The organism is Sphingomonas sp. SP3 (assembly GCF_058514305.1).
On the sequence record NZ_JBZSOE010000001.1, the window covers coordinates 106,491 to 160,805 of the forward strand.

At 63.8% G+C, this 54,315-nt stretch carries 59 protein-coding genes and 2 tRNA genes (2 of these 61 running past the window's edge); 41 read left to right on the top strand and 20 right to left on the bottom strand.

Translation table 11 applies throughout. The features are described from left to right. Positions 1–159, top strand: partial view of an alpha/beta hydrolase family protein gene (locus AC4K8G_RS00630; protein ID WP_491732259.1) — the 3' end only. Its footprint begins 510 nt before the window's first position; only the last 159 of its 669 coding nucleotides appear in the window; its start codon lies off the left edge, out of view; the stop codon is at positions 157–159. Here AC4K8G_RS00630 and AC4K8G_RS00635 read toward each other — a convergent pair. Both AC4K8G_RS00635 and map read right to left on the bottom strand, forming a co-directional pair. After that, positions 156–536, bottom strand: a complete 381-nt coding sequence (locus AC4K8G_RS00635; protein ID WP_491732260.1) for an acyl-CoA thioesterase — start codon at positions 534–536, stop codon at positions 156–158. The two genes, AC4K8G_RS00630 and AC4K8G_RS00635, sit on opposite strands and share 4 nt — an antisense overlap. Positions 537–567: 31 nt before the next feature. Beyond that, entirely contained in the window at positions 568–1,395 is an 828-nt protein-coding gene (map, locus tag AC4K8G_RS00640) for a type I methionyl aminopeptidase (protein ID WP_491732261.1), read from the bottom strand. Between the two features lie 46 nt (positions 1,396–1,441). Between map and AC4K8G_RS00645 the strand changes: the two genes are divergently transcribed. The 7 genes from AC4K8G_RS00645 (at position 1,442) to AC4K8G_RS00675 (ending at position 6,780) form a co-directional block, all read left to right on the top strand. Then, positions 1,442–2,212, top strand: a complete 771-nt coding sequence (locus AC4K8G_RS00645; protein ID WP_491732262.1) for a competence/damage-inducible protein A — start codon at positions 1,442–1,444, stop codon at positions 2,210–2,212. 53 nt (positions 2,213–2,265) lie between these two features. Continuing rightward, a tRNA-Gly gene (locus tag AC4K8G_RS00650) sits at positions 2,266–2,339 on the top strand. A 107-nt stretch (positions 2,340–2,446) separates the two neighbouring features. Next, on the top strand, positions 2,447–2,890 hold the full coding sequence (locus AC4K8G_RS00655) for a MarR family winged helix-turn-helix transcriptional regulator (protein ID WP_491732263.1): 444 nt from the start codon (positions 2,447–2,449) through the stop codon (positions 2,888–2,890). After that, positions 2,887–3,945 carry an HlyD family secretion protein gene (locus AC4K8G_RS00660; RefSeq protein ID WP_491732264.1) on the top strand — a complete coding sequence of 353 codons (1,059 nt, stop codon included), beginning with the start codon at positions 2,887–2,889 and terminating at the stop codon, positions 3,943–3,945. Before AC4K8G_RS00655 ends, AC4K8G_RS00660 begins: the two co-directional genes overlap by 4 nt. Positions 3,946–3,952: 7 nt before the next feature. After that, complete coding sequence (locus tag AC4K8G_RS00665; protein WP_491732265.1) at positions 3,953–5,500, top strand: DHA2 family efflux MFS transporter permease subunit; 1,548 nt, start codon at positions 3,953–3,955, stop codon at positions 5,498–5,500. Further along, complete coding sequence (locus AC4K8G_RS00670) at positions 5,496–5,783, top strand: DUF167 domain-containing protein (protein WP_491734376.1); 288 nt, start codon at positions 5,496–5,498, stop codon at positions 5,781–5,783. The genes AC4K8G_RS00665 and AC4K8G_RS00670 overlap by 5 nt, the downstream gene beginning before the upstream one ends. Positions 5,784–5,793: 10 nt before the next feature. Further along, on the top strand, positions 5,794–6,780 hold the full coding sequence (locus tag AC4K8G_RS00675) for an aldo/keto reductase (protein WP_491734377.1): 987 nt from the start codon (positions 5,794–5,796) through the stop codon (positions 6,778–6,780). Here the strand turns inward: AC4K8G_RS00675 and AC4K8G_RS00680 are convergent. Beyond that, complete coding sequence (locus AC4K8G_RS00680; protein ID WP_491732266.1) at positions 6,777–7,259, bottom strand: SRPBCC family protein; 483 nt, start codon at positions 7,257–7,259, stop codon at positions 6,777–6,779. The two genes, AC4K8G_RS00675 and AC4K8G_RS00680, sit on opposite strands and share 4 nt — an antisense overlap. Beyond that, complete coding sequence (locus AC4K8G_RS00685) at positions 7,256–7,558, bottom strand: ArsR/SmtB family transcription factor (protein WP_491732267.1); 303 nt, start codon at positions 7,556–7,558, stop codon at positions 7,256–7,258. Before AC4K8G_RS00685 ends, AC4K8G_RS00680 begins: the two co-directional genes overlap by 4 nt. Positions 7,559–7,673: 115 nt before the next feature. Here AC4K8G_RS00685 and AC4K8G_RS00690 point away from each other — a divergent pair, with 115 nt between their 5' ends. Continuing rightward, positions 7,674–9,545 (top strand): M3 family oligoendopeptidase, encoded by a 1,872-nt coding sequence (locus tag AC4K8G_RS00690; RefSeq protein WP_491732268.1) that lies wholly within the window; start codon positions 7,674–7,676, stop codon positions 9,543–9,545. Here AC4K8G_RS00690 and AC4K8G_RS00695 read toward each other — a convergent pair. From AC4K8G_RS00695 to rplM, 5 genes are all read right to left on the bottom strand, one after another. Next, positions 9,542–10,273 carry a dimethylarginine dimethylaminohydrolase family protein gene (locus AC4K8G_RS00695; protein WP_491732269.1) on the bottom strand — a complete coding sequence of 244 codons (732 nt, stop codon included), beginning with the start codon at positions 10,271–10,273 and terminating at the stop codon, positions 9,542–9,544. The two genes, AC4K8G_RS00690 and AC4K8G_RS00695, sit on opposite strands and share 4 nt — an antisense overlap. Positions 10,274–10,296: 23 nt before the next feature. Next, the gene (locus AC4K8G_RS00700; RefSeq protein ID WP_491732270.1) at positions 10,297–10,740 is read right to left on the bottom strand and encodes a Rid family hydrolase; all 444 of its coding nucleotides are present in this window, start codon (positions 10,738–10,740) and stop codon (positions 10,297–10,299) included. Positions 10,741–10,796: 56 nt separating this feature from the next. After that, positions 10,797–11,534, bottom strand: coding sequence for a ThuA domain-containing protein (locus AC4K8G_RS00705; protein ID WP_491732271.1), 738 nt, complete (start codon positions 11,532–11,534; stop codon positions 10,797–10,799). A 76-nt stretch (positions 11,535–11,610) separates the two neighbouring features. Then, positions 11,611–12,279, bottom strand: coding sequence for a 30S ribosomal protein S9 (rpsI, locus tag AC4K8G_RS00710; protein WP_491732272.1), 669 nt, complete (start codon positions 12,277–12,279; stop codon positions 11,611–11,613). Further along, positions 12,279–12,758 (bottom strand): 50S ribosomal protein L13, encoded by a 480-nt coding sequence (gene rplM / locus AC4K8G_RS00715; protein WP_491732273.1) that lies wholly within the window; start codon positions 12,756–12,758, stop codon positions 12,279–12,281. Before rplM ends, rpsI begins: the two co-directional genes overlap by 1 nt. Positions 12,759–13,164: 406 nt before the next feature. On the opposite strand from rplM, the gene AC4K8G_RS00720 reads away from it, so the two are divergent. Further along, on the top strand, positions 13,165–13,680 hold the full coding sequence (locus AC4K8G_RS00720) for a hypothetical protein (RefSeq protein WP_491732274.1): 516 nt from the start codon (positions 13,165–13,167) through the stop codon (positions 13,678–13,680). 120 nt (positions 13,681–13,800) lie between these two features. After that, positions 13,801–14,103, top strand: a complete 303-nt coding sequence (locus AC4K8G_RS00725; RefSeq protein ID WP_491732275.1) for a hypothetical protein — start codon at positions 13,801–13,803, stop codon at positions 14,101–14,103. A gap of 5 nt (positions 14,104–14,108) precedes the next feature. On the opposite strand, the gene AC4K8G_RS00730 is transcribed toward AC4K8G_RS00725, so the two are convergent. After that, the gene (locus AC4K8G_RS00730) at positions 14,109–14,294 is read right to left on the bottom strand and encodes a hypothetical protein (protein WP_491732276.1); all 186 of its coding nucleotides are present in this window, start codon (positions 14,292–14,294) and stop codon (positions 14,109–14,111) included. Between the two features lie 178 nt (positions 14,295–14,472). Between AC4K8G_RS00730 and AC4K8G_RS00735 the strand changes: the two genes are divergently transcribed. Then, positions 14,473–15,192, top strand: a complete 720-nt coding sequence (locus AC4K8G_RS00735; protein ID WP_491732277.1) for a Crp/Fnr family transcriptional regulator — start codon at positions 14,473–14,475, stop codon at positions 15,190–15,192. Here the strand turns inward: AC4K8G_RS00735 and cutA are convergent. Continuing rightward, positions 15,189–15,503 carry a divalent-cation tolerance protein CutA gene (cutA, locus tag AC4K8G_RS00740; RefSeq protein WP_491732278.1) on the bottom strand — a complete coding sequence of 105 codons (315 nt, stop codon included), beginning with the start codon at positions 15,501–15,503 and terminating at the stop codon, positions 15,189–15,191. The genes AC4K8G_RS00735 and cutA overlap by 4 nt on opposite strands. After that, entirely contained in the window at positions 15,500–16,555 is a 1,056-nt protein-coding gene (locus tag AC4K8G_RS00745; RefSeq protein ID WP_491732279.1) for a COX15/CtaA family protein, read from the bottom strand. The genes cutA and AC4K8G_RS00745 overlap by 4 nt, the downstream gene beginning before the upstream one ends. A 100-nt stretch (positions 16,556–16,655) precedes the next feature. Between AC4K8G_RS00745 and AC4K8G_RS00750 the strand changes: the two genes are divergently transcribed. Further along, a complete protein-coding gene (locus AC4K8G_RS00750) occupies positions 16,656–17,024 on the top strand; it encodes a MerC domain-containing protein (protein WP_491732280.1) in 369 nt (122 codons plus the stop codon). 50 nt (positions 17,025–17,074) lie between these two features. After that, positions 17,075–17,539 carry a Fur family transcriptional regulator gene (locus AC4K8G_RS00755; protein WP_491732281.1) on the top strand — a complete coding sequence of 155 codons (465 nt, stop codon included), beginning with the start codon at positions 17,075–17,077 and terminating at the stop codon, positions 17,537–17,539. 37 nt (positions 17,540–17,576) lie between these two features. Here AC4K8G_RS00755 and AC4K8G_RS00760 read toward each other — a convergent pair whose 3' ends face one another. Then, positions 17,577–18,356 (bottom strand): SDR family NAD(P)-dependent oxidoreductase, encoded by a 780-nt coding sequence (locus AC4K8G_RS00760; protein ID WP_491732282.1) that lies wholly within the window; start codon positions 18,354–18,356, stop codon positions 17,577–17,579. A gap of 109 nt (positions 18,357–18,465) precedes the next feature. On the opposite strand from AC4K8G_RS00760, the gene AC4K8G_RS00765 reads away from it, so the two are divergent. The 8 genes from AC4K8G_RS00765 to AC4K8G_RS00800 all read left to right on the top strand — a co-directional run bounded on the left by AC4K8G_RS00765 (position 18,466) and on the right by AC4K8G_RS00800 (position 24,717). Further along, a complete protein-coding gene (locus AC4K8G_RS00765) occupies positions 18,466–18,786 on the top strand; it encodes an ArsR/SmtB family transcription factor (protein WP_491732283.1) in 321 nt (106 codons plus the stop codon). Positions 18,787–18,872: 86 nt separating this feature from the next. Beyond that, on the top strand, positions 18,873–20,795 hold the full coding sequence (gene dxs / locus AC4K8G_RS00770) for a 1-deoxy-D-xylulose-5-phosphate synthase (RefSeq protein ID WP_491732284.1): 1,923 nt from the start codon (positions 18,873–18,875) through the stop codon (positions 20,793–20,795). Positions 20,796–20,800: 5 nt separating this feature from the next. Next, positions 20,801–21,529 carry a TlyA family RNA methyltransferase gene (locus AC4K8G_RS00775; RefSeq protein ID WP_491734378.1) on the top strand — a complete coding sequence of 243 codons (729 nt, stop codon included), beginning with the start codon at positions 20,801–20,803 and terminating at the stop codon, positions 21,527–21,529. Then, positions 21,522–22,034: a TspO/MBR family protein gene (locus AC4K8G_RS00780; protein ID WP_491732285.1), complete on the top strand. Its 513-nt coding sequence runs from the start codon at positions 21,522–21,524 to the stop codon at positions 22,032–22,034. The genes AC4K8G_RS00775 and AC4K8G_RS00780 overlap by 8 nt, the downstream gene beginning before the upstream one ends. Positions 22,035–22,132: 98 nt before the next feature. Beyond that, positions 22,133–22,423: an accessory factor UbiK family protein gene (locus AC4K8G_RS00785; RefSeq protein ID WP_491732286.1), complete on the top strand. Its 291-nt coding sequence runs from the start codon at positions 22,133–22,135 to the stop codon at positions 22,421–22,423. A 2-nt stretch (positions 22,424–22,425) separates the two neighbouring features. Continuing rightward, the gene (locus tag AC4K8G_RS00790) at positions 22,426–22,935 is read left to right on the top strand and encodes a type III secretion system chaperone family protein (RefSeq protein ID WP_491734379.1); all 510 of its coding nucleotides are present in this window, start codon (positions 22,426–22,428) and stop codon (positions 22,933–22,935) included. Further along, on the top strand, positions 22,932–23,789 hold the full coding sequence (locus AC4K8G_RS00795) for a pyrroline-5-carboxylate reductase family protein (protein ID WP_491732287.1): 858 nt from the start codon (positions 22,932–22,934) through the stop codon (positions 23,787–23,789). The genes AC4K8G_RS00790 and AC4K8G_RS00795 overlap by 4 nt, the downstream gene beginning before the upstream one ends. Positions 23,790–23,823: 34 nt before the next feature. Then, positions 23,824–24,717: a branched-chain amino acid aminotransferase gene (locus tag AC4K8G_RS00800; protein WP_491732288.1), complete on the top strand. Its 894-nt coding sequence runs from the start codon at positions 23,824–23,826 to the stop codon at positions 24,715–24,717. Here the strand turns inward: AC4K8G_RS00800 and AC4K8G_RS00805 are convergent. Together AC4K8G_RS00805 and AC4K8G_RS00810 are read right to left on the bottom strand one after the other, a co-directional pair. Then, positions 24,714–25,046, bottom strand: a complete 333-nt coding sequence (locus tag AC4K8G_RS00805) for a DOPA 4,5-dioxygenase family protein (protein ID WP_491732289.1) — start codon at positions 25,044–25,046, stop codon at positions 24,714–24,716. The genes AC4K8G_RS00800 and AC4K8G_RS00805 overlap by 4 nt on opposite strands. Before the next feature lie 10 nt (positions 25,047–25,056). After that, complete coding sequence (locus tag AC4K8G_RS00810; RefSeq protein ID WP_491732290.1) at positions 25,057–27,108, bottom strand: M13 family metallopeptidase; 2,052 nt, start codon at positions 27,106–27,108, stop codon at positions 25,057–25,059. 178 nt (positions 27,109–27,286) lie between these two features. On the opposite strand from AC4K8G_RS00810, the gene AC4K8G_RS00815 reads away from it, so the two are divergent. The 12 genes from AC4K8G_RS00815 (at position 27,287) to amaB (ending at position 43,663) form a co-directional block, all read left to right on the top strand. Continuing rightward, positions 27,287–27,361 (top strand) — tRNA-Gln (locus tag AC4K8G_RS00815). Between the two features lie 168 nt (positions 27,362–27,529). Then, entirely contained in the window at positions 27,530–30,751 is a 3,222-nt protein-coding gene (locus AC4K8G_RS00820) for a TonB-dependent receptor (protein WP_491732291.1), read from the top strand. Between the two features lie 110 nt (positions 30,752–30,861). Continuing rightward, entirely contained in the window at positions 30,862–32,397 is a 1,536-nt protein-coding gene (locus AC4K8G_RS00825) for a tryptophan halogenase family protein (RefSeq protein ID WP_491732292.1), read from the top strand. After that, the gene (locus tag AC4K8G_RS00830) at positions 32,394–33,113 is read left to right on the top strand and encodes a SapC family protein (protein ID WP_491732293.1); all 720 of its coding nucleotides are present in this window, start codon (positions 32,394–32,396) and stop codon (positions 33,111–33,113) included. Before AC4K8G_RS00825 ends, AC4K8G_RS00830 begins: the two co-directional genes overlap by 4 nt. Then, complete coding sequence (locus AC4K8G_RS00835) at positions 33,106–34,134, top strand: cupin-like domain-containing protein (protein WP_491732294.1); 1,029 nt, start codon at positions 33,106–33,108, stop codon at positions 34,132–34,134. Before AC4K8G_RS00830 ends, AC4K8G_RS00835 begins: the two co-directional genes overlap by 8 nt. After that, on the top strand, positions 34,131–35,630 hold the full coding sequence (locus AC4K8G_RS00840; RefSeq protein ID WP_491732295.1) for a tryptophan halogenase family protein: 1,500 nt from the start codon (positions 34,131–34,133) through the stop codon (positions 35,628–35,630). The genes AC4K8G_RS00835 and AC4K8G_RS00840 overlap by 4 nt, the downstream gene beginning before the upstream one ends. Before the next feature lie 5 nt (positions 35,631–35,635). Then, positions 35,636–36,727: a LacI family DNA-binding transcriptional regulator gene (locus AC4K8G_RS00845; protein WP_491732296.1), complete on the top strand. Its 1,092-nt coding sequence runs from the start codon at positions 35,636–35,638 to the stop codon at positions 36,725–36,727. Beyond that, entirely contained in the window at positions 36,724–37,887 is a 1,164-nt protein-coding gene (locus AC4K8G_RS00850) for an MFS transporter (protein WP_491732297.1), read from the top strand. Before AC4K8G_RS00845 ends, AC4K8G_RS00850 begins: the two co-directional genes overlap by 4 nt. Positions 37,888–37,949: 62 nt before the next feature. Further along, positions 37,950–40,430: a glycoside hydrolase family 3 protein gene (locus tag AC4K8G_RS00855; protein ID WP_491732298.1), complete on the top strand. Its 2,481-nt coding sequence runs from the start codon at positions 37,950–37,952 to the stop codon at positions 40,428–40,430. 131 nt (positions 40,431–40,561) lie between these two features. After that, positions 40,562–41,002, top strand: coding sequence for a hypothetical protein (locus tag AC4K8G_RS00860; RefSeq protein ID WP_491732299.1), 441 nt, complete (start codon positions 40,562–40,564; stop codon positions 41,000–41,002). A gap of 46 nt (positions 41,003–41,048) precedes the next feature. Further along, on the top strand, positions 41,049–42,203 hold the full coding sequence (locus AC4K8G_RS00865; protein WP_491732300.1) for an aminotransferase: 1,155 nt from the start codon (positions 41,049–41,051) through the stop codon (positions 42,201–42,203). Next, positions 42,200–43,663, top strand: a complete 1,464-nt coding sequence (amaB, locus tag AC4K8G_RS00870; RefSeq protein ID WP_491732301.1) for an L-piperidine-6-carboxylate dehydrogenase — start codon at positions 42,200–42,202, stop codon at positions 43,661–43,663. The genes AC4K8G_RS00865 and amaB overlap by 4 nt, the downstream gene beginning before the upstream one ends. On the opposite strand, the gene AC4K8G_RS00875 is transcribed toward amaB, so the two are convergent. Further along, on the bottom strand, positions 43,616–44,470 hold the full coding sequence (locus AC4K8G_RS00875) for an EAL domain-containing protein (RefSeq protein WP_491732302.1): 855 nt from the start codon (positions 44,468–44,470) through the stop codon (positions 43,616–43,618). The genes amaB and AC4K8G_RS00875 overlap by 48 nt on opposite strands. Then, the gene (locus tag AC4K8G_RS00880; RefSeq protein WP_491732303.1) at positions 44,467–44,856 is read right to left on the bottom strand and encodes a response regulator; all 390 of its coding nucleotides are present in this window, start codon (positions 44,854–44,856) and stop codon (positions 44,467–44,469) included. Before AC4K8G_RS00880 ends, AC4K8G_RS00875 begins: the two co-directional genes overlap by 4 nt. Before the next feature lie 128 nt (positions 44,857–44,984). Here AC4K8G_RS00880 and AC4K8G_RS00885 point away from each other — a divergent pair, with 128 nt between their 5' ends. The 3 genes from AC4K8G_RS00885 (at position 44,985) to msrA (ending at position 46,895) form a co-directional block, all read left to right on the top strand. Beyond that, positions 44,985–45,689 (top strand): PilZ domain-containing protein, encoded by a 705-nt coding sequence (locus AC4K8G_RS00885; RefSeq protein WP_491732304.1) that lies wholly within the window; start codon positions 44,985–44,987, stop codon positions 45,687–45,689. 209 nt (positions 45,690–45,898) lie between these two features. After that, complete coding sequence (locus AC4K8G_RS00890; RefSeq protein WP_491732305.1) at positions 45,899–46,231, top strand: hypothetical protein; 333 nt, start codon at positions 45,899–45,901, stop codon at positions 46,229–46,231. Positions 46,232–46,346: 115 nt separating this feature from the next. Continuing rightward, positions 46,347–46,895 (top strand): peptide-methionine (S)-S-oxide reductase MsrA, encoded by a 549-nt coding sequence (gene msrA, locus AC4K8G_RS00895; protein ID WP_491732306.1) that lies wholly within the window; start codon positions 46,347–46,349, stop codon positions 46,893–46,895. 102 nt (positions 46,896–46,997) lie between these two features. On the opposite strand, the gene AC4K8G_RS00900 is transcribed toward msrA, so the two are convergent. From AC4K8G_RS00900 to AC4K8G_RS00910, 3 genes are read right to left on the bottom strand one after another with little or no spacing between them, the layout of a single operon-like run. Continuing rightward, positions 46,998–47,906, bottom strand: a complete 909-nt coding sequence (locus AC4K8G_RS00900; RefSeq protein ID WP_491732307.1) for an L-threonylcarbamoyladenylate synthase — start codon at positions 47,904–47,906, stop codon at positions 46,998–47,000. Between the two features lie 38 nt (positions 47,907–47,944). Then, positions 47,945–48,301 carry a GntR family transcriptional regulator gene (locus AC4K8G_RS00905; protein ID WP_491732308.1) on the bottom strand — a complete coding sequence of 119 codons (357 nt, stop codon included), beginning with the start codon at positions 48,299–48,301 and terminating at the stop codon, positions 47,945–47,947. 42 nt (positions 48,302–48,343) lie between these two features. Continuing rightward, on the bottom strand, positions 48,344–48,931 hold the full coding sequence (locus AC4K8G_RS00910; protein WP_491732309.1) for a nitroreductase family protein: 588 nt from the start codon (positions 48,929–48,931) through the stop codon (positions 48,344–48,346). Between the two features lie 98 nt (positions 48,932–49,029). Between AC4K8G_RS00910 and AC4K8G_RS00915 the strand changes: the two genes are divergently transcribed. The 4 genes in view from AC4K8G_RS00915 to glmM are tightly spaced (at most 46 nt apart) and all read left to right on the top strand, a layout consistent with a single transcriptional unit that may run on beyond the window. Then, complete coding sequence (locus AC4K8G_RS00915) at positions 49,030–50,841, top strand: peptide MFS transporter (RefSeq protein WP_491732310.1); 1,812 nt, start codon at positions 49,030–49,032, stop codon at positions 50,839–50,841. A 46-nt stretch (positions 50,842–50,887) separates the two neighbouring features. Next, the gene (locus AC4K8G_RS00920; RefSeq protein ID WP_491734380.1) at positions 50,888–52,225 is read left to right on the top strand and encodes an amidohydrolase; all 1,338 of its coding nucleotides are present in this window, start codon (positions 50,888–50,890) and stop codon (positions 52,223–52,225) included. Continuing rightward, on the top strand, positions 52,222–53,637 hold the full coding sequence (locus AC4K8G_RS00925; protein ID WP_491732311.1) for an amidohydrolase family protein: 1,416 nt from the start codon (positions 52,222–52,224) through the stop codon (positions 53,635–53,637). Before AC4K8G_RS00920 ends, AC4K8G_RS00925 begins: the two co-directional genes overlap by 4 nt. Before the next feature lie 40 nt (positions 53,638–53,677). Next, on the top strand, positions 53,678–54,315 hold the start of the coding sequence (glmM, locus tag AC4K8G_RS00930) for a phosphoglucosamine mutase (protein ID WP_491732312.1). 703 nt of this gene lie beyond the right edge of the window; 638 of the gene's 1,341 nt are visible here — the first part of the coding sequence; the start codon lies at positions 53,678–53,680; its stop codon lies beyond the right edge, outside the window.

The window sequence follows — 54,315 nt, forward strand, 5'->3', positions numbered from 1 at the left end:
AAGCCGATGGTCAAGGATCTGGGCAAGCGAGCCACGCTCCATGTCATCGACGATGCCGACCATGGCCTTCGCGTGCCTGCGAAGAGCGGGCGGACAGCCGAGCAGGCGCAAGCCGAAGCGCTCGATGCAGTCGCCGGCTGGATGAAGAAGCTCGCCTAGGGAAGGAAGCGGGAGGTTACGTCGCGTGCCAGTCTGGCAGGGCGCAGGCTTGCGGCATCTAGACAGCACCAGCAGCTCTGAATTTCGCTGAGCACATCCTCACCGCGGCGCACGACGGTACGGAAGAAGGCCCGGGCTCCCTGGACTTTCTCGGCGATGACTTCTGCCACGACATTGTCCTGGAGGAAGGTCGGCCGCAGGTAGGTGATCTCGTGCTTGAGGGCGACCCACAGGTGCGACGCGACCGCGTCAGGCGGTGCGACGCTGCGCCAATAATCCACCACCGCGTCCTGCACCCACTTCAGGTACACGGCATTGTTCACATGACCCATGTGGTCGATGTCGCAGGGCTCTATCGCAACAGGGTGACGGAACATGTCGACAGGCTCTCACCTGCTGACACATGTGTCAATAGGGTGGACGGTCCAGCCCCTTCGGACTCTTCGTAAAGATCTCACAGCCCGTCTCGGTAATGCCGATCGAATGTTCGAATTGGGCCGAGAGCGAGCGATCGCGGGTGACCGCGGTCCAGCCATCATCCAGCATCTTCACATCGGAACGGCCGATGTTGATCATGGGCTCTACAGTAAAGATCATGCCCGGCTTAAGCTCAGGGCCGGTGCCGGGCCGGCCGGCGTGAACGACCTCGGGACTGTCGTGGAACAGACGGCCGACGCCGTGGCCGCAGAAATCGCGAACCACGCTGTAGCGATGCGATTCGGCATGGCGCTGGATAGCGTTGGAGATGTCGCCGAGATGGTTGCCGGGCTTGGCCTGCTCAAGGCCCAGCATCAGGCATTCGTAGGTGACGTCGACCAGCTTCTTCGCCTTAATCGGCACATTGCCGACCAGGTACATGCGGCTGGTGTCGCCGTGCCAGCCGTCGACGATCGGGGTCACGTCGATGTTGACGATATCCCCGTCCTTGAGGGTCTTTTCCCCCGGGATGCCGTGGCAGACCACATGATTGACCGAGATGCAGCAGCTCTTGGTGTAGCCGCGGTAACCGAGCGTCGCGGGGACCGCGCCCGCATCGAGGGTCATGCGGTGAACGATGTCGTCCAACTCTTGTGTCGCGACGCCGGGAACGACGTACGGCACCAGCGCATCGAGGATCTCGGCCGCAAGCCGGCCGGCGCGGCCCATGCCTTCGAACGCTTCGGGTCCGTGAAGCTTGATCACGCCATTGCGAGCTTCGACGCGGTCGTCGGCGGCGACGGTAATGTATTGAGTCATGGCGCGTAGATAGGCATTCGGGCGCCCGAAGTCACCGGAGAGCCGCGTGGGAAATAGCGAAAAGACCTGGACCGCCGCGCTCGCCGTAATCGGCGACGAGATCCTGTCCGGCCGGACCCAGGACAAGAATGTCGCGCAAGTTGCGACCTGGCTGAACGATCATGGCATCCGTTTGGCGGAGGTGCGGATCGTTCCCGACGACATGGAGCGGATCGGCGAGACGGTGAACGAGCTACGGGCGGCGCACGATTATCTCTTCACGACTGGCGGCATCGGTCCGACCCACGATGACATTACGGTCGATGCCGTAGCGGCCGCGTTCGGCGTGCCGGTGATCGTCCATCCCGAAGCGCGGCGGATGCTCGAGGACCATTACCGCAACCGCGCCGACGGGCTGCAGCTGACCGAAACGCGGCTTCGCATGGCGCGGGTGCCGGAAGGGGCCGAGCTGCTTCCGAACCCTAGCTCGGGCGCACCGGGCGTCAAAATGGGCAACGTCTATATCCTCGCCGGCGTGCCCTATATCGCCGCCGCGATGCTCGGTGCGCTGACCGGCAAGCTCGAAGGCGGCAAGCCGGTGGTGTCGGTGACCGTCGGGGCGAGGGCGCCCGAAAGCGACGTCGCCGTACTTCTCAAGGAAACCGAGGATGCCCATCCGGGCGTCGCTATCGGCAGTTACCCGTTCTTCAAGGACGGCCGCCACGGCTCCAACTTCGTGATCCGATCCGAAGATGGCGACCTCGCGCGGGCGACGGGCGAAGACCTAGCAGAGCGCCTGCGGGAGGCGGGATTCGATCCGGTCGAAGGTGGGCTTTAAGTCCAGCGTCGTTGACGCATCTTAGGCGGCAACCTAACTCGTCGCACGGCGCCGCGGGTATGATGTAATGGTAGCCTGTCAGCTTCCCAAGCTGAACGCGCGGGTTCGATTCCCGCTACCCGCTCCAAAATCCCGCAGGCCTGACAAAAACTTCACGAAACTTCACGTCCGGCGACGCGTTGGGGTGGCTTGTGGCGTTGCATAATATAAGCAAGCTTACTATATCCGTTGCACATGGAAACGATTCTTCCCGAGATTGGCGAGACCGCGCATGCGCTGCGCAAGGCGTTCACGCGCCGCGCGGCCGCGCTCGGCGTCACCGGCGCGCAGTGGAAGGTGCTGTTCAAGCTAAGCCGTAAGCCGGGCATCCGGCAGGTCGAGCTCGCCGACATGTTGGATATCGAGCCGATCACGCTGACCCGAATCCTCGACCGGCTGCAGGAAGCCGGGCTGATCGAGCGCTCGGCAGATCCGGCCGACCGCCGCGCCTGGCGCCTGCATGTGACCGCGAAAGCGAAGCCGCTGGTCGAGAAGCTGCGGGCGATCGCCGACGAGATGACCGCCGAAGCGTTTGCCGGAATCGACACGAAAGACATTGAGACGACCCGCCGCGTCCTTGCGCTCGTGCGCGAGCGCGCCGGACAGTTCGCCGTGATGAGCAAGGTAGCGAACCAATGAACAAGATGGCCACCGAACCCATGACCGGCGCCGCGGCGACCGCGGAGACTCCCGTGGTCAAGCGCAAGCTTGGCGGCGTATCGATGCGCACCGTCCTGATGCTGATCGTGCCGGCGATCCTGATTGTCCTCGGCGGCTATTATTGGCTGACCAGCGGTGGCAGCGTGTCGACCGACGATGCGCAGATAAAGCAGGATATCGTGTCCGTGAGCCCGCAGGTCGCCGGCCCCGTGCAGCACGTCTATGTCCGCAACGGCAGCCAGGTGAAGCGCGGCGATTTGCTGTTCACCATCGATCCCGCCCCGTTCCGCGTCGCGCTCGAGCAAGCCGAGGCGCAGCTGTCAGCCGCGCGGTTGCAGACCTCGGTCCTTCGGACTCAAGCTTCGGGAACCGGAGCGGATATCGTCGGCGAGCAAGCCAGTGTGCAGATCAAGAAGAACGCACTCGCTCGCCAGCAAGCTCTCCTGAAGCAGGGTTTCACGACCCGCGCCGACTATGAGGATGCGCTCAACGAAGTGCGGACCGCCGAGCAGGATCTCGCAGACGCGCGGGCGCGGGCGGCCAACGCTCACGCCGCGATTGCGCCGGGCGAGCAGCCGTCGATCGCCCAGGCCCAGGCCGCGGTCGACAAGGCCAAGCTCGACCTGTCGCGGACCCAGATCCGCGCGCCGACCGACGGCGTGATCGAAAATGCTGACAATTTGCAGGTCGGCCAGATGGCCGTGACCGGCATCGGCGTGGTCTCGCTGGTCCACAGCAGCACCGCCTGGGTCGAGGCCAATTTCAAGGAGAAGGACGTCGGCCGCATGGTTCCGGGCGAGAAGGCCAAGGTCGAGGTCGATGCCTATCCCGGACAGAAGTTCGACGCGCACGTCCAGAGCATCGGCGCGGGCACGGGGAGCGAATTCTCGCTGCTGCCGGCGCAGAACGCCAACGGCAATTGGGTCAAGGTCACCCAGCGCGTGCCGGTCCGAATCGCGTTCGACGGGCATCCGGCAAAACCGATGATTGCCGGCCTGTCGGTCAACGCCACCGTTTATTTCAACGAGAAATAAGCGCCCGATGGCCGACGCGCCCGGTGTTGCAACCCATCCGCTGCCCAGCGGCGAGCGGCTGATCGTCACCATCGGGGTGATGATGGCCGTGCTCCTGCAGGTGCTCGATACGACCATCGCCAACGTCGCCTTGCCGCACATGCAGGCGAGCCTCAGCGCGACGCAGGACACGATCAACTGGGTGCTCACGAGTTACATCGTCGCATCCGCCATCGCCTTGCCGATCAGCGGCTGGCTCGCCGACAAGGTTGGCCGGAAGCGCCTGCTGCTGATCTCGGTCGTCGTGTTCACGGTTGCTTCGGTGCTGTGCGCGACCGCGGTTTCGCTGAGCGAGATGGTCGTGTTCCGCGCGCTCCAGGGCGTCGGCGGCGCGTTCATCGTCCCGCTCGCCCAGGCGACCCTGTTCGACATCAATCCGCGCGAGAAGCACGGGCAGGCCATGGCGCTGTTCGGCGGCGGCGTGATGATCGGCCCGATCCTAGGCCCGGTGCTGGGCGGCTGGCTGACCGACAATTACAATTGGCGCTGGGTGTTCCTGGTAAACCTCCCGGTGGGGATCCTGTGCATATTGATCATGTTGCGCTTCATGCCCAAGACCGAGACGCACGAGCGCAAGTTCGACATGTTCGGCTTCGCCTTGCTCGCGATCGCGCTCGGCGCGCTTCAGTTCTGCCTCGACCGCGGCGAGCAGAACGATTGGTTCGCAAGTTGGGAGACGATCGTCGAAGCGGGCCTCGCGGTCGGCGCGGCGTGGATGTTCGTCGTCCACATGATGACCTCCAAGCATCCGCTGTTCGAACGGTCGATGTTCGCCGACCGCAATTTCGCGACGGGGTTGGTGTTTATGGCGGTGACCGGCGTGCTGCTCCTCGCCGGCCTCGCGCTGCTGCCGCCGCTGCTCCAGACGATGTACGGCTATTCGGTGCTTCAGTCGGGCTTCCTGACCGCCCCGCGCGGCGTCGGGACGCTGTTTTCGATGCTGCTCGCCGGCCGGCTGACCGGCAAGATCGATGCGCGCCTGCTGGTCGGCCTCGGCGTCGTGCTGATGGGCGTGTCGCTGTACATGATGACCGGCTTCGCGATCGAACAGCCGTCGCGCCCGGTGATCATGAGCGGCCTCGTCCAGGGACTCGGGCTCGGCCTGATCTTCGTTCCGCTGCAAAGCCTGGCGTTCGAGACGCTGGCGCCGCGCATGCGGACGACTGCGGCCGCGCTGCTCAACCTGTCGCGCAACATCGGCGGTTCGGTCGGCATCTCGGTGGTCAGCACGCAGCTGGTCCGGATGACCCAAGTCGCGCACGCCGACATGGCGACGCAGATCACGCAGCAGACCATCCCGACCGCGCAACCCGAAGTGCTGCAGGCCATCGCGCCGGTCGCGGGCCCGGCGGCGCTCGCCTACATCAACGGCATCATCACCAAGCAGGCGCTGTTCATCGCCTATCTCGACGATTTCAAGCTGATGATGATCGTCACCTTCGCCGTGCTGCCGCTGCTGCTGTTCATGAAGCGCGGCAACCAGGGCGGCGGGCCGCAGCACGTGGCGATGGATTGAGCGCCACCGTCGCAATCAGGGTCGCGCCGCGTTCGGCCAGGCCCGGCATAGGCGGGTGGCGCGAGGTGCCGATGGGCGCAAGGAGCTGGAAATAAGGGTCGCCCAAGCACCTGCGGACGGGGCGGCGAACGAAGCGGTCGTGAAGGTCCTCGCGAAGGCGCTTGGGATCAGCCGTGGCCAAGTAACGATCATTTCCGGGGCAACCAGTCGTAACAAGCGCGTCGCGATCCCATTTGGGGCTGAGGAGCTTGCCAGGCGGCTGGCTGACAAAAAGGGAGAATAAGATGTTCGGAATCGCAAAACGAAAGCTCGGAAAGAGCGGCCCGGAAGTCTCGGCCATCGGCCTTGGCTGCATGGGCATGAGCGATTTCTACGTCGGCGGCAGCGAGCAGGAATCCATCGCCACCATCCATCACGCGATCGAGCGTGGCGTGAACTTCCTCGACACCGCCGACATGTACGGCGTCGGCAAAAATGAGGAACTGGTCGGCCGGGCGATCCGCGACCGCCGCGACCAGGTCTTCTTGGCGACCAAGTTCGCCAACGTGCGCGGGCCGAACGGCGAGTTCCTCGGCGTTCGCGGCGATCCCGAATATGTGCGCTCGGCTTGCGAAGCGAGCCTCAAGCGGCTCGGGGTCGAGGTGATCGATCTTTATTACCAGCATCGCGTCGATCCCAAGGTGCCGATCGAGGACACGGTCGGCGAGATGGCCAGGCTGAAGGACGAGGGCAAGGTCCGTTTTCTTGGCCTGTCGGAAGCCGCTCCGCACACGATCCGCGCTGCGCACGCAACCTCGTCGATCAGCGCTGTGCAGACCGAGCTCTCCCTATGGAGCCGCGACGCCGAGGACGAAGTGCTTCCGACTGTGCGCGAGCTCGGCATCGCCTATGTCGCTTATTCGCCCCTAGGGCGCGGATTCCTCACCGGACAATTCAAGTCGCCGGACGATTTCCCGGAGGGCGATGCCCGCAAGAACCATCCGCGCTTCCAGGGCGAGAATTTCCAGAAGAACCTCGACCTCGTCCGCGAAGTCGAGAAACTTGCCCAGGAGAAGGGCTGCACGACCGCACAGCTCGCGCTCGCCTGGGTGCTGGCGAAGGGCGACGACGTCATTCCAATCCCCGGCACGAAGCACGTCAAATATCTCGACGAGAATATCGGCGCGCTGGATGTTCAGCTCAGCGATGCGGACTTGGAGCGATTGGACGCGATCCTTCCGCCGGGCGCTGCTTCAGGCGATCGCTACCACGCGCAGGGCATGGCAGCGGTCAACCTCTAGGCGCGCTCAGCTTCGGCCTTGAATAGGTCGAGGAGCATGCCCCAGCCGCCGTCCATGCCTTCGAGCGTCTGAACCGCATCGGCTCCCATGCGCTCGAGGTCGCGATGCTCGAAGTGGACGATGGTGGCACCGTCCTGCTCCTCGAACCTGATCTCGACCGTGGTTTCGAAGTTGGGGTCGTAAGCGAAGTCGCGCGTGAGCTGCCAGGCAAGTACGAGGCGGTGCGGGGGCTCGTAGGCGATGACCCGGCCCCAGTCATATTCCGAACTGTCCGCGCCTTTCTCGTACCAGCGGCCACCCGCCCGCGGCTCGACCACGACGTCGACCTGCGTGGTGTCGCGAGCGATGCTATGCTCCTTGTGCCACCATTCGCCCATGCGCGTCGCGAACACCGCGAAGGCGCGGTCGATGCGCGCGTTCACGGTCACCGTCTTGCGGATCGCGGCCGGGGCAATGCGCTGCTGGGCAAGGTCGTTCATTGATCCTCCTGTTCGGCAAGCCGTTTGAAATTGTCGAGGCTGCGTTCCCATTGCTGGTCGAGCCAGCGGCGCATTGGGCCAAGCCCGTTGGGGTCGATCCGGTAGACGCGCGATGCGCCGCGCGCCTCGTCGATCACCAGCCCGGCGTCCTTCAGAACCTTGAGGTGCTGCGATACCGCAGGGCGACTCACCGGAAGACCTGCGGCGAGCGCGCCGACGCTCTGCGGCCGTTCGGCAATCTGCTCGAAAACGGAGCGGCGAGTGGGGTCCGCGAGAGCGGCGAAAGCTCGGTTGTCCATGGCCCTGAGGTAAGCAAATACTTACGGTAAGTCAATACTTACATTCATTCGTCGAACGACATTGGCGAAACGGGAATTGCCGTGCGAAGCCGCTGCCGATCCAGGGGAGAGGCAGATGTTCGATATTTCACGCCGCGAGATTCTATTTGGCACCGTCGCCACCGGCGCGATTGCTTCCGCAACGCCGAGCGCTCTATTCGCGCAAGCCGCGGCTGCGGCTGACTCGGCTGGCGCGGCCTGGGACCTGCGCGACATCTTCCCGACCGACGTTGCATGGGAAACGGAGCGCCAGTCGATCATGGCGGCGATCCCGTCACTCAAGCAATATCAGGGCAAGCTCGGCGACAGCGCGGCGACGCTCAAGGCCGCGTTGCAGGCCGGATCGGACCTCAACCGGCGCGCATCGCGGCTTTACAGCTATGCGTCGCTCAAGGCCGATGAAGACCGCCGCGTCGCGCCGAACCAGGAACGCAAGCAGAAGGCGCAGGACGTGTTCACGGCGCTGGGCGAAGCGACCGCATGGGCGAATCCGGAAATCGTCGCGCTGGGCGCTGCGCGCGTGAACGCGTTGATCGCCGCCGACCCGGGCCTCAACAAGTTCGCGTTCGGGCTTCGCGATACCCTGCGCCAGGCACCCCACACTCTGTCGCCGGATGAAGAGCAGTTGCTGGCGTCTGCCGGCACGCCGCTCGCCGGGCCCCAGGACATTCGCGACCAGCTCGCCTCTTCGGACATTCCGCGGCCGACCGTGACGATGAGCGACGGCAAAACGGTTCGCCTGGATGACCAAGGCTATAACCAGACGCGCACCTCGCCGGTGCGCTCAGACCGGAAGATGGTCTTCGACAAATATTGGGCGAGCTACAAAGCGTTCGAGAACTCGCTTGGCGCATCGCTGGCCGCTCAGGCGAAGGGCGCTTTATTCACCGCCAAGGCGCGGCATTACGACAGCGCGCTCGAGGCGGCGCTCAATGGCGCGAACCTGCCCGAAGCGGTCTATCGCTCGCTGATCGCCGAAACCAATCGCGGGCTTCCGGTGCTGCACCGCTACTTCGCCCTGCGCGCCCGGATGCTCGGCATTTCCGACATGGGCTATTGGGACATCTATCCGCCGCTGGTGAAGTCCGAGCGGACCTACAGCTTGGCGGACATGCGGAAGTTGACGTCCGAGGCGATTGCTCCGCTGGGTCCCGACTATGTGAAGCTCTTCCTTGCTTCGAGCGCGAAGCCGTGGGTCGATCCCTTTCCGCGGCCGGGCAAGGCGTCAGGCGCTTACATGGACCCGGGCGCGTTCGACGTTCACCCGTACCTGCTACTGAACCTCACCGACAAATATGGCGGCGTTTCGGAATATGCCCACGAATGGGGGCATGCGATGCACTCTATGCTCGCCAATGCCGCGCAGCCCTATGAGCTCTCCAACTATCCGACCTTCACCGCGGAAGTCGCGTCGACCTGCCACGAGCTGCTGCTCGCGAACATGATGGTCGAGCGCGCCAAGACCAAGGAAGACAAGCTTTTCTATCTCGGCACGATCATGGAAAATTATCGCGGGACCTTCTTCCGCCAGTCGATGTTCGCCGAGTTCCAGCTCGCCATCAACGACCTCGCCACCAAGGGCGAGGGACTGTCGGGCGAGAAGATGGCCGCGATCTACCTCGACCTTTTGCACCGCTACCACGGGCCGAACGTGCGGATCGAGAATGACTATGGCGCGGAGTGGTCCGCGATCCCGCACTTCTATTTCGGCTTCTACGTCTGGCAGTATGCGACCTCGATCACAGCGGCGAACTTCTTTGCGCAGAAGGTGATGCATGGGACGGCGGCCGACCGCGACCGCTATCTCAGCGTACTGCGCGCCGGCGGGTCGGACTATGGCTATAACCTGCTCAAGAAGGGCGGGCTCGATATGGCCACCGCGGAGCCGTACCAGCTGATCGTCAGCAGCTTCTCGAAGGTGTTGGATCAGGCGGAAGCGCTGCTCTAGCGCTCGTCGATCAGGCTCATGCACGTGACTCCGGCTTCGGCCTTCTGAAGCTCGGAGACATCGACCTCGACGACGGTGAAGCCGCGATTTCGCAGCGCGTCCGCGCTGCGCGGGTTGCCCGCGGGAAGGATCAGCCGGTCGCCGGCGAGCACGCAGTTGGCCGCCGCAGGTTCGTCGACGGCGACGGGCTCGATGCCGGCGAATTGCGACGGGTCGATCGATCGCGCGTCGTAGAGCAGGACGCCATCGCCAGCGTAGGTTGCGCCGGTCTTGAGATGAAGGCACGCGCCCGCGCTGGCCGTCACCACCTCATAGCCGAGGGGATGGACCAGGTCGGCGAGCGCGGCGATCCCCGCCGCATCGGTGCGGGTCGAGGTTCCGACGTGCAGCCGCTTGCCGATCCGCAGGACGTCGCCTCCGTCGAGGTGACCCGACTGTAACCGGTGTATCTCGAAATAGCCGTCCAGCCCTTGGGCCGTGGAGTCCACTTCGTCCGCGCGCGGAGCCACCCCCGGGCGCGTAATCACTGCATGCTGGCCTAGGATCAGCGCCGTATCCTCGACGAACACCGCGTCCGGATCGTCGGGAAGCTCGGGCAGGCGGATGATCTCGAACCCCGCACCGCGGAGCGCTTCCTCGTAGGCGGAGTGCTGCGCCGCGGCCTTGGCGGCGTCGATCGGCACGCGCTCGAGGTGGGTCAGCTGGCACTCCGCGAGACGCGGGCTCACGGCGCGGGTGAAAGCGCGTGGCATCAGTGCGACTTGGGCAGCTTGGCCACCATCTTGATTTCGGTGATGCCGGTGTCCGGAATCAGGCGTGCCACCTGGATCGCGGTCCAGGCGGGCGGCGCGCCGGTAATGTACCTCTTCTTCACCGCGACGATCGCCGGCATCTGCGTCGTCAGGTCGGTGTGGAAACTGGTGATGTCGACGACGTCGTCCCAGCTAACGCCCGCGCGCTGAAGGATCGCGCCGATCCGCTTGAACGCCCGATCATAGCCAAGGGTGAGGTCGGTCTCGCCCGGGCGCGGGCCTGCGACGACGCCGGACAGGTAGATTGTGTCGCCGGTCACGACGGCATCGGCATAGCCCCAATCCTCTTGGAACTTCCTCTCTTCAGGGTTTTGCGAAAGCAGCACTGTCGCTTCCTGCCGCGCCCCCGCGTGAGCCGCAGCGGGGAGGGCAAGTAAACTCATTAGGCAGGCGGACAGGCTAGTCATGCAATTGCTCCTGTTGAGGATCGGCTGCGGCGTTATTTGCGCCTCAGCACCCAGTCCATGCCGTTGCCGACCAGTCGCAGGAAATAGGGATCGGAATAGCTTTCCTTGGTGTGGCCCATCGCCGTGTAGAAGACGCGGCCGCCCTCGACTTCGCGAGCCCACGCCATCGGATTGGGATTGATGTCCGTCTCGCCGATCGACGCGGGATCGAGCGTCACCAGAAGCCGCGATGTCGGGTCGTAATCGTCGAAATAATACCATTCGTCGGTACGACGCTTGGCCTTTGGCAGTCCCGCGACGAGCGCGTTCGGCGGCGAGGCCAGGGCGACGATTCCGGAGGGCGTCCCCGCAGGGTGGCGGGCGAAATGGCCGCCGATCATCTTGCCGTACCAGGGCCAATGGTAGTGCGAATCCGCCGCCGCATGGATGGCGAGGATCCCGCCACCGCGATGGACGAACTGCTGAAGCGCGGCGCGGCGATCGCCAACGAGCCATTCGGACGCGGCATTCTTCGGGTCGGTCGTACAGCTCAGGAGCACGACGGCGCGGTAGCGCTTTAGATTCGCGGTGGAGAAGACCGCCGGGTCTTCGCTGGCGATGACGGTAAGGCCGCGCTGTTTGGCCAGCGCGCTCACCGCCTCGATACCGGCGGGAATCGAATCATGGCGATAGCCGGTGGTGCCGGAGAAGATGAGGATGGCGCCCTTGGGCGCGGCGGCGGCGGGGATCGCGAACGCGAGCGCGACGAGCAGGAGGATCAGGCGGGGCATATCGCGCAGACTAGAATCGAAAAGGGCGGCTGGGAAAGCCCCAACCGCCCCTCGCGTAACGCAACAGCGAAGCGGGTTAGCGCTTCGAGAACTGGAAGCTACGGCGAGCCTTCGCGCGGCCGTACTTCTTACGTTCGACAGTACGCGGGTCGCGCGTCAGGAAGCCTTCGCGCTTCACGGTCGTGCGGAGCGCCGGCTCATAACGGGTCAGCGCCGTCGAAATGCCGTGACGGACAGCGCCCGCCTGGCCCGACAAACCGCCGCCCTTGACGGTCGCTTCGACGTCGTACTGGCCCTTGCGGTCGGTAACGTCGAACACCTGATTGATGATCAGGCGCAGGGTCGGACGAGCGAAATAAACTTCCTGCTCGCGCCCGTTGATCACGATCTTGCCGGAGCCCGGCTTCAACCAGACGCGCGCGACGGCGTCCTTGCGGCGCCCGGTTGCATAAGCGCGGCCCTGCTTGTCGAGCTGCTGCTCGCGAAGCACCGCCTGGATCTGCGGACCCTGGGTCGAAACGCCATGATCGTTGACCACGTCGTCCTTGCCGCGGCGGCCGTCGCGGCCACGCGAACCGGACGAGCGCTCGGGGCGACCCTGGGCCTCAGCGGCCGGAGTTTCGGCCTCAGCCGTCGGCGCAGCCGCTTCGGCCGGAGCCTCGACAGCAGGAGACTCGGAAACTTGGGCCTCGGGCTTCGGGTTGGTCAGTTCGCCAAGATCGGAGAGAGACTTTTTGTCGGCCATTATGCGCCCACCTTGTTCTTGCGGTTCATCGACGCGACGTCGAGCGGTTCAGGGTTCTGGCCGGCGTGCGGATGCTCCGTGCCATTATAGAGGTGAAGGGCGCGCATCTGGTCGCGGCCCAGCGGACCGCGCGGAATCATGCGCTCGACCGCCTTTTCAAGCACGCGCTCCGGGAACTTGCCCTCGAGCACCTTGTCGGCGGTGACTTCCTTCAAGCCGCCGGCATAACCGGTGTGCTTGTAATAGGTCTTCTGCGCGAGCTTGCGGCCGGTGAAGCGTACCTTGTCCGCGTTGATTACGACGACATGGTCGCCGCAGTCGACGTGCGGGGTGAAGCTCGGCTTGTGCTTGCCGCGGAGGATATTGGCGATAATCGTCGCGACGCGCCCGACAATCAGACCGTCGGCATCGATCAGATGCCACTTCTTATCGACCTCGGCCGGCTTTGCCGACTTGGTCGTCTTCATCAGCGCCTTCATGGCGATTGACCTCTTTCGAATGAGAAAAGCGGCGCCAAAGGGCACCGCCGTCGAGCGGCCTAATCGCGATGAAGGGGCGAAAAGTCAAGCAAATCCGGCACTTTCTCGACGGGTAAAATAATACCCGTAGAGGTCATGCCTTGTTGCGAAGCGGTGTATCGTAACGGCTTTGCAACGAAAGGAACGACGACCGCTCCTCTTTGGTTTCTCAGCCGAACCAAAAATAGGGAGCGTGTCATGTATATCGGACTTGGCGGACTGTTGATCCTGATCCTGGTGCTGTGGCTGCTGGGTGTGATCTAACGGCTTCATGAACTTTCCTCGGAGCGCAGAGCGCAGCAATCTGGCGTTCAGCCTGGCGGAATAATTTCCGCCACGTCGCTGATTCAGATTGTCGGAGGGTTTCATGAGGACAATTGCCGCACTCGCGCTTGGCGGCATCGCGGCCATGGCCGTTGCCGGAACCGGCATCGCCGCAGGCTCCAAAACGCATGTGATGAACGTCGCACTGCCCGATGGGTCGGTTGCGCGCGTCGAGTATGTCGGTGATGTCGCGCCCAAGGTGACGGTCGAGCCGCGTCAGCTCGCAGGGACCGAGCGGACATGGACCCCGACGGCAATGCCGTCCTTCGCCGGCTTCGACCAGATGATGGCGCGGATGAACCAGCAAATCCAGCAGATGGCGCGTCAGCCAATGGCTTCGCCGGGGATGAATGTCGCCGCTTATGGCAACATGCCGTCCGGGGCGAACAGCACCAGCGTCGTTTCCTACAGCAACGGCAGGTCGGTCTGCACGCGCACGACCGAAGTCGTCTCGCAGGGCGCCGGCAAGCCGCCCAAGGTGACCTTGAACGTCAGTGGCAATTGCGGGGACGCTCCGCAGGCGCCGCAGGCTGCGCAGCCCTCACTCGACCGCACCTGATCGGCTCAGCGGCGCGGGTCGCCGCTTAAGCGGAAAATTTGGATGAAACAGGCGTTGCCTAAGGCGCATAAGCGCCGTAGCGCAAACCCACTTCACGATCCGCCGGAGTAAGAGCGACCCGTGCCGAGACGCGTCAAGGACTTCATCGACATCAGCGAATATACGTCGCTGGACGACCTCATCCGCTATCTCGAGACGATCCGGGACAACCTCCCTGCGGAGCATGAGGCGGAGCTCAAGATACGCGGTGACGAAGTCTTCGGGCGACGCCTCACGATCACCTATTTCCGCGAGCTGACGCCCGAGGAAATCGAGATCGAGACCAAATATGCGAGCGGCGGCGAGGATCAGGCGTCGATTGATGCGCTGCAACGCAAGCTTGATGAAGTCCCTTATCGGATGGGAAAGTCGAACCGGGGATAGCCGCGCTATGGCTGGCCGGTGGGTTTTTTGCCCACGAGGCGGTTGCGGTCCCACAATTCATAAGAGACGCCGGCGCCGCGCGCGACAGTCTGAGCTTCGGCAAGCGCGAGCTCGTCGCTGTCCGCTTCGACCCACTCGGCGCTAATGATCTTGCCCGCTCCATCGAGACGGTACAGCCGATACGTTGGCAAAGCGGAACAATCCCCCCGAAACGGGTGTTTGCCTAACATGTCCCGGCCATGAAACGATTCACCTGAGTTACTTGTCGGTGAAGCTTTCACATTGGAATTACGGGGTTTTTTTTGAGCGATGGGGAGTAACGTAGGTTAACCGCGTTTGGCGCGGTCCCGATGCACAAAGCTTTTGGAGATGATCACTGTACATTTGAAAAAGCTGAAGCGGCGTATCGAGCTCAGCACCGAGGAAGAAGCGGCGATCCGCGGCGCAGTCGCGGAGACGCGCACGGTCCGTGCCGACCAGATCCTCATCCGCTCAGGCGAAGCGCTGAATTCCAGCCTTATCCTGCTCGACGGCTGGATGGCGCGCAGCAAGGACCTTGCCGGCGGCGAACGCCAGGTGAGTGAGCTTCATGTCGCCGGCGACTTCGCGGACCTTCACGGCTTCACCCTGAAGCGGCTCGACCACGACGTGCTGACGTTGAGCGACTGCACACTCGCCGTGGTGCCGCACGATCGCTTGCAGAAGATCACGGAGCAGCATCCGCGGCTCGCGCGCGCCTACTGGTTCTCGACCAATGTCGATGCAGCCATTCACCGTGAGCTTGCGCTCTCGCTCGGGCAGCGTTCGGCTATTTGCCGGATGGCCCACCTGTTTTGCGAGCTTTACGCGCGGCTCGATGCCGTCGGGCGTGCTGATCGCGACGGCTATGAATTCCCGCTCACGCAGCGCGAGCTATCCGAGTGCCTCGGCCTAACCGTCGTGCACGCCAATCGCACGTTGCAGGAACTGAGGCGGCGTGGGCTGGTCGAGCTCGAGAATCGGCAGCTTAGAATTCGCGATCGGCGGGGGCTTGAAGGGCTCGCCGAGTTCGACCCTTCATACCTCTATATGGAGCGGCGCGACTTCTAGCCGGTGCTGGCTTCAATCCAATCGGCGTAGCTCGCCAGCACCTTGTCGATCGGCCAGGTCACGATGCACGGCACGTCGTAGGAGTGCAGCGCCGCGATCCGCGTCATCAGCGCGTCCACCGACCCGGTGCTGGTCTTGAAGATCGCAGCCACCTCTTCTGCCGACTCCACCGCGCCTTGCCAGCGGTAGATCGAGCGCATGCCGGGCAGGATGTTGATGCAGGGGGCAAGGCGTTCCTCAACGACCGCGCGGCCAATCCGCTCGGCCTCTTCAGCATTGGCGAAGACCGCGTAGACCGAGACGATGCTCATCGCGCCCTGTTCCTTTGGCCGATCTCATGCGCGCCGCAGACGGTCGCGGCGAGGAGCAGCGCGCCGGTCGCCTGGTGAAGCACCGCCAGCCAGATTGCGATGCCGGACAGGACCGTGAGGATGCCGAGGACGATCTGCGTGCCGAATGCGGAGTGAATGGCGATCGACGCGGCGCGCCCGCCTTCGATCTTCTTCACCTGCCGGGCGAAGAGTACCAGCACGGCGACGACGACCCAGGCCCACCAGCGGTGCGTGAAATGGAGCAGGTACGGGTCGTGAGTTAGCGCGAAGCCAGCGCCGCGCGACCAGTCGACGCCCCGCGGGAAGAAGCCGCCCTCCATGCCCGGCCAGCTGTTGGACACATAGCCGGCGCGGAAACCCGCAACCCAGGCGCCGAGAAGCAGCTGGATGGTCAAGGTCGCCAGCGCAACAACGCCCCACGGGGTCAGCTTGGCGGGCCGCTGGTCGGGATTGCGCAAATCGAGCGCGGTCCAGATCAAGGCGCCCATCAGAAACAGGGCCATCAGCAGGTGGGCGGAGAGCCGGTACGGGCTGACCTCGGTCCGGCCCTCCAGCCCCGACATGACCATGAACCAGCCGATCGCGCCCTGCGCGCCGCCAAGCAAAAACAGGGCCGCGAGGCGCCAGCCATAGCCGGCAGGAATGGCGCGCTTGGCGGCGAACCACAGCAGCGGCACCGCGAACACGACACCAATGATACGGCCGAGGAAGCGGTGCACCCATTCCCAGAAGAAAATGAACTTGAAACCGCTCAAGGTCATGCCGGCTGGGCCCGCGACTTCCCGATATTGCGGCGTTGCCTTGTACAAGTCGAAGGCATGTTGCCAGTCAGCCTGGGTGAGCGGCGGGATGGCGCCCGAAATCGGCTTCCACTCAGTGATCGACAGTCCGCTCTCTGTCAGGCGAGTAATCCCGCCGACGACGACCATCGCGAACACCAGCGCGGCGACGAGCAACAGCAGGTTGGAGATTGCGCGAGGCTGTTTCGCGCCCGGCAGGCGGGCTGAAGATGCAGGAAGGGCCGAGTCCATGGAAGCGAGCCTAATCGCGCCGCCACTCGTGCTCGGCAAGCGACATTCGGATCAAATGTGATGTTGTATCCTGACGGATGACATTCTATATCGCTCGCGCATGCCGCAACTTTCGATTCCCCACGGCCGGCTCGACCGGATCGCGATGGCCTTGTCCGGCCTGTGCCTGGTGCACTGCCTCGCGACTGCGGTTCTGCTCGGGCTTGTGTCCGCGGCCGGCAATGCGCTCGGCGCGCCGTGGATTCATGAAGTCGGCCTGACCCTGGCGATGATCCTTGGATCGATCGCGCTGGTGCGCGGGATGCGCGAGCACGGCTTCATCATGCCAAGCCTGATCGGTGCCCTTGGACTGTGCATCATGGGCGTCGCCCTGACGCGGCCGCACGATGGGACGGAAGCGCTCTACACCGTCATCGGCGTGATGATCCTTGCGCTTGGCCACCGCCTCAACGTGATGGCGGCGGAATAGGCTCGCGCGCTTGCTCCGCTCCGGGGCGCGGTTTAATCAGAGGCAGTCCAATGACGAGCCACGACCACCAGCTCCACGAAGGCGATTCGTTGAAGAGCGCGGCACGCGAGCGCATGACCCGTCAGGGCGAGCAATGGACCGATATGCGCGCGGCGGTATTCGAAGCGCTCGCGGGCTTTACCAAGCCGGCCAGCGCTTATGACATCGCGGAGGCGGTTTCGAAAGCGCAGGAGCGTCGTGTCGCGGCTAACAGCGTCTACCGGATCCTCGACCTCTTCGTCGCAAAGAACCTCGCCCGGCGCGTCGAAAGCGCGAATGCCTATGTCGCGAACCAACACCCCGACTGCTTGCACGACTGCATTTTCCTGATCTGCGACAATTGCGGGCAGACCGTTCATCTCGACGACGACAGCTTGTCGGGCGGCGTCCGCGATGCTGCCAAGAGCGCCGGTTTTTCCGCGCCGCGCCCGGTCATCGAAGTGCGCGGCAAGTGCGGGGACTGCGAGCCGAACTGAGGAGCGCCGCCTCGGCGACGCTCCTCGGCTCTCACATTTAGAGCTTAATTCCGCCCGAAACGTCGATCACCTGACCGGTGACCCAGGCGCTGTCGGGCCCCGCGAGGAAGCCGGCGACACCGGCAATATCCTCGGGTTGGCCGATCCGCTTCAGGGCCTGAAGCGACTTGATCTGATTGCGTGACTCATCGGTCTCGAACAACGCGCCGGCCATATCGGTCTCCGTCGCGCCGGGTGCGATGGCGTTCACGCGGATTCCGCGCTCGCCAAGTTCCGCCGCAAGGTGGCGGGTCAGCGTGTCGATCGCACCCTTGGTGATGGCGTAGGCCGGAGCGCCCGGGAAATAGGTCTTGGCCACGACCGAGCTGGTGAACAGCACGCGTGCGCCATCGCCGAGCGAGTCGACGAGGCCGGACGTCAGCTGGAAGGGGGCGCGGACGTTGACCGCGAGCTGGCGGTCGAGCGTCTCGGCGTCGGTCTCCGCAAACGGCACGAACTCAGCGATCGCGGCATTGTTGACGAGCACGTCGAGCTTGCGGTCGCCGAGGCGCTGCTTGACCTCGTCGATCAGCCGGTCGACCGACTTTACGTCTTCGAGGTTGGCGGCGATCGACTCCGCCGAACCGCCGGCCTGCTCGATCGCGCCGACGAGTGCATCCGCGTCGCTCGCGGACTTGTTGTAGTGAACGAAGACGTGCGCGCCGTCGGACGCGAGGCGGCGGGCGATGGCACGGCCGATGCCGCGCGACGCGCCGGTGACGAGCGCGGTCTTGCCCGAGAGGGGCTGTGAAGAAGAGGGGGAGGCAAAGTCGGACATGGGCTACTCCATTGGTGAGGGCGAGGAGATGGGCAGCCTTGTTCATTAGTTCAATAAAACCGAACAAATAAAAGTTGGAACTTCAAGCTTTGCCTTCTATATCAGTGGCATGGCCAGGTTTACGCACCCCAATCTGAACGACGTTCCGCTGGCAAGCATGCTTCACGCGCTGTCGGACCCGACGCGGTTGGACATCGTCCGGCGACTTCGCGCCGACCTAGACCAGAACGGTGAGGGCTTGGCGTGCAACGGCACCGTATCATGCGAGCTCCCGCGCGCGACAATGTCCAATCATTTCACGATTCTTCGGAGCGCGGGCCTGATCGAAAGTCGCAAACAGGGAACGATGGTCATCAGCCGCTTGCGCCGCGACCAGATCGATCGCCGCTTTCCGGGACTCCTCGACGCGGTCCTAAGCGCCCAGGCCTGAGCATTTCCTGAGCAATCGCTGAAATCGGACCGGAGCGGGCAGGTGCGGGTGACATCCTTGGGCCATCCGCGTAAGTGCCTGAGCCGATGAGCGATCGTCCCGATACACCACTCCTCGATACTGTGAACCTTCCGGCCGACTTGAGGTCGCTGTCGAAGGAGCAATTACCGCAACTTGCCGAAGAGCTTCGGCAGGAAATGATCTCGGCTGTGTCGGTGACGGGCGGACATTTGGGGGCGGGGCTCGGCGTCGTCGAGCTTACCGTCGCGGCCCATTATGTGTTCGACACGCCCGGCGACAAATTGATCTGGGACGTCGGGCACCAGGCTTATCCGCACAAGATCCTGACCGGCCGCCGCGACCGAATCCGCACGCTTCGGCAGGGCGGAGGCCTCAGCGGTTTCACCAAGCGCAGCGAGAGCGAGTACGACCCGTTCGGCGCGGCGCACAGCTCGACGTCGATCTCCGCCGCGCTCGGTTTTGCCATCGCCAACAAGCTCGCCGGGACCCAGGGACGCGCGATCGCGGTGATCGGCGACGGGGCGATGAGCGCCGGCATGGCCTATGAGGCGATGAACAACGCCGCGGCCGCCGGCAACCGCCTGATCGTCATCCTCAACGACAATGACATGTCGATCGCGCCGCCGGTAGGCAGCCTGCGCAACAGCCTCGCCCGGCTGGTGTCGTCGACCAAGTATCTGACGCCACGCAAGCTCGCGCAGAAGCTGGCGCGCGCGATGCCGGACTCCGTCCACAGCGGCCTTCGCCGGATGGAGGAATACACCCGCGGCTGGCTGACGGGCGGGACGCTCTTCGAGGAGCTGGGCTTCTATTATGTGGGGCCGGTCGACGGGCACGACGTGCGGGCTTTGGTCGAGGTTCTCGAGAATGTCCGCGATGCCGACATCGGGCCGATGCTGGTCCATGTCGTCACGCAAAAGGGCAAGGGCTACGCGCCGGCCGAGAACAGCGCCGACAAATATCACGGTGTCGTGAAATTCGACGTCGTCTCCGGCGTCCAGGCCAAGGCCGCGGCGGGCGCGCCGAGCTACACCGGCGTCTACGCCAAGGCGCTGACTGCTGAGATGGCGCGCGACGAGAAGGTCGTTGCGATCACCGCGGCGATGCCGTCGGGGACCGGGCTCGACAAGGTCGCGGAAGCCTTCCCCGAACGCACCTTCGATGTCGGTATTGCCGAGCAGCATGCGGTGACCTTCGCTGCGGGCCTCGCCGCGCAGGGTTACCGGCCGTTCGCGACCATTTATTCGACCTTCCTCCAGCGCGCGTACGACCAGGTGGTCCACGACGTCGCGATTCAGAACCTGCCGGTGCGTTTCGCGATGGACCGCGCCGGGCTGGTTGGTGCCGACGGGGCCACGCACGCGGGCAGCTTCGACCTGGCGTATTTGTGCACGCTGCCCAATTTCGTGGTGATGGCCGCCGCGGACGAGGCCGAGCTCTGCCACATGGTCCACACTATGGCGCTGCACGACAGCGGACCGATCGCGGTGCGCTATCCGCGCGGTGAGGGCAGGGGCGTGCCGCTTCCCGAGACGCCCCGGGCGCTGGAGATCGGCAAGGGCCGCATCATTCGAGAGGGCAAGACGGTCGCGATCCTGTCGCTCGGCACGCGGCTCGAGGAAGCCGAGAAGGCGGCCGATGAGTTGGAGGCCAAGGGCCTGTCGACCACGGTCGCCGACCTGCGCTTTGCCAAGCCGCTCGACAGCGAATTGATCCGCAAGCTGCTGACCACCCATGAGGTCGCTGTGACGGTCGAGGAAGCCGCGATCGGCGGGCTCGGCGCGCATGTGCTCACCCTCGCCAGCGACGAAGGGCTGGTCGACGGGGGCCTCAAGATTCGGACCATGCGCTTGCCCGACGTCTTCCAGGACCATGGCAAGCCAGAGAAGCAATATGACGAGGCGCGCTTGAACGCGCCGCACATCGTCGAGACCGTGCTCAAGGCGCTGCGCCGCAATAGCGTGGGTGTCGAGGAGGTCCGGGCGTAGCCAAGATCCGAGCGGACCAGCTCCTAGTCAGCCGTGGGCTGGCCGACAGCCGCACGCGCGCTCAAGCCCTGATCATGGCCGGCGCCATATTTTCAGGCGAAAGGAAGCTGTCGAAGGCGGGCGAGATGCTGGCCGAAGACGCGCCGCTTGAGGTGCGGGGCAAGGACCATCCCTGGGTCTCGCGTGGTGGGATCAAGCTCGACCACGGGCTCACGCATTTCGGGCTTGATGTGACCGGCGCTGTTGCACTGGATGTCGGCAGTTCGACCGGCGGCTTCACGGATGTGCTGCTGAGCCGCGGGGCCGCCAAGGTCTATGCGGTAGATGTCGGCACCAACCAGCTGGCATGGAAGCTTCGCCAGGACCCGCGGGTAATCGTGCACGAGCAGACCAATGCCCGAGCCCTCACCGCGCAGCTCATTTCCGAGCCGGTCGACATCATCGTCTGCGACGCAAGCTTCATCGGCCTCGCCAAGGTGCTCGAAGCGCCGCTGAAGCTGGCCAAGCCGGGCGCCAGGTTAGTTGCGCTGATCAAGCCGCAGTTCGAGGCAGGCCGTGAGGAAGTGGGGAAGGGCGGCGTCGTTCGCGACCCGGAAGTCCACGAACGCGTCTGCACCGAGGCCAAAGGCTGGGTTGAATCGCAGGGCTGGACCGTGTTCGGCATTACGCCCAGCCCGATCACCGGGCCTGAAGGCAACGTCGAGTTCCTGCTTGGAGCGGAGAAGCATGGCTGAAGCGCGCAAGGACTGGTGGAAGCTGGCGATCGTCACGGTCCTCGCGATCGAGTTGCTCGGCGGCTTGAGCGGCTGGCTGTCGAACAGCGGTTACGGGAATCCGTGGTTCGACGCTCTGGTGAAGCCGGACTTTATGCCGCCCGGAGCAGCGTTCGGGATCGTGTGGCCGATCCTCTATGCGCTGCTCGGCATTTCGGTTGCCATGATCTTGGCTGAGCTGCCGTCGCCGCGCCGCAAGACCGCGCTGACCTTGTTCTGGATCCAGCTCGCGCTGAACTTCGCCTGGTCGCCGATCTTCTTCTCGGGACACGATATCACCCTCGCCAAGGTGGTGATCTTCGCCATGGCGGCGCTAGCCGCCGCGGCGGCCGGCCAGTTCCTGCGGATACGCCGCGCGGCCGGGCTACTGATGGTGCCCTATCTCGCCTGGCTGATATTCGCTGCGACGCTCAATGCGGCCATCGAGCAGCTGAACCCGGGCGCGAGCCGCTCAATCCTCTTCTAGCCGTCAATTAACTGGGGATTGCGGGGATAGTCGCCGGTGCGAGGGTGGCGGAACGCCGCCCGAGGTCCTATCTGCCGGCCCGATAAGGAGATTGTCCGATGCAGTCCGAGAACAAGCTGTTCGACGACTTCGTGAAGATGGTGAACGGCTTTGCCGGGACCATGGCCGGAATGGGCCGCGAAGCAGAATCCTCGGCGCGCGAAAAGATGCGCGAATGGATGGCGGGCGCCGATTTTGTCGGCCGCGACGAGTTCGAGGCGGTCAAGGCCATGGCGGCTGCTGCGCGGGACGAGAACGAAGCCCTGAAGGCGCGGATCGTGGCGCTGGAGGCCACGGCCGGCGGCGCACCCGCGGCCAAGCGCCAGCCCAAGGCCAAGCCGGGAGCGTGAACCTGACCGAAGAGGAAGTTCAGGAAGAGCGCGACGATGGCGCCCCGATCGAAGTGCTCGAGCAATATTTCGAAGCGCGCGGATGGGCCTGTGAGCGCACCGCCGAGGGCGAGATCGTCGCCTCGGCAACGGGAAGCTGGGCCCAGTATGAGCTCCGCGGCGTGTGGCGCCCGGAGGACCAGGTGCTCCAGTTCCTGGCGTTCCCGGACATCAAGGTTGTGCCGGAGAAGCGCATGGCGATTTATGAGGCGCTAAGCCTCATCAACGAGCAATTGTGGCTGGGCCATTTCGAGATGTGGTCGGGATCCGGCCTCGTCGTTTTCCGGCACTCGACCATCCTCGACACGCGCGAGGACGAAGGGCTCAGCCTCGAGCAGGCAGAAGCCATCGCAGAGGCGGCGGTCGAGGAATGCGAGCGTTTCTACCCGGTTTTCCAGTTCGTCCTGTGGGGCGGGAAGTCGCCGGGCGAAGCCATCACGGCGGCGCTCATCGACACGCACGGTGAAGCGTGATCGCCGAAGGTAAGCCGCCGCAACTGCCGCAGCCTTGCTGGTTCGTCGGCTGTGGGAACATGGGCTCGGCGATCCTCGATGGCTGGCGGTCGGCTGGCGTGTCCCTCAACGGACTTACGGTGATCCGGCCCAGCGGGAAGGCAGTGGACGATGCCCGCGTAGTCAAATCGATCGCCGATGCGGGACCCCCGCCGAAGCTGGTCGTGCTCGCGTTCAAGCCGCAGAAGCTGGATGAAATTGCGCCTGAACTGCGGTCGCACCTGACGGCCAAGACGGTGCTGATTTCGCTGTTCGCCGGCGTGGAGGTCGCAAGCCTCCGCGAGCGCTTCCCAGGTGTGGCCGCGATCGTGCGCGCGATGCCCAATTTGCCGGTCGCGGTGCGCCGGGGCGTCATCGGCCTCTACAGCCCGGACGTCGACAAGGCGCTGCAGCAGCAGCTTGCTGACCTGTTCGTGCCGATCGGCTTTACGCCGTGGATGGCGGACGAAGCGAAGCTCGCGGCGCTCGGCTCCGTGGCCGGTGCAGGTCCCGCCTATGTCGCGCGTTTCATCGACGCGCTGACCAAGGCCGGCGAGAAGCGCGGTCTCAGCAATGAGCTCGCCTCGATCATCGCGCGCGAAACGGTGTTCGGCACGGCCTGGATGGCGGCGTTTACGGGCGAGAGCATGGACGCGATCGCCAAGCGCGTCGCAAGCCCCAAGGGGACGACGGAGGCGGGCCTCAAAGTGCTCGACCACGACAAGGTGCTCGAGCAGCTGATCGCAGTCACGATCGAAGCTGCCGCTCAGCGCGCCGCGGAACTCGCGCAGGAGGCCAAAGGGCCATCGCTTGCCGAGGGCGCGAGCGTGCACTAGGCGCGTCTCGCGGGCGGATGAAATCGAGGATTGAATGGCAAGTCAGGAAGCGAGTTTCGACGACCGCGACGGCTGGATCTGGTTTGACGGAAAGCTGGTCCCGTGGCGTGAGGCGGATGTCCATGTCCTGACTCACGCGATGCATTACGCATCATCCGTGTTCGAGGGACAGCGCGCCTACAATGGCGAGATTTTCAAGCTCAACGATCATAGCGAGCGGCTGCGCAAGAGCGCCTCTCTGCTCGGGTTCGAGCTTCCCTGGTCGGTCGACGAAATCAACGCAGCCTGCAAGGAAGTGCTGAAGGCCAACGGGCTGACCGACGCTTACATGCGCCCGGTCGCCTGGCGCGGCGCGGAATCGATCGGTGTCTCGCCCGGTGCGACCAAACCGCACATGGCGATCGCCGCGTGGGAGTGGGGTAAATATTACGATCCGCGCAAATCGGAGCAGGGGATCAGGCTGGAGATTGCGCCGTGGCGGCGGCCGGCGCCCTACACCGCGCCAACGGCGTCAAAGGCGGCGGGCCTCTATATGATCTGCACGCTGTCGCGGCAGCATGCCGAGGATAACGGCTATGACGACGCTTTGATGTTCGACTGGCGCGGGCGGGTGGCCGAAGCGACCGGCGCCAACGTGCTGTTCGTGCGCGATGGCGAGATCCACACGCCGATCCCCGACTGCTTCCTCGACGGGATCACGCGGCGAACAGTGATGGACCTTGCGCGTCGGCGCGGGGTCGAGGTCCATGAGCGCGAGATCTGGCCGGACGAGCTCGAAAGCTTTGAGCAGATGTTCCTTGCCGGCACCGCCGTCGAGGTAACGGCGGTGCAATCGGTCGGCCCGTGGAAGTTCGAGGTGGGCGATCTGACCCGGCAGCTCGCAAAGGATTATGACGAGCTGGTCAACGGCCGGATTCCCAACAGCTAATCGAAAATCGACAGGTCGAGCCTTTCGCTCGGCCCGAACCAGATCACATGTTCGGTATGGTCGGCGAGATCATCGCCTGTGTTGGCGTGCGCGAAGATGGTGAGCGGGCCGCGGTTGAGCACCAGCCACTGCGCCATCTCGCCGAACTGCTCGGGCGGCACGGTCAGCTGGCAACTGCCGCGCGGGTGGGGCCCGACCGGGCGTAAGTGGAAATGTCCGACCGGGACGCCAAAGCGCTGCTGCGCGGCCGCAGCGAGTTGCTTCGCCAGTTCGACTTGCTCGGGATCGTAATAGAGGTGGGCGTGAAAATCGCGGATGGGGTTCGCCATCCGCGAGCCCCTACCAGATGCGAACCCGCTTGTCCGGCGCGACGTAAAGCGCGTCGCCCGACTTCACCCCGAACGATGAGTACCAGGCGTCGATATTGCGTACGACGCCATTGACCCTGAACTTGCGGTAGCTGTGCGGGTCGCTGGTGGTCATGTTGCGGATCGCCTCCGGCGTCATCTTGCCCGCCCAAACCTGCGCCCAGCCGAGGAAAACGCGCTGGTCTCCGGTAAGGCCGTCGATGATTGGCGCCTTCGCGCCCTTCAGCGACGCATGATAGGCGTCGAGCGCCATCGTAAGGCCGCCGAGATCGGCGATGTTTTCGCCCATGGTCAGCTCCGGTTTGATGTGCACGCCCGGCACCGGCTCGAACTTGGCATATTGCTCCCCGAGCATGGTTGCGCGGCGCTTGAATTCGGCGGCATCCTTGGGGGTCCACCAGTCGCGAAGAGCGCCAGCTGCATCGATCGTGCGGCCTTGGTCGTCGAAGCCGTGAGTCAATTCGTGGCCAATGACACCGCCGATCGCGCCATAATTATAAGCCGGGTCCGCGTCGGCATCGAACATCGGAGCTTGCAGGATGCCGGCGGGGAACACGATATCGCGCAGCGAGCCGTTGTAGGCGTCGTTTGTCTGCGGGGTCATGCCCCAGTCGCCCTTGTCGACAGGGCCGGTGCTGCGATCGACGTAGAATTGCCAGTCTGCCGCGGCGGATCGTCGGACGTTGCCGAGCAGGTCGTCGCGGCGGATGACCAGGTTTGAATAGTCGCGGTTCTTGTCCGGATAGCCGACCTTGATCGTGTAGGTGTCGAGCTTCTTGAGCGCTTCGGCGCGCGTCGCCGGGCTCATCCAGTCGAGATGCTCGAGCCGGTGGCGGAAGGCCGCCTGGACGTCGCCGACCAGCGACTCGATCCGGGCCTTGGTCTCGGCTGGGAAATATTTCTGCGAGTAGAGCTCTCCCACGCCCCAATTCAGCGTTCCGAAACAGGTGCCCGGCGCGGCTCCGCAATCGCCGCCCGCAACCGCGAGCATTCCTCGCTTCCAGCGGACGGGCTGCTCGGCTTGACCGTTCAGCGTCTTGCCGCGGAACTGGAAATTGGCATCCGCGAACGGCGCTGACAGGTAAGGTGCGGCTCCATCCGTCGCGCGGAACGCAAGCCATGCTTTGACCACGTCTATCGGTGTCGAGGCGAAGGTCGCGGCGAGGCGCGTGAAGGCATCCGGTTGGCCGACGATATAGCGATCGCGCCCGCCGAGCTTTGCGCCGTCGAGATACGCGTTCCAGTCGAACCCGGGCGCCAGCGTCGTGAGCTCGGCCGTCGAGCTCGGGTTATACTGAATGGTCGGGTCGCGAAGCTTCGCCTTGTCCCAGCTGTCTTCGGCCAGTTTCGATTCAAACGCGATCGCCTGTGCCGCGGTGGCGTCCGGATTGGCCCAGCCTGCCAGCGAGAGAAGCTTCGACGCATAAGCGGTGTAGGCCTGGCGCTGCTCGGCGAATTCGGGCTTCAGATAATAATCGCGGTCGGGTAGCCCGAGGCCGGACTGGTTCAGATAGATCGCATATTTATCAGGCGCCTTGAGGTCGCTGTCGATGAACGGCGAAACGATCGCGGGAAAGAAATCGTAAGATCCCTGGCCCATCAAGCGGGCGAGGTCTGACGCGCTGGACGCGCCGCGGATAGCGTCGAGCTCCGGGGCTATGGCGGAAACGCCGATCCGGTCGATCGTTGGTTCGTCCATGAACGAATAATAGAACGCGCCGGCCTTGCCCTTCACGTCGCTTGGCTGCTCGCCGACGCTGCTCGATGCTTCCTGCAACAATTGATGGAGATTGGCCTCCATGCGGTCGGTCATCTCGAGACGGCGCGAGACCGCGGGCCGGTCGTTCGGAATCACCGCGCGGGCCAGATAAAGGCCATTTGAATATTGGAAGAAGTCGTCGCCGGGTTTCACACTCTTGTCGACCGCGCTGAGATCGAAACCCGATGGCGGATAAATGGGCGCGGCGATCGCGGCGGATGAAAGCAACAGCGATCCGGCGATCAGGAAGCGGTATTTCGTCATTGAGTCCCCCAACAGGCGAGCGCAGCGTTTGAGCAAATATGCGGGTCGCTCGCTAGTCGGGTACGCGAGCCCCGCGAACTGCCTTTCGACCAATCGGCGAACGGCGCGCACCCGCGGCCTTCCCTTGGCCGAAGGGGCGGCTATAAGCCCGGCCTTCCCCGCATAGGGGCACGCCTGCTGGGGCGTCGCCAAGTGGTAAGGCACCGGTTTTTGGTACCGGCATTCGCAGGTTCGAATCCTGCCGCCCCAGCCAGCGCTAAAGCGCTGCAAATTCAGCGAATCTCTCACCTTTGTCCAATAATGGCGCGTCAGGATTTAACTGACCGCTTGACAAAGTGAACGTTCACAACGAGCATGCGTGTGGGGGGTAAACGCTCGGCAAGAGGCGTGGCCGCCGCAAAAACTGGGGAGAGATGGCGGCATGGCTGCTTTGCACAAGCGCGCGTTGTATCGATTGATGTTGGGTGGCTCGGTCGTCGCCTTCGTTCCAGCCTTGGCTCACGCGCAAACGGCTCCGCCGCCGCCGGTCAATGAGACCCAGCAGACCGAAGAGCAGCGACCGGATACGGCCAATACGACGGCCGCCGAAGCGCCCCCGGGAACAGCTGGCAACGACATTGTCATCACCGGCATTCGCGCCTCGCTCCGCCAGTCGATGGACATCAAGCGCAACGCCCAGGGCGTGGTCGACGCGATCTCCGCCGAGGAAATGGGCAAGTTCCCCGATACGAACCTCGCCGAGTCGCTCCAGCGCATCACCGGCGTTTCGATCGACCGCTCGAACGGAGAAGGTTCATTCGTCACGGTCCGCGGCTTCGGCCCGGAATATAACCTCGTTCTCCTCAACGGCCGCGAGATGCCAACGTCATCGCTCAGCGGCGGCGGCGGCGAGCCGCCGAATTCGCGTGCGTTCGATTTCGGCAACCTCGCTTCCGAAGGCATCGCGGCGGTCGAAGTCTATAAATCCGGCCGAGTCACGCTGCCCACCGGCGGCATCGGCTCGACGATCAACATCTTGACGCCGCGTCCGCTCGATCGTCCGGGCATGCGCGGCAGTATTTCGGCAAGGGCCGTGCTCGACACGTCGCAGAACGGCCACAACGATATCACTCCGGAAATCTCGGGCATCTTCAGCGATACCTTCGCCGACGGTCGCGTCGGCATCCTCGTGACCGGGTCGTACCAGCGGCGGAAGTCCAGCACGAACCAGGCCAACGTCGGCTGGCGCGACGGCTATCTCGGATCGGAAAACAACTGGGGCTCGCTGCCGAACAACGACCAGCAGGTCAATCGGCCGGGGCCGACCGACGTCTACCAGGTGCAGCAGAATGCGTCGTACGATCTCAACGACATCGATCGCAAACGCATCAACGGCCAGGCGGTCCTGCAATTCCGCCCGATGGATAATCTGACCGGGACGCTCGATTACACCTACTCGCGAAATACCGTCGAAACCCGCAACAGCAACGTCGGAATCTGGTTCAACTTCGGAGACGTTTCGAGCCAGTGGACCGACGGCCCAGTCGCAGGTCCGATCTTCTACACGGAGCGTTTCTGCCACGCCGGCGTGGATGCCAATTGCTCGCTTGGTAAGGATCTGAGCTACAGCGGCTCGCTTACCTCCAACCGCAGCACCAACAAGTCGCTGGGCGCCAACCTCGCGTGGGACGTCTTCGACCGGCTCCATCTCCAGCTCGATGGACACCATTCGACCGCGGTATCGAAACCGAACAACAAGTACGGAAGTAACATGTCCGTCGGTAATGCGGTGTTCGGAATCGCGAACCAGACGGTCAATTACGAACATGACCTGCCGGTCATAAGCGTCAACATGTATCCCGAGGTCGATGCCCTGGACCCGGCGAACATCACGCCAACCGGAAACGCGTTCCGGAACGCTTACTTCAGGGACCGCATCAACCAGGGTCAGTTGAAGGGCAATTGGGACTTCGATGGGTCGTTCCTCGACAGCATCGACTTCGGCGTGTCCTACGTCGACAACAAGATCCGCTCCGCCTTCGGCGTGCTTCAGAACGATACGTGGGGCGGCGCCGGACCGGCATCCGACATCCCTGACGACATCTTCACTTTGCAGAGTTTGCCGGACAAATTCCCGGGCCTGTCGGGTCACAACGACCCCAACATGATCCAGTCCTTCTATTCGTTCGATTTCGAGCGAATGGTCGACCTCATCAACGGGCTTTATGGCACCTGCACGCATCCGCTGACCGGAACGCCGTCGGGCGATGGCTGTCTGGCAAAGTTCTCGACCGATCGCCGGATCAAGGAAAAGACGCTCGCGCCTTACCTCCAAGCGAACATGACGTTCGACCTGTTCGAACGCCCGTCGCACATTCGCGCGGGTCTCCGTTACGAGCGCACGAGAATCAACTCATCCGCCCTCGTGCCGGTTCCCTCGAACACTCAATGGGTGGCCGAGAATGAATTCAATCTGATCTTTACCGGCCAAAGCGATTTCACGACGCTCAAGGGCAAGTATCACGAATGGCTCCCGGCCATCGATTTCGACGTCGAGCCGATCCACAATGTGAAGCTGCGCGCGTCCTACAGCCACACGATAACCCGGCCTGATTATGCGAGCATGCAAGGCGGCCTCTCGCTCGACACGCTGTTCCGTGTCGGCGGCGGCACCGGCAGCCAGGGCAATCCGAACTTGTTGCCGTACAAATCGAAGAACGTCGATCTGTCGGCGGAGTGGTATTACGGACCCCTCAGCTACCTGTCGGTCGGCTATTTCCACAAGGATGTCTCGAACTTCATTTCGACCACCCGGGTCGACCAAAACGCTTTCGACCTGAGGACGCCGGTCGGCGGGCCTCGCTATCTCGCGGCGATCGCAGCGCTCGGGGCTGGCGCGACCGCCGGCGCTATTCGCGATTACATCATCGCAAATTACCCGAGCACGGTGATCACCACGGGTACCGGGCAGAAGCTAATTCAAACCTTGCCCGAAGATCCGCTGCTCAACTTCGAGATCAACACACCGACTAATTCGGACCAGAAGGCGACCATCCATGGCTGGGAATTCAACATCCAGCACAGTCTGTGGAACACCGGCTTCGGGGTCATCGCGAACTATACGATCGTCAACGGCAGCGCGAAGTATAACAACGAGCTGCCCGCGAGCGTCCCGCAGTTCGCGCTGGTTGGCCTCAGCGACAGCGCCAACGCCGTGTTGTTCTACGACAAGCACGGAATCCAGGCGCGCCTGGCCTACAACTGGCGTGACAAGTTCCTCGCCGGAAGCGGTCCAAACCCGACCTACGTCGAGGCCTATGGCCAGCTCGATGGAAGCGCGAGCTACGAGGTCATGAAAGGTGTCACCGCCTTCGTGGAAGGCATCAACCTCACCGGTTCCAAGCGCCGTGGACACATGCGGCACAAGAACAACGTAACCTTCGTGTCGCCTGGGTTCGCGCGATACACGGCGGGCCTTCGCTTCACCTTCGGTGGAGATGGGCCAAGGGCAGCGCCGCCGCCGCCGGTCTATGTGCCGCCGCCGCCACCAGCGCCTGCCGCGACGCAGACCTGCGCGGACGGCTCGGTGATCCTGGCGACATCGGCCTGCCCGGTTCCGCCGCCACCGCCACCGCCGGCCGAACGGGGTGAACGCGGGAGCTAAGGTTTAACTTCCCTCTCTCCCATGCCAGAGTGTTCGAACCCCTTCATGGACACTCTGGCAATCGGGAGAGACGAAGCCTCTAACATGTTCGACACCCGGGAAATGGGCCGATGAGGCGCGTCGTGATTGTTGGCGGCGGTACGGCCGGCTGGCTCTCGGCCTGCCTGCTGGCCGCCAAAGGCGCGGCGAATGGTCGCGGACCCCTCTCGATTACTCTCATCGAAGCGCCCAATATCCCCACGATCGGCGTGGGCGAGGGTACGTGGCCCACCATGCGCGCAACGCTGTCGGCGATCGGGCTGGACGAGGACGACTTCCTCAATTCATGCGACGCGAGCTTCAAGCAGGGCTCGCGGTTTGACGGCTGGGTGACCGGCGGCGAGGGCGATTTCTACTACCACCCGTTCAGCCCACCGCCCGACGGCGACGCCTCGGAGCTGGTCAGCGCGTGGCGGGAACTGGCGCCCCGTGCGCCGTTCGCGTTCGCGGTCGGCGCGCAGCCGGCAATCTGCGAAGCGCAGCTTGCGCCTCGCCAGCAGTCGATGCCGCCTTATGCGGGCGCGCTCAATTACGCTTACCATCTCGATGCCGCGAAGCTTGCCGCCCGGCTATCCCGCCACGCGGTAGAGGCGCTCGGCGTCACTCACTTGCGCGACGAAGTCGTCGGCGTCGACGCCGGTCCCGATGGCAATATCGAAGCAGTTCGGACGCGCGAAGGAATCGCTGTGGAAGGCGACCTTTTCATCGACTGCTCGGGCCACGCAGCGCTGCTCATCGGCAAGCATTTCGGGGTCGACTGGATCGACCGCGGCGGCGTGCTCGCCAACGATCGCGCGCTCGCGGCTCAAGTACCGGTCGAGCCGAATTCACCAATTGAGTCGCAGACCATAGGGACCGCGCATGAAGCGGGCTGGTTGTGGGACATCGGTCTGCCGACCCGGCGCGGCATCGGCTGCGTCTATTCTTCGCGGTTCCTGGACGACGACGGCGCGCACAAGATCCTTCGGGATTACGTCGCTCGAGCGGTCGGCGACCGCGCGGTCGCCGATCTCAATCCGCGTGCGCTGTCCTTCCCGACCGGCCACCGAGCGGAATTCTGGAGAGGTAATTGCATCGCCATCGGTCTCAGCGCCGGCTTCATCGAACCGCTCGAGGCGTCGGCGATCGTCATGATCGAACTGTCGCTGAATGCGCTGACCGACAATTTTCCCGCGACCGCGGATGTGCTGCCAATCCACGCCGCTCGGTTCAACGATCTGTTCCGCACGCGCTGGGACCGCGTCGTCGAGTTCCTCAAGCTTCACTACGCGCTGAGCAGGCGGAGCGAGCCATACTGGCTGGCGCAGCGAGATCCCGAGAGCATCCCGCCGCGACTTGCCGATCTGCTGGCCCTTTGGCGTGACCAGCCGCCCTCGTCCTACGACTTGCCGCTGTCGAACGAGATCTTCCCCGCCGGCAGCTACCAATATGTCTTTTACGGAATGCGGGGATCTGTGCCCGTAGTGCTGCCGACGCCGGGTGAATCACTGCGGCGCCAGTTTGAGCAGATTCGGCAGCGCACGCGCGGTTTGCTAACCGCGCTGCCAACGAACCGGGCGCTCCTCGGCGCGGCAACAAGCAAGGCGGAGAAAACCAGCCAGGGATGACCAGTCACGTTGCTCTCGACAGCCAAGCGCATCGCGATATTCGCATCCGCGGCGGCGCATCGGCCGAGCTTGGCGATGCAGTCATGGCCTGCATCACGGTGCCGAACGAATTCCGCCGCGTTCAGAACGAATTCCCGATCCTGTTCCGACGCGACCTCGAAAGCGGAAAATTCTCGGCGCTCGCGTTGTTCGGCTTCGAGAACGGAGAAAACCTGTTCCTTGAGGACGGTGAGTGGGATGCAAGCTACCGTCCGCTCGCTTTGTCGATCCAACCGTTCCTGATCGGACGGGCTCAGGGCGCGGACGAGGCCGAAGTCCACATCGACATAGAGCACAAGCGCATCGCTCAGGGCGGTGAAGAGGGGCTTCGCGCGTTTGACGAGCACGGGCGCCCGACGCCTTATCTCGAAGACGTGATGGGCGGGTTGGATGAACTTGATCAAGGCTATCGCGCAAGCGCGAATTTCTATGCCGCGCTCGAACGTTACGAGTTGCTTGAGCCATTCTCGTTCGACGTGGAGCTCCGCGACGGATCAAGCCATCGCCTGGTCGGCTATCATTTGATCGACGAGGAGAAGCTCAGCGCGCTCGAGGCAGGCGCAATAAATGAGCTTCACTCCGCCGGCCATTTGATGCCGATCTTCATGGCCATCGCATCGCTGTCGAACCTCGCGCGGCTCGTGGAGCGCAAGAACCGTCAGGCTGGTCATGGCTGATGCGGCGGCTTCGCACGGCGATGCGCCGAGGCCAGTCGCCGAAGAGCGCGTGTCGGCGGCGGAGATCGACGCGCGATTGAAGGATGCCGAGAAGCCGTTTGTGGTCCGCGGACTGATCGCAGACTGGCCGCTGGTCAAGGCAGGGCTGGAGAGCGGGACAGCCGCACGCGCCTACCTGCTGCAACATCGCCGCGACCGTGCGTTCACCGTCAACATCGGGGAGCCTGGCGGCGGCGATCGGCTGTTTTACAACGCAGCGATGGGCATGAACTTCCGCACGGGCAAAGGTGACCTTGCGGACATCTTCGCCGGGATCGACGCCAACGAGGACAAGCGGGACGCTCCGGCGATCTACCTCTCGTCGGTCGACGTGCAGGGCTATTTCGATGGGCTTCACGAAACCAACCACGTCGACCTTGGCGATCGCCAGCCAATCGAAAGCATCTGGATCGGCACCCGCACGCGAATTGCCGCGCACAACGATTTCCCAAGCAATCTGGCCTGCTGTGCTGTCGGCAGGCGGCGTTTCACCCTGTTTCCGCCCGAGCAGTTCGTGAATTTGTATGCCGGCCCGATAGATTTCACGCCTGCCGGTCGCCCGGTCAGCATGGTCGACCTGCGAAAGCCGGACTTCGATGCGTTCCCGCGTTTTCGCGACGCGCTGAAAACAGCGCAGGTTGCGGAGCTTGAGCCGGGGGACGCGATCTTCATTCCATCGATGTGGTGGCATCACGTCGAGGCGCTCGCGCCGTTCAATGTGTTGGTGAATTATTGGTGGCGCGATACGGCGCGCTTCCTCGCTCAGCCGCAGGATGCGCTCAATCACGCATTGCTGGCGATCCGCGACTTGCCCGATGCTGAGAAGCAGGTGTGGAGGCAGATGTTCGAATATTACGTCTTCGGGGATGCAACGATTGCGGCCGATCATATCCCTGAGAGCGCGCGCGGCATCCTTGCGCCGCTCGATGCCGAAAGCGCCGGCCGAATCCGCGCCAACCTGCTCCGGAGCTTGTCGCGATGAGCGCGTGGCCACTGAGGCGCATCGTTATTGCCGGCGGAGGCACCGCTGGCTGGATGGCCGCCGCTGCGATCGCCAAGACTCTCGGCCACGCGACCGAGCTCACGCTTATTGAGTCCGACCAGATCGGGACAATCGGCGTTGGCGAAAGCACAATCCCGCCGCTCGTCACCTACAACCGGCTGCTCGGCATCAATGAAGCCGAGTTCATGCGGGCGACGCAGGCGACCTTCAAGCTCGGCATCGGCTTCGAGAATTGGAAGGAAGTCGGTCATCGCTACTTCCACAGCTTCGGAACGACCGGAAAGGATCACTGGAGCGCGGGCTTTCAGCACTTCTGGATGAACGGCCTCGAGCGGGGGCACCAGCAGCCTTACGACGATTATTGCCTCGAACTGATGGCGGCCTACGCGGGCAAGTTCGCGCACCTTCCCGACGATCGGATGAACTACGCCTACCAGCTGGATTCCTCGCTCTATGCGAAGTTCCTGCGTGCGATGGCCGAGAAGGACGGCGCGACCCGCGTCGAAGGCAAGATCGCAGAGGTCGAAGTCGACAGTGCAAGTGGCGACATTGCCGCGCTGAAGCTCGAATCCGGACAGCGCATCGAAGGCGATCTGTTCATCGACTGCACTGGATTTCGGGCGCTGCTGATCGATGGTACGCTTGGCTCGGCGTTCGAAGATTGGACGCATTGGCTGCCCAACGACAGCGCGATCGCGATCCAGACTCGCTCGGTGCGGCCGGCGGTTCCTTACACGCTCGCCATCGCGCATGATTCCGGGTGGCGCTGGCGCATCCCGCTGCAGCATCGAACCGGAAACGGAATCGTCTTCTGCAGCCGCTATCTCGACAAGGACGCGGCGCTTGAGCGGCTGTTGGGAGACATTGAAGGCGACACGCTGACGCAGCCCAATGTGCTGCGGTTCAAGGCGGGGATGCGGCGACGGCAGTGGGTCAAGAACTGCGTCGCGGTTGGCTTGTCGAGCGGGTTCATGGAGCCGCTGGAATCGACCAGCATCCACCTCATCCAGCGCGCCGTCCTCAGGCTAATCCGGATGCTGCCGCTCAGCGAGATCAGCGACCGCGACATCCTGGAGTTCAACGACCAGATGGAGCAGGATTACCTGCAGATCCGCGACTTCCTGATCTTGCACTACAAGGCCACGGACCGGCGCGACAGCGAGTTCTGGCGCTATTGCGCGGACATGGACGTGCCCGACAGCCTCACGCAGAAAATCGAGCTGTTCCGCGACACCGGTCGCGTGTTCCGCCGTAACGAGGAATTGTTCGCGGAGAATAGCTGGGTGCAGGTCATGATGGGGCAGGGGATCATGCCGAAATCCTATCATCCGATCGCGACCAAGCTTAGCGATGCCGAGATGACGAAGCTCTTGTCGACCATCCGCGACAATGTTGCGCAAACCGTCGCGGGACTCCCCGATCACCCTGCCTATGTTGCGCGTTATTGCGGGGCGGCGAATGCCGATGCGGCGTAATGGCCATGGCTGACGATAATCCCGGCGCGAGGCCGCGGGGCCGCCGTCGCCAGGCGGTCACGATCAAGCATGTCGCGGCGGACGCGGGGGTGTCGCTGCAGACGGTTAGCCGTGTCATCAATGACGGGGCGAACGTCAGCCCGGAAATGAAGTCGAGGGTCCAGGCGTCCATCGACAAGCTTGGCTATGTCCCATCAATTGCGGCGCAGCGGATGAGCGGGTCGCGTTCCTACCTGGTGCTCGCATTAAACGACCGCGATCGCACGATCGCCGACTGGACTTCCCGCCAAGGTGTCGACTGGGTCGACCAGATGCTGCTCGGCGGAATGCTGAAATGCGCGGAGCTCGGGTATCGCATGATGATCGAGCTGGTCGACACGCACAGCGACCATGTCGAGCGGGAGCTTCGCGCGACCATCGCTGCGTTGCAACCGGACGGCGTGATCCTTACGCCGCCGCACTCGGACAATCCGCTCATTACGCGCGTGCTCGACGAGCAGCATATTCCGTTCGCCCGCATCGGGTCGATCGAGCCCGGCGCCGGCATTCGGATGACGATGGACGACGAGCATGCCGCAAGGCTCGCGACCGAGCATCTGGCCAAGCTCGGGCACCGCCGCATCGGCTTCATTAGCGGTTCGGGCGAATATTCGTTGAGCCAGTGGCGCGTCGACGGCTGGAAGGCGGCAATGAAATCGGCTGGGCTGGATACGACAGACCTGCTGGCCGAGGGCGACTTCAGCTTCGGTTCGGGCGAGCGGGCTGCGCGCCGGCTGCTGAGTCTCGACGATCCAGCAACGGCAATCATCGCCAGCAACGACCAGATGGCGCTGGCGACCCTCGATGTTGCGCGCGACCTGGAATTCGCCGTGCCCGCCGATCTTTCGGTGATCAGCTTCGACGACACGCCGATCGTGCGCTTTACGGTTCCCACCTTGACGGCGGTGGACCAGCCGATCGCCGCGACGGCGTCGCGCGCGGTTGAGCTGATCATCGATATCCAGCGAGGCGGCAAAATCCCGGACGAACCGATCGTCATTCCCGCTGCGTTGGTGCGCCGCCAGTCCACCGGACCGGTGCCCGCCAGGCGCACGTGATCGCGGAGCCGCGACAAGCAAGCCCACGCTTTTTGTGGCTGTTCGCGCTGGCCTGGGCGGGCGGCGCTGTCGCCTATGTTCCGTTCCTCACCATCCTGCTGCCGTTGCGGGTGGTCGCAATTGCCGGGGACGACAGCGTCCGCCTTCTCGGGCTGATCACCTTCTTCGGCGCGCTCGCGGCAAGCGTCGGCAATATCCTGTTCGGCTGGCTCAGCGACCGCTCCAGGGACCGGCGGCCTTGGGTTGCGGCTGGGCTGCTGATAAGCGTGACTTTGCTTATGTCGGTACCCGTCGGACGGGACGCGGTTTCGATCATCGCCCTCGTGATGTGCTGGCAATTGGCGCTCAACATGATGCTGGGACCGTTGTCGGCCTGGGCCGCGGACCGGGTGCCGCGCGAACAAACTGGCTTCCTCGGAGGATTGATGGCTTTGTCGCCGGCGCTCGGCGCCCTGTCCGGCGTGATTGCAACGGTTCCGGGCCTAGCAGACGCCAATCAGCGCCTGTGGCTGGTGGCCGCGATGGTGGCCGCCTGCGTCGCTCCGGTCATTCTGTTTGGGCGCAGCAAGACTATCCAGGCCGCGCATGACGAGGCGGGACCGCCGCGCAAGTTCGCGGTACGGATGTGGCTTGCGCGGCTCTTGGTGCAAATCGCCGAGGCTGCCTTGTTCGCCTATCTTCTGCTTTATTTTCGAACGCTCGATCCCGGCGTCGATGAAAGCCAGATTGCGCGTTTGTTTGGCGCGGTATTGGCCGTAGCGTTGCCAATCGCGATTGTGGCCGGCAGGTTTGCGGACCGCACGTCGCGCCACACGCTGCCCTTGGCCCTCTGCGCGTGCGGATCGGCGATCGGTCTGATCGCAATGTCGCTCGCAGCAAGCCTCGGTCAGGCAGTCGCCGCCTACATCCTGTTCGGCTTGGCAACGACCGTTTTCCTGTCGCTGCACAGCGGACTGACCCTTCGCGTATTGCCGAGCCCCCAGCATCGCGGACGCGACCTCGGCATCTTCAACCTGACCAACACCGTGCCGTCACTGATCATGCCGTGGCTCACCATCGCGATTGTGCCGCGCGGCGGATATGCGACCCTCTTTGTCGTGTTGGCGGCGCTCGCCGCAACATCTGCAACGCTGCTTTTCACGCTGAAACGGCTCGACTAACCTTGCTTTCGCGGCGTTCCCGTGCGAACGTTGATAACGTTCACAACGGGGAGGGAATCCTGATGACGGGCATGCGGCCCAGGCTGCTGGCGGCAGCGGCGATCCTGACGTTCGTGGCATCCGCGGCGTGGAGCGCGCCGGAACCATCCCCATCGGCCGTCGCACACCCGTCGCTTTGGCCTACAGCGCATAGCCCTACCGCCATCACCGATGCCGCGACCGAGAAGCGGATCACCGCGATGATGTCGCGGATGACGCTCGAGCAGAAGGTCGGGCAGCTCGTCCAGGCGGATATCAGCACCATTACGCCAGAGGACCTGATCAAATATCCGCTCGGATCGATCCTCGCCGGGGGCAACAGCGGCCCTTACGGCAATGAACGCGCCAATGCCGCGCAATGGCACCAGCTCGTGGAAAGCTTTCGCGCCGCTTCTGCGAAGAACGGTGCAGGGATCCCGATCCTATTCGGGTTCGATGCGGTTCACGGCAACAGCAATGTGCCGAACGCGACTATTTTTCCGCACAACATCGGTCTGGGCGCGACCCACGACCCCGCGCTGATCCGGCGCATTGCCGGCGTCACCGCCGCCGAAGTTGCGGGCACCGGTATCGAGTGGACCTTTGCGCCGACCTTGGCGGTCCCGCAGGATCTCCGCTGGGGCCGGAGTTACGAGGGATATTCTTCCGATCCGAAACTGGTTGCGGCCTATGCGCGGGAGATGGTGCTGGGGCTTCAAGGCCCATTGCGCCCGGGCGTCGACGTCGATGCGCGACACGTCGCGGCCAGTGCCAAGCACTTCCTTGCCGACGGCGGTACCGACCAGGGACATGACCAGGGCGATGCGAAGATTTCAGAAGGGGACCTGATTGCCATCCACGCCGCGGGCTATCCGCCCGCGATCGACGCCGGGACGCTGACGGTGATGGTCAGCTTCTCCGGCTGGAACGGGGTGAAGCATACCGGAAACGAAAGCCTCCTGACCGCCGTTCTCAAGAATCGCATGGGCTTTGAGGGCCTGGTGGTCGGCGACTGGAACGCGCACGGCCAAGTGGCCGGCTGTACGGTTACCGACTGCGTGGCCGCGGTGAACGCAGGGCTCGACATGTACATGGCGCCCGACAGCTGGAAGGGCCTGTACGAGAACCTGGTTCGGGAAACGAGAGCCGGCCAGATTTCGATGCCGCGCATCGACGATGCGGTTCGCCGGATACTGCGGGTCAAGGCGAAGCTGGGTCTGCTCGACGGCAAGGGTGGGGCTCGTTTCGATGCCTCGCAGATCGGCCGGCCGGAACATCTGGCGGTCGCGCGCGAAGCGGTCGCGAAGTCGCTCGTCCTCCTGAAGAACGAAGGCTCCGTGCTGCCGATCAAGCGCGGCGCCAACGTGCTCGTCGCGGGGCCCGGTGCAGACAATATCGCAATGCAGACGGGTGGCTGGACGGTCAGCTGGCAGGGCGACGACGTCACTGCCAAGGATTTCACGAACGGGCAGACGGTTTATTCTGCAATTCGTGATGCGGTGGCCAAGACCGGCGGCAAGGCATCCTTGTCCGCGGACGGCAGCTTCACGACGAAACCCGACGTGGCGATCATCGTCTTTGGCGAGAAGCCTTATGCCGAATTCCTCGGTGACGTCCCGACCCTGGCCTACCATCCCGGCAACGACCAGGACCTGGAGCTTCTCAAAAAACTCAAGGCCGCCGGTATCCCCGTGGTCTCGGTCTTCATGTCGGGACGCCCACTGTTCGTATCGCGGGAGATCAATAGCTCAGACGCGTTCGTCGCTGCCTGGCTTCCGGGCACGCAAGGAAATGGCATTGCCGACGTCCTGGTGGAAAATGCCAACGGGAAGACGGCGCGCGATTTCACCGGTTCGCTTCCTTTCCCCTGGCCGGCGGACGCTCGTTCGCCCGTTACCGAGCCGTTGTTCAAGGTTGGTTATGGCCTGAACTACGCGCATCCGGCCCATGTCGGCGCATTGTCGGAAGATCCGAAGATGGATCTCGCGGCGGCGGTCGATATCGACGCATTGTTCCTCAATGGACGCGCGGCCGGCCCTTGGGCGTTGAGCCTGGCGGATTCGGCTGGCGGCCGAACCGTTTCAGATAGCCGGGCTCAATCGCTCGGCGGGGCTATCTCGATGGTACCGATCGATCTTGGGGCGCAGGAAAATGCGCGTCGCTTCGCCTGGACTGGCCCAGCGTCGTTCAGCATCGTCGGTGCCTCGGCGGATTTTGCACGGCAGCTCAACAATGCATTCGCGCTGAGGCTCGACGGGAGCGTGGAAGCAATGGGCAGCGGCCCGGTGCGCCTGTCGATCAACACCACCACGCTCGACGCGACGGAGTTGCTGCGGTCGCAGCCGGCTGGAAAGCCGTTCACCATCAAGGTGCCGCTGCGCTGCTTCGCCGACGCCGGCGCAAGCCTCACCAACGTCACGACACCGCTCAAGATCGAGGGGTCGCCGGGGCTCGCGCTGGTGCTCCAGTCGGCACGGGTCGAGGCGGTCGGCGAGAATCTGGCTTGTCCGCCAGCCGCACGCTGACGGTCAACCAAGTCCGTTCTGGATCAATGCTTTAGGCTTGGAACACTGCGGTCGCATTACTGGCGATCGCGATGCAACAGGCGAGACGCGAGACCCATCACCGACCGCGCGAGTTGCGCCGGCGCGTCCTTATGCCCGCGCGGTTGCGCTCGACGAGTGGTTGGACGGATGCATGCATCCTCAACATCTCGTCGCGCGGGCTGCTGGTCCATTCCGCGCGAACCGGCCCGGCGGGCAGCGTCGTGGAACTGTGGCGCGGCGATCATGTCATTGTCGCGCGGGTCATGTGGCAGGACGGGGCGAGGGCAGGGCTTCAGTCAGACGACAAGCTGCCCGTCGACCAGATCCTAAGCCTTAATAGCTCAACCGCGCTGATCCTGACGGCCGCTCAGCCGCAGGCAGGTCAGCCGACGTGGGAAAGAAGGAAGCGTGACCGGCGCTCGCAAGGCCGATTGATCGAATATGCGGGCGTGGTGCTGATCGCCTGCTCGCTCGCCATGACCACGTTCAACCTCGTCGTCGAGGTGCTGGGCAAGCCGATGGCGATGATCAACGCGGCGCTCGGCGGGTAGCAAAGCCTCACTCGCCCGATGCCTGCGGCCGCGCTATGCGCCGCGCATGAACCCGATCTACGAACAAATGGCCACAAGCGTATTCGAGCGCATGTCGGGCCTCGCAACGAAGCATGGCGCCGTCAATCTGGGGCAGGGGTTTCCGGACTTCGGCTGGCCGGAGCAGATTCTCGATGCCGCGGCCGACGCGGTCAAGAATGGCTCCAATCAATATGCGCCGTCTCGCGGCATTCCCGCGCTGCGACAGGCCGTCGCCGCGCACTACGGCCGCCAGTACGGCCAGGACATGTCGGCTGACCATGTGTGCGTCACCAGCGGTGCGACCGAGGCGCTGGGCGCGGCGATCCTGGCAACCGTAGCGCCGGGCGATGAGGTCATCATTTTCACGCCGGCCTATGACAGCTACGCGCCGATGATCCGCCGCTCCGGCGGCAAGCCGGTCGAAATTGCGCTCCAACCGCCCGCCTGGCGCATCGACCGTGCGATGATCGAAGCCGCGGTGACCGAGCGCACACGCGCAATCCTGTTCAATAATCCGCACAACCCGGCGGGACGGCTGTTCGATTCGGACGAGCTTGAAGCGGTGGCCGCCGTTGCGCGCGAGCGCGACCTGATCGTGATCAGCGACGAGGTCTGGGAGCATATCGTGCTCGACGGAGCGAAGTTCACGCCGCTCGCAACCTTGCGCGGCATGGCCGAGCGCACGATCAAGATCGGGTCGGCGGGCAAGATATTCTCGCTCACCGGGTGGAAAGTGGGCTGGATGGCGGCAGCGCCCGAGCTCGCGTCGGTGGTTGCGCGCGCCCACCAGTTCCTGACCTTCTGCACCGCCCCGAACCTGCAGGCCGCGGTGGCCTTCGGTCTCGACGAGGGCGATGCGTGGCTGCAGCCGATGCGCGACCGGTTCGAGCGCGCGCGCGACCGCATGACGAGCGGGCTTCGAAATGCCGGTTTCACCGTCCTCGACGCCGCGGCGACCTATTTCTTGTGTGTGGACCTCAAGGCTTCAGGAATCGACGCTGACGACGAAACGTTCGCGGCTGCCGCGGTAGAGCAGGCGGGGGTCGCCGTCGTTCCAATCTCGGCCTTTGCCGAGAAGAGCCCGTCGAAGCATCTCGTTCGCCTGTGTTTCGGCAAGAAGGACGAGACGATCGACGCGGGGATCGCAGCCATGGCTAAGGCGAAGGAGCTGTTCGCATGACGCCTGCCGAGGAAGCCGACGACATCCTGAAACTGTTCTCGCTCGATTGCGGCGGCAAACTCGTCAGCTTCTCGCCTATCGACGGCAAGGCGATCGGCCGCGTTACGCCGGGCGATCCGGATCGCGCGGCTGAGAAAGCTGCGGCGGCGTTTGAGCAGTGGCGTACCATTCCCGCGCCGCGCCGGGGCGAGTTGGTGCGGCTGCTTGGCGAGCAATTGCGCGAGGCCAAGCCGGTTCTTGCCAAGATGATCACCCTCGAAGCGGGGAAGATCATCCAGGAGAGCCTCGGCGAGGTTCAGGAGATGATCGACATTTGCGACTTCGCGGTCGGACTGTCGCGGCAGCTGTATGGGTTGACCATCGCAAGTGAGCGCCCGAACCATCGGATGATCGAGCAATGGCATCCGCTCGGGCCGGTGCTGGTGATCAGCGCGTTCAATTTCCCGGTGGCGGTTTGGGCGTGGAACGCAGCACTGGCCCTCGTCTGCGGCAATCCCGTGATCTGGAAACCGAGCGAGAAGACGCCGCTCTGCGCCGAATTGGTGATGCAGCTTGTCCGACGGGCAATGCGTGGCTTCGCTGAAGCACCCGATGGCCTCATCCAGCTAGTCCAGGGGGAGCGCGGTGTCGGCGAAGCTTTGGTCGACGATCCGCGCATCGCGTTGGTCTCGGCCACCGGGTCGACGGCGATGGGGCGAGCCGTGGGCCCGCGCGTCGCGCAGCGATTTGGTCGGTCGTTGCTAGAACTTGGCGGCAACAATGCGATGATCGTTTGTCCGAGCGCGGACCTGGAACTTGCGGCGCGCGCGATCCTGTTCTCGGCGGCGGGCACCGCGGGCCAACGCTGCACCACGCTCCGCCGGCTCATCGTTCACGAGAGCGTCGCGGATCAGTTGCTGGCGCGGGTCACGCAATTGTTCGGGCAGGTGAAGGTCGGCGATCCGAGGGTGGCCGATACGCTCATCGGTCCGCTCATCGATGAAGCCGCTTTCGACGCGATGAAGGCGGTACTCGGCGATGCGATCAACCGCGTCGACGCGATCGAAGGCGGCTTCTATGTGCGCCCGGCCCTGGTCGAGGTCGACGCGCAGTCGGGGACGATGCTGCAGGAGACCTTCGCCCCGATACTTTACGCGCTCCGCTACAGCGATCTCGACGAAGCAATCGCGATCAACAACGCCGTTCCGCAGGGATTGTCATCGTCAATCTTCACCAATGACCTGCGCGAAGCCGAGCGTTTCATGTCCGCCGCGGGGTCGGATTGCGGCATCGCCAACGTCAATATCGGTCCATCGGGCGCCGAGATTGGCGGCGCGTTCGGCGGCGAGAAGGAGACCGGTGGGGGCCGCGAAAGCGGGTCGGACAGCTGGCGCGCCTACATGCGGCGCCAGACCAACACGATCAATTACGGGTCAGAGCTGCCGCTCGCGCAGGGCATCCGCTTCGACATCGCCCCCTAAATCGGCCGCGCTGAGCACCGACTTCCAGCTGTCGAGGAAGTCGTCGCGCCACGCTTTAAGCTTGGCAGGCTCGAGTGGTGGCGAGATGAAATAGCCCTGCGCCAGGTCACAACCGAGGTCGCGGACAAGAGCTAGTTGCTCTGCCGTTTCGACGCCTTCGGCAGTTGCTGTGAGGCCGAGGCCATGGGCGAGCTCGACCACCGCCTTGATGATGAGCCGGCAGTCCCGCGAGCGAACCACATCGGCGACGAACGCCTGGTCAATCTTCACTTCGGTGAAAGGCAGCTGGCGAAGCTGCATCAATGACGAATAGCCGGTTCCGAAATCGTCGATCGCAAGCCCGATGCCCTTGATCCGGAAACGCGTCAGCGTGTCCATAAGCTTCACCAGCGGCTGGGTCGCGCCTTCGGTCAGCTCGAGGACCAGCCGGTCGGTGGGGACGTCCAGCGCGCGGCACATGCGCTCGACCAGGTCGGGGAAATCGAGGTGCTGGAGGCTGAGCGCCGAGATGTTGAAGGCGATGCAGGTGTCGAGGCCGTCGTCGCACCAGTCGAGCCATTGCTTGAGGATCGTCCGCAGGCCCCATTGGGTGAGGTCGTCGATCAGCCCGTGGTTCTCGGCGAGTGGCACGAACCGCGAAGGCGCGACCGGCCCGAACTCCGGGTCGTCCCACCGGACCAGGGCCTCGACGCGGACGAGCCCGCCATCGCGCAGCGACACTTTCGGTTGATAGACCATGTGAAGCCGCTGCTCTTCGAGCGCGCGGCTGAAGCCGGAGAGTAGATTCTCCCCTGCTGGTGCAGTCATGACGGAAGGCCGGCCTTCAGCTCGGCAAGCGTGGTCTCTAGCTCTTCCAGGCGAACCGGCTTCTCTAGCGGCCCCGCCATCGTGAGGCCGAGCGCCTCTCCGAGACGGAATGCGGATTCGAGCACGCGGCGGTCGAAACCGCTGACGATGAGGACCGGCGCTTCATATTGCTGGTCGGCGAGGAAACGCAGCAGCTCGACGCCGTCCATCCCCGGCATGCCGAGGTCGAGCGCGACCATCTCTGGGCGGTCGGCGACAAACTGCTCGCGGAACTCCTCGTCGTTGGCGGTGATCCGGGGCTCGAAGCCAGTCTCGCGCGCCGCGCTGGCGAGGTATTCGGCAAGGGCAGGCTCGTCGTCGATCAGCAATAGGCGCGGCTGGGTCAATTCAAACTCCCCCTGTGCGGCCCCAAAGGCCACGAACGCGCGAGCGGGCCAAAACGCAACGCTCTTTTAACCGTAACGCCGATAAAGTCCCATTTTGGCGCGATTTGCGCGGGTGGAGGCGTATGGGAATGTTCTCGCTGATCCGGAGGCGCGCCGGAAAATTCGACGATGGATCGACCGACGCTGCGTTCGAGTCGACGATGGTGTCGTTGTCGACAGCCGTCCCACGGCCCGCTGAGCGCCGCACCGATGAACGAGTCTCGGCGATGCTTCGCGTGGGCAAGCTGAGCGTGGGCTCGGGCGAGCAACAGCTGGTGAAGGTGAAGAACCTTTCCGCCGGCGGTTTGATGGCGCTGGTAAACCAGGTGCCCCAAATCGGTGAGCAGGTCAGCGTCGAACTGTCGTCGCAGAAGATCCCGGGGTCGGTGGTCTGGACCCGCGACGAGGTCATCGGGGTGAAGTTCGACCAGAACGTCGACCTCGGTGAGCTATTGGCGGGCCGCAAGCCGCGCCACGGCTTCCGCGCCCGCCCACCGCGGCTCGAGATTGCGTGCAAGGCGTCGGTTCGCGTCGGCAAGCTGTATTACAGCGTCGAAGTGCACGACATCTCGCTCGGCGGCATGAAGGTCGAGCCGATCGAGGAATATTGCGTCGGCAAGAAGGTCGTTGTGGTCGTGGAGAGCCTGCGGCCGATCAAGGGCGAGGTGCGCTGGTATTCCGACCGGAAGGCCGGGATCGTGTTCGACAAGCCGCTCGACTTCGATGAGCTCGCCGAATGGGTAGGCAAGCGGCTTGAGCTTGCAAGCCTGAAGGCAAGCTATCATAAGAATTAAGGTGGTTATTATTTAACCGTCAAACGAATAGTGTTTATCTATTCTATAATGTACCACGCTGGTACTTACCCAATACTTTAACCTCCGTAACAAAAATGCTATGCCCATTCTGGGCTGACGCGTGATTGAGTCGCCTTAACGTGACTTGATCGTCGAACATTGTCGGTCCTGACGCGGCGCGTTCTGCGCTGTGAACGGGGAGACTAGTGATGAAGAATCTTTCGATGCTTACGGCGGCGATCGCGCTGGCCATTCCGGCCTCCGTGACGATGCCGGCTCCGGCGGTCGCCAAGGCCAATCCGAACGTGGCTTTCTGCAAAAGCTACATCGCTGACCCGCTGATTGCCGACGACAACCTGAACCTCGGCGAGTGCATCAGCCTGACTACAGTCGGCAATAATTACGCGAATAAGGGCAAGGCGAAGCACGCGTTCGCCGTGCACCTGTGCGATTATTACGCCGAGAATTATCCGGACGACTTCGCCACGACCTGGGGCGGCACGAAGTCGGCCTGCATCGCAGCAGTCGAAGCAACGCTCTGAATTGACGGTTAGGCCGGCCCGGCTGCTGGCGCGCCGGGTCGGCCGACTTCTATCCAAGGCTGGTTGTCGCGGTCGTTCCGCGTACATATCTATCTCGCTCTAGCAGGAGCGAAATATGGCTGAGGAAGTCGCAATCTTCGCGGGCGGATGTTTCTGGTGCACCGAAGCGGTGTTCCTGGACGTTGTCGGCGTGAACAAAGTCGAGAGCGGCTACACCGGCGGCTCGGTCGCCAACCCGACCTATAAGCAGGTGTGCGGCGGCGATACCGGCCATGCCGAGGCGATCCGGATCACTTACGATGCCGACCAGCTGAGTTACGACGACCTGCTCGACATCTTCTTTGCGACTCACGATCCGACCCAGCTCAACCGCCAGGGCAACGACGTCGGCACGCAATATCGGTCGGCAATCTTCCCGCTGAATGCGGAGCAGGACGCCAAGGCACGAGCAGCGATCGAACGGAACAATGAAGATCATGGCGGCCGGATCGTCACCACGATCGAGCCTTTGGGCGAATGGTATCCAGCCGAGGACTATCACCAGGATTATTGGGCCGGCGAGGGCCAGCGGAATCCCTACTGCCTGGCGGTGATCCCCCCCAAGCTTCAGAAATTGCGCAAGAGTTTCCAAGCGCGTGTCAAATCGGCAACAGCGTCGGCTTAATTCCAGCCAATGCCGGATAAATGCTTGGAAGTTGAATAACTTCCAGCAATAGGCTCCCCGTAACAGGGGAAGAGGGGCGGCGTTTTTGCCGCCCCTTTTTTTTTATGCGTTCGCGGCGCGGGCGAGACGATCGTTGATCGCGATGCCAAGCCCTTCATTCGGCACAGGCGCGACGGCGATGCGCGCCTTGGCGGAAGCGTCGGCCTGATAAAGCAGGTCGAACAACCGCGCTGCCGCTTCGATGAGGTCGCCGGACGGGCTGAGGCTCGCGTCGCCGGCGATTGTCCCGAAGCCGATCAGATATTCGTCAGCTTCCGCCGCAGTGGCCTTAACGCGCAGCGGTTTCGACGGCGCATAATGGCTGGCGAGCTGGCCCGGCGCTTCGATGCGACTGCTTTCCGAGGCCGCCGCATCGACTTCGATCGGGCCGTGCCTAAGCAGCCGCAACGGGCCGCCGGTTGCGGCGACGATGGTCGATTCAATGCCGCGCTGGGTCGGCCCTGCGTCGAGAATGAGCGAAATGCGCCCGCCCAGGCTCTTCACCACGTGCTCCGCCCGCGTCGGGCTGATCGATCCGCTGGCGTTGGCGGACGGGGCTGCAAGTGGCCGACCCACCGTCCGCAGCAGCGCCTGCATGGCGGGATGGGCCGGTACGCGCAGCCCGATCGTCGGCAGGCCGGCGGTAACGATCGAAGCAATGCCAGCGTTTGCTCGTAGCGGCACCACGAGCGTCAGTGGTCCGGGCCAATGTGCCTCGGCGAGCGATTTCGCGGCTTCGTCGAATTCGCCGACCGCCTGCGCCGCCGTGAAATCCGGCACGTGGACGATTAGTGGATTGAAGCTCGGGCGCCCCTTGGCTTCGTAGATTCGCGCGACGGCATCGGCATTGGTCGCGTCCGCGGCGAGCCCGTAAACGGTCTCGGTGGCCACCGCGACCGGCTCGCCAGCGAGGATCAGCTGCGCGGCCTCGGCGACATTCTCATCCGTGAAAGGAAGAACCCGCGTTTCCATCGACACGCGGCTAGAGGATAAAGGCCTCCGCCGGAATACTAGGCGCGTTCGCGGTCGAGCAGTTCGGCAGGATCGATGCCGAGACGCTCCATGCGGGCCCGGATTTCGGGCCATTCCTGCTTCATGAAGCGGCTGCGCTCGGAATCGCCGAGCCGGGCCCGCGCGCCTGGCGCAACGAACATGCCGACGCCGCGCTTCACCACGATCAAGCCTTCGTCCTGGAAGCCCTGATAGGCCTTGGCCACCGTAAGCGGGTTCGCCTGCTGCTCGGCTGCGAAGGCGCGCACCGAGGGCAGGGGATCGCCGTCGCCATATTGGCCGGCGAGGATCGCATCGGCGATCGTCTCGCGCAGGCGAACGTAAACCGGCTTGTCGTGCTGGGTGCGAAGCGTCATGCTGTCATAATACAGCGGATCGCAGAAAGTTCAACGGAAAAGTCAGTGGCTTGGCGGTTGCCACTCGGTCGCCACGTCAGCGAGAGCTGGGCGATCGCGCTCTTCGAGCTCGCGGCTGGCATGGCCAATGAAGATGAAACCGGCGATCCGTTCGCCTGGTTTGCAGAAAGCAGCACGAACCAGGTTCGAATAGGTTCGCCATCCGGTTACCCAACCGGCGTCGAAGCCAAGCGCCTCGGCGGCGAGCAGCAGGTTCATGCCCGCCGCGCCGCATGAAAGCTCCTGCTCCCATACCGGGATCTTGTGATTCTGGACCGGCGCGGAGACGAGCACGACCAGGCTGCCTTGATAGTGGGCGAAGTCGTGCTCCTTTTGCCGCTTGGCGGGGGACGGGTCGGGCTCCGCTTCCTCGAGTGCGGCTTGCAACAGGGCTTCGAACGCGTCGCGCTGATCATCTGCGACGGTCACGAAGCGCCACGGCGTAAGCGCTCCATGATCGGGCGTGCGGGCCGCGATGGTGAGCATGTGATCCAACTCAGCCTTGGTGGGACCAGGGCCGACGAGCTCGCGCGGCTTGCCTGACCGGCGGGTCTCCAGAAGCGAGAGGATCGACGAGCGGTCATTGAGCATCGACCGGGCGCATAGCGGCGCTAAGGGAGCGCAACAATCGGCTTCACAAGGGAATTTTGGCCGCTACGGTCACGCGCGGATATTGGGGAGAGTACCGGATGGTCGATACGCCAGCCGTCGAAGAACCGTTTGCGCCTGCTTCAGGCAAGTCAAATCCCGCCGACAAAGGCATGTGGTTCGGCCACCCGCGCCAGCTAGCCCGGCTGTTCACCACGGAGATGTGGGAGCGGTTCGGTTATTACGGCATGCGGGCGCTGCTGACGCTCTACCTGACCAAGCATTTCCTCTTCTCGGACCAGCAGGCGACCGGCCTTTATGGCGGATACACGGCCCTGGTTTACCTGACCCCGCTCGTCGGCGGGTTCCTTGCCGACCAATATCTCGGCTCCAAGCGGTCGGTGAAGTTCGGCGCCATCATCATGGCCCTGGGTTATTTCACGCTCGCCTTCGGCGGCTCGCCGGCGAAGCCTTATGCGGTCGTCGACGGCCAGCGGTACGAAGTCGTCGTCGACAATTTCGTCGATCGGCCCACCAGCCATGCCGAAGAAGCGCGTTTCCTCGTCGACAATGGCAAGAAGCTTCAGATCCGCGGCAATGACGACGGCTCAATCTCGCTGCTCGACAACGGCACCGAGGCCAAGCGCCTGCCCAAGGGTTCGATGGAATCGGGCGGGGACCGCAATCCGCTGACGCTCGCCATCATGCTCATCGCGCTGTCGATGATTTCGGTCGGCAATGGCTTCTTCAAGCCCAACATCTCGACCATCGTCGGAACGCTGTACGACCAGGCGGATCGCCGCCGCGATGCCGGCTTCACCATCTTCTACATGGGCATCAACCTGGGCTCGATCCTGGGACAATTCTTCTGTCCGTTGCTCGCTGACTGGCTCGGTTGGTGGGCAGGCCTCAGCCTCGCGGGCGTTGGAATGCTCATCAGTTTCTTGCTGATCCAGTTCGATGGCGGCCGTCTCGATGGATATGGCGAGCGGCCTGCCAAGGCGCCCAACAAGGACATGGTCATCTACATCTGCGCCCTGCTCGCGGTGCCGGTGTTCGTGTTCCTGTTCAGTAACCTCATGAACACTGGCGAAGCCGAGCCGGGCTCCGGTTTCATCGGCTATCTCGCGTCCCTGTCGTTGATGGGCAAATTGCTGTTCGGCACGTTCATCGTCGCCGTGCCCGGAATCCTTTTCTGGTCCTATGCAAAAGGCACGCGCCAGGAAGCGCAGATGATGACTGCGGCGATGGTCCTGATCATCTTCAATGTCTTCTTCTGGACCCTGTTCGAGCAGGCCGGGTCGTCGCTGACCTTGTTCGCCGACCGCAACACGGATCGCAGTGTCTTCGGCCTGTTCTCGATCTCCGCGCCCCAGACGCAGAACTTCAACCCGATCTCGATCGTGATCTTCGCGCCATTCATGAGCTTGCTGTGGACTGCGCTTGCGAAGCGCGGGCTGGAACCGTCTATCCCGATCAAATTCTCGATCGCGCTGATGGGCGTCGGCGCAGGGTTCCTGTTCCTGGTCTTCGGATCGACCTTCGCCGGGGCCGGCAACAACTACCAGGTCGGGTTGTGGTGGCTGGCCGGCCTGTACCTCATCCATTCGCTCGCAGAATTGTGCATCTCTCCGGTCGGATTGAGCATGATCACCAAGCTGTCGATCGCCAGGGTCGTCGGCCTGATGATGGGTGTCTGGTTCCTGTCGATCTCGGTCGCGCAATATGTCGCGGGCGTGGTCGCGCAGTTCGCCAGCGTCGAAACGGTGGGCGGCCAGGTCACAAACTACAAGGTTAGCCTCGACTCCTACACCGCGACATTCACCACGATCGCTTGGATCGCGATCGGGGCTGGCGTCGTGCTGTTCCTCCTGTCGTGGCCGCTGAAGAAATGGATGCATGGTGTTAAATAAGGCGCTGACGCTCGCGCTCGGCGCCGGGCTGTTGTCCGGTTGCGCGATGCTCGAGCCGAAGCCCAGGCCGGCACCGGCAGTCCACGTCAACGAAGACCCGTATCCGTCGACTTATGTGCGCTATCCGGGCGTCCTGACCGTCATTCGCCACGCCACCGTGTTCGACGGCGACGGTCGGCGGATCGATGACGGCACGGTCGTATTTGCCGATGGGGTGATTCAGGCAATCGGCGGGCCCGACCTTGCGAGCCCGGTCGGCGCGCTGGAGATCGACGGCACGGGCAAATGGGTGACGCCCGGCATCATCGATATTCACAGCCACCTCGGAGACTATCCTTCGCCGGGTGTTTCCTCATTATCCGATGGCAATGAAGCGACTTCGCCTGTGCGGCCCGAAGTGTGGGCCGAGCATAGCGTCTGGCCGCAGGACCCGGGCTTCAGCCGCGCCCTTGCAAACGGTGGCGTGACGACGTTGCAAGTCTTGCCCGGCTCGGCCAACCTGTTCGGCGGCCGTTCCGTGGTACTGAAGAATGTGCCAGCGCGCACGACCCAGGGCATGAAGTTCCCGGGCGCGCCATACGGCCTGAAGATGGCGTGCGGCGAGAACCCGAAGCGCGTCTACGGCTCGAAGGGCAACATGCCCCAGACGCGGATGGGCAATATCGCCGTCGCCCGCGCGACCTGGATCAAGGCGCAGGGCTACAAGCGCAAGTGGGACAAATATTACCGCAACGGCGGCGACATGCCCGAACGCGACCTCGCGATGGATACGCTGAAGGGCGTGCTCGAGGGCAAGATCCTGGTCCAGAACCACTGCTACCGTGCGGATGAGATGGCGCAGATGATCGATATGTCGAAGGAGTTCGGCTATCACATCACCGCGTTCCACCACGCGGTCGAAGCCTACAAGATCGCCGACCTGCTGCGCGAAAACGATATCTGCGCGGTGATGTGGGCCGACTGGTACGGCTTCAAGATGGAAAGCTACGATGCGGTGAAGGAGAACATCCCGCTCGTGCAGAATGCCGGCGCGTGCGCGATGGTCCACTCCGATGACCCCAACGGCATTCAGCGGCTGAACCAGGAAGTGGCAAAAGCGCTCGCCGACGGCCGGCGCGCCGGCATCAACATCAGCGACGAAGTTGCTTGGGAATGGCTCAGCCGCAACCCCGCGAAAGCGCTCGGGATCCTGGACAAGACCGGCACGCTGAGCCCCGGCAAGATGGCCGATGTCGTGTTGTGGAACGGCAATCCATACAGCGACTACACGCGGCCTGAACGCGTGTGGATCGATGGCGCGCTCATGTACGACATGAACGATCCCAAACGGCGCCCGGTCAGCGACTTTGAGCTCGGCCAGCCGGGCGAAGGAGACACGAAGTGATCCGCGGGCTCGCCGCACTGCTGCTGGCCGCGGCAGCACCGCTGAGTGCACAAACGTTCGTCATCAGCGGCGGCACGGTTGCGCTCGGCGATGGGTCCGAGCCGATCCCGAATGGCCAAGTGGTGATCCGCGACGGCAAGGTTGTTGCCGCCGGCAATATCCGGATGAAGCTGCCCGCGGGCACCCAGGTCATCGATGCGACGGGCAAATGGGTGACGCCGGGCATCGTCGCCGGCTTCTCGCGTCTTGGCCTTGCCGAAGTCGACCTGACTGCGAGTGAGGAAGATGGCGGCGGGTCTAGCGACACGTCGGGCGCAGCCGACGACACGACGTCAAATGGTCTGTTCAACGCGGCAATCGACGTTGTCCCGGCAATCAACCCGCGTGACACGACGATCGCGGTCAATCGCGCCGATGGCGTGACCCGCGCGCTGGTCGCCCCGTCGATCGGCCGCAACATCTTCGCCGGGCAGGGCGCGGTCATCGATACCGGGGCGGACATGGATGCGATCACCGCCGCGCGGAAATTCCAGTTCGTCGAGCTTGGTGAGACCGGTGCCGAAAAGGCCGGCGGGTCGCGGGCCGCGGCTTATGCCCTGTTCCGCAATGCGCTGCGCGAGGCGGGGCAGCTGCGCCGCAACGCAGGCCCGCTGAGCGCTTCGGGCGCTGGCAACGCTAACGAGACCGATAGACCACTGATCCGCGACCCGAATGAGTCGCGCGTCTACGAAGCGCGGCGCAACGACGACGTGGTCCTGACGCGTTACGACGCTGCCGCGTTGGTTCCTGTGGTGCAGGGGCGGCAGTATCTGCTGGTTCACGTCGAGCGCGCCAGCGACATCCTCAACGTGATCGGGCTGAAGCGCGAATTTCCCGCGCTCAAGATCGTGTTGGTCGGGGCGAGCGAAGGGTGGACCGTGGCCGACCGGATCGCTCGCGCCGGCATTCCCGTTATCGCGTCGGCGGTGAACGATTTGCCGGCGAGCTTCGAGCAGATCGCGGCGACACAATCCAATGTCGGGCGGATGCGCTCGGCGGGTGTCAACGTCTCGATCGGGATGATCGACGATAGCGACACGCGGAACCTGTTCATGGAACGCCAATATGCGGGCAATTTGGTCGCGCTTCAGCGCGTCCCCGGAGCGACCGGCGTCAGTTGGGGCGAGGCGCTGGCGATGATCACCTCGCGCCCCGCCCAGGCGATCGGCATGGGCGGTGAGATCGGCAGCCTCGCGGCCGGGCGGAAAGCCGACGTCGTTATCTGGTCGGGCGACCCGCTCGAAGGATCTAGCGCGGCCGAGCAGGTGTTCATCGATGGCGTTCGCCAGCCGCTTGACGACCATCAATCTCGGCTCCTCGAGCGCTACCGCTATCTGCCGCGGCGCGACCTGCCTGAGGCGTACCGGCACTGACGCCTCGCGCTGGCGGCTCGCAGCCGCTAAACGGTCTGCGATGACACGTAAATTCTTCGGTACCGACGGGATTCGCGGCACGACCAACACGGAGCCGATGACGGCGGAGACCGCGCTTCGCGTCGGCCAGGCCGCCGGCGCGCACTTTCTCCGCGGCGATCACCGCCATCGCGTTGTAATCGGCAAGGACACGCGCCTTTCCGGTTACATGATGGAATCGGCGATGGTCGCGGGCTTCACCAGCGTCGGCATGGACGTGGTGCTGCTGGGACCGATGCCGACGCCGGCGGTGGCGATGCTCACCAAGTCCATGCGCGCGGACCTCGGTGTAATGATTTCCGCCTCGCACAATCCCTTCGCCGACAACGGCATCAAATTGTTCGGACCCGACGGCTACAAGCTCAGCGACGACGTCGAGCGCTCGATCGAAAAGCGGCTGGATCAGGCCCCGAAGCTCGCCAAGCCCGACATGATCGGCCGCGCTCGGCGCATCGACGATGCGCGCGGGCGTTACGTGCAGTTCGTCAAGGACACTTTCCCGGATCATCTCCGCCTCGACGGCCTGAAGGTGGTCGTCGATTGCGCTAATGGCGCGGCCTACCACGTCGCGCCAGACGCCTTGTGGGAGCTTGGCGCGGAAGTCGTCGCGCTCGGAGTCACCCCCGACGGCACCAACAT

What these genes read in the sequence shown, in the direction of transcription:
- AC4K8G_RS00810 (WP_491732290.1), bottom strand. Translation starts at nt 27,108, where the DNA reads ATGACGAAATACCGCTTCCTGATCGCCGGATCGCTGTTGCTTTCATCC.
- msrA (WP_491732306.1), top strand. Translation starts at nt 46,347, where the DNA reads ATGGCTGAGGAAGTCGCAATCTTCGCGGGCGGATGTTTCTGGTGCACC.
- AC4K8G_RS00660 (WP_491732264.1), top strand. Translation starts at nt 2,887, where the DNA reads ATGAACAAGATGGCCACCGAACCCATGACCGGCGCCGCGGCGACCGCG.
- AC4K8G_RS00690 (WP_491732268.1), top strand. Translation starts at nt 7,674, where the DNA reads ATGTTCGATATTTCACGCCGCGAGATTCTATTTGGCACCGTCGCCACC.
- AC4K8G_RS00905 (WP_491732308.1), bottom strand. Translation starts at nt 48,301, where the DNA reads ATGACGCTTCGCACCCAGCACGACAAGCCGGTTTACGTTCGCCTGCGC.
- AC4K8G_RS00745 (WP_491732279.1), bottom strand. Translation starts at nt 16,555, where the DNA reads ATGGACTCGGCCCTTCCTGCATCTTCAGCCCGCCTGCCGGGCGCGAAA.
- AC4K8G_RS00835 (WP_491732294.1), top strand. Translation starts at nt 33,106, where the DNA reads ATGGCTGATGCGGCGGCTTCGCACGGCGATGCGCCGAGGCCAGTCGCC.
- AC4K8G_RS00920 (WP_491734380.1), top strand. Translation starts at nt 50,888, where the DNA reads ATGCTCGAGCCGAAGCCCAGGCCGGCACCGGCAGTCCACGTCAACGAA.
- AC4K8G_RS00780 (WP_491732285.1), top strand. Translation starts at nt 21,522, where the DNA reads ATGGCTGAAGCGCGCAAGGACTGGTGGAAGCTGGCGATCGTCACGGTC.
- AC4K8G_RS00705 (WP_491732271.1), bottom strand. Translation starts at nt 11,534, where the DNA reads ATGCCCCGCCTGATCCTCCTGCTCGTCGCGCTCGCGTTCGCGATCCCC.
- AC4K8G_RS00910 (WP_491732309.1), bottom strand. Translation starts at nt 48,931, where the DNA reads ATGCTCAATGACCGCTCGTCGATCCTCTCGCTTCTGGAGACCCGCCGG.
- AC4K8G_RS00885 (WP_491732304.1), top strand. Translation starts at nt 44,985, where the DNA reads ATGTTCTCGCTGATCCGGAGGCGCGCCGGAAAATTCGACGATGGATCG.
- amaB (WP_491732301.1), top strand. Translation starts at nt 42,200, where the DNA reads ATGACGCCTGCCGAGGAAGCCGACGACATCCTGAAACTGTTCTCGCTC.
- AC4K8G_RS00890 (WP_491732305.1), top strand. Translation starts at nt 45,899, where the DNA reads ATGAAGAATCTTTCGATGCTTACGGCGGCGATCGCGCTGGCCATTCCG.
- rpsI (WP_491732272.1), bottom strand. Translation starts at nt 12,279, where the DNA reads ATGGCCGACAAAAAGTCTCTCTCCGATCTTGGCGAACTGACCAACCCG.
- AC4K8G_RS00865 (WP_491732300.1), top strand. Translation starts at nt 41,049, where the DNA reads ATGAACCCGATCTACGAACAAATGGCCACAAGCGTATTCGAGCGCATG.
- AC4K8G_RS00875 (WP_491732302.1), bottom strand. Translation starts at nt 44,470, where the DNA reads ATGACTGCACCAGCAGGGGAGAATCTACTCTCCGGCTTCAGCCGCGCG.
- AC4K8G_RS00765 (WP_491732283.1), top strand. Translation starts at nt 18,466, where the DNA reads ATGGCCAGGTTTACGCACCCCAATCTGAACGACGTTCCGCTGGCAAGC.
- cutA (WP_491732278.1), bottom strand. Translation starts at nt 15,503, where the DNA reads ATGAGCATCGTCTCGGTCTACGCGGTCTTCGCCAATGCTGAAGAGGCC.
- AC4K8G_RS00845 (WP_491732296.1), top strand. Translation starts at nt 35,636, where the DNA reads ATGGCTGACGATAATCCCGGCGCGAGGCCGCGGGGCCGCCGTCGCCAG.
- dxs (WP_491732284.1), top strand. Translation starts at nt 18,873, where the DNA reads ATGAGCGATCGTCCCGATACACCACTCCTCGATACTGTGAACCTTCCG.
- AC4K8G_RS00840 (WP_491732295.1), top strand. Translation starts at nt 34,131, where the DNA reads ATGAGCGCGTGGCCACTGAGGCGCATCGTTATTGCCGGCGGAGGCACC.
- AC4K8G_RS00680 (WP_491732266.1), bottom strand. Translation starts at nt 7,259, where the DNA reads ATGAACGACCTTGCCCAGCAGCGCATTGCCCCGGCCGCGATCCGCAAG.
- AC4K8G_RS00755 (WP_491732281.1), top strand. Translation starts at nt 17,075, where the DNA reads ATGACGAGCCACGACCACCAGCTCCACGAAGGCGATTCGTTGAAGAGC.
- AC4K8G_RS00860 (WP_491732299.1), top strand. Translation starts at nt 40,562, where the DNA reads ATGCCCGCGCGGTTGCGCTCGACGAGTGGTTGGACGGATGCATGCATC.
- AC4K8G_RS00720 (WP_491732274.1), top strand. Translation starts at nt 13,165, where the DNA reads ATGAGGACAATTGCCGCACTCGCGCTTGGCGGCATCGCGGCCATGGCC.
- AC4K8G_RS00785 (WP_491732286.1), top strand. Translation starts at nt 22,133, where the DNA reads ATGCAGTCCGAGAACAAGCTGTTCGACGACTTCGTGAAGATGGTGAAC.
- AC4K8G_RS00825 (WP_491732292.1), top strand. Translation starts at nt 30,862, where the DNA reads ATGAGGCGCGTCGTGATTGTTGGCGGCGGTACGGCCGGCTGGCTCTCG.
- AC4K8G_RS00665 (WP_491732265.1), top strand. Translation starts at nt 3,953, where the DNA reads ATGGCCGACGCGCCCGGTGTTGCAACCCATCCGCTGCCCAGCGGCGAG.
- AC4K8G_RS00760 (WP_491732282.1), bottom strand. Translation starts at nt 18,356, where the DNA reads ATGTCCGACTTTGCCTCCCCCTCTTCTTCACAGCCCCTCTCGGGCAAG.
- map (WP_491732261.1), bottom strand. Translation starts at nt 1,395, where the DNA reads ATGACTCAATACATTACCGTCGCCGCCGACGACCGCGTCGAAGCTCGC.
- AC4K8G_RS00750 (WP_491732280.1), top strand. Translation starts at nt 16,656, where the DNA reads ATGCCGCAACTTTCGATTCCCCACGGCCGGCTCGACCGGATCGCGATG.
- AC4K8G_RS00805 (WP_491732289.1), bottom strand. Translation starts at nt 25,046, where the DNA reads ATGGCGAACCCCATCCGCGATTTTCACGCCCACCTCTATTACGATCCC.
- AC4K8G_RS00820 (WP_491732291.1), top strand. Translation starts at nt 27,530, where the DNA reads ATGGCTGCTTTGCACAAGCGCGCGTTGTATCGATTGATGTTGGGTGGC.
- AC4K8G_RS00685 (WP_491732267.1), bottom strand. Translation starts at nt 7,558, where the DNA reads ATGGACAACCGAGCTTTCGCCGCTCTCGCGGACCCCACTCGCCGCTCC.
- AC4K8G_RS00830 (WP_491732293.1), top strand. Translation starts at nt 32,394, where the DNA reads ATGACCAGTCACGTTGCTCTCGACAGCCAAGCGCATCGCGATATTCGC.
- AC4K8G_RS00915 (WP_491732310.1), top strand. Translation starts at nt 49,030, where the DNA reads ATGGTCGATACGCCAGCCGTCGAAGAACCGTTTGCGCCTGCTTCAGGC.
- AC4K8G_RS00900 (WP_491732307.1), bottom strand. Translation starts at nt 47,906, where the DNA reads ATGGAAACGCGGGTTCTTCCTTTCACGGATGAGAATGTCGCCGAGGCC.
- AC4K8G_RS00800 (WP_491732288.1), top strand. Translation starts at nt 23,824, where the DNA reads ATGGCAAGTCAGGAAGCGAGTTTCGACGACCGCGACGGCTGGATCTGG.
- AC4K8G_RS00735 (WP_491732277.1), top strand. Translation starts at nt 14,473, where the DNA reads ATGATCACTGTACATTTGAAAAAGCTGAAGCGGCGTATCGAGCTCAGC.
- AC4K8G_RS00855 (WP_491732298.1), top strand. Translation starts at nt 37,950, where the DNA reads ATGACGGGCATGCGGCCCAGGCTGCTGGCGGCAGCGGCGATCCTGACG.
- AC4K8G_RS00700 (WP_491732270.1), bottom strand. Translation starts at nt 10,740, where the DNA reads ATGAGTTTACTTGCCCTCCCCGCTGCGGCTCACGCGGGGGCGCGGCAG.
- rplM (WP_491732273.1), bottom strand. Translation starts at nt 12,758, where the DNA reads ATGAAGGCGCTGATGAAGACGACCAAGTCGGCAAAGCCGGCCGAGGTC.
- AC4K8G_RS00635 (WP_491732260.1), bottom strand. Translation starts at nt 536, where the DNA reads ATGTTCCGTCACCCTGTTGCGATAGAGCCCTGCGACATCGACCACATG.
- AC4K8G_RS00655 (WP_491732263.1), top strand. Translation starts at nt 2,447, where the DNA reads ATGGAAACGATTCTTCCCGAGATTGGCGAGACCGCGCATGCGCTGCGC.